Origin of the sequence: Pseudomonas sp. Irchel s3f10 (assembly GCF_900187515.1) — a bacterium.
GTDB lineage: Bacteria > Pseudomonadota > Gammaproteobacteria > Pseudomonadales > Pseudomonadaceae > Aquipseudomonas > Aquipseudomonas tensinigenes.
On sequence record NZ_FYDZ01000015.1, the window covers coordinates 57,672 to 114,107 of the forward strand.

52 protein-coding genes and 1 tRNA gene (2 of these 53 running past the window's edge) are annotated in these 56,436 nt (G+C 60.1%); 13 read left to right on the plus strand and 40 right to left on the minus strand.

The genetic code is table 11. From position 1 onward, the window contains the following. Positions 1-291, minus strand: the beginning of a protein-coding gene (locus CKW17_RS24695; protein ID WP_095122266.1) for an ABC transporter substrate-binding protein. Its footprint begins 723 nt before the window's first position; only the first 291 of its 1,014 coding nucleotides appear in the window; its start codon is at positions 289-291; the stop codon falls past the left edge of the window. Positions 292-687: 396 nt separating this feature from the next. Between CKW17_RS24695 and CKW17_RS24700 the strand changes: the two genes are divergently transcribed. Genes CKW17_RS24700 through CKW17_RS24710 form a run of 3 tightly spaced genes read left to right on the plus strand, consistent with a single transcriptional unit; the run spans position 688 to position 4,723 of the window. Next, positions 688-2,286 (plus strand): ABC transporter permease, encoded by a 1,599-nt coding sequence (locus tag CKW17_RS24700; protein ID WP_095122269.1) that lies wholly within the window; start codon positions 688-690, stop codon positions 2,284-2,286. Then, positions 2,283-3,098 (plus strand): ABC transporter ATP-binding protein, encoded by an 816-nt coding sequence (locus CKW17_RS24705; protein ID WP_095122272.1) that lies wholly within the window; start codon positions 2,283-2,285, stop codon positions 3,096-3,098. Before CKW17_RS24700 ends, CKW17_RS24705 begins: the two co-directional genes overlap by 4 nt. Positions 3,099-3,112: 14 nt before the next feature. Next, on the plus strand, positions 3,113-4,723 hold the full coding sequence (locus CKW17_RS24710; protein ID WP_095122275.1) for an arylsulfatase: 1,611 nt from the start codon (positions 3,113-3,115) through the stop codon (positions 4,721-4,723). Between the two features lie 199 nt (positions 4,724-4,922). Here the strand turns inward: CKW17_RS24710 and CKW17_RS24715 are convergent, their stop codons facing one another. After that, positions 4,923-5,993 carry a fatty acid desaturase gene (locus tag CKW17_RS24715; protein ID WP_095122277.1) on the minus strand — a complete coding sequence of 357 codons (1,071 nt, stop codon included), beginning with the start codon at positions 5,991-5,993 and terminating at the stop codon, positions 4,923-4,925. Between the two features lie 100 nt (positions 5,994-6,093). Between CKW17_RS24715 and CKW17_RS24720 the strand changes: the two genes are divergently transcribed. Continuing rightward, on the plus strand, positions 6,094-7,098 hold the full coding sequence (locus CKW17_RS24720; RefSeq protein ID WP_095122279.1) for an AraC family transcriptional regulator: 1,005 nt from the start codon (positions 6,094-6,096) through the stop codon (positions 7,096-7,098). A gap of 103 nt (positions 7,099-7,201) precedes the next feature. Here CKW17_RS24720 and CKW17_RS24725 read toward each other — a convergent pair whose 3' ends face one another. After that, on the minus strand, positions 7,202-8,587 hold the full coding sequence (locus tag CKW17_RS24725; protein ID WP_095122281.1) for a heavy metal sensor histidine kinase: 1,386 nt from the start codon (positions 8,585-8,587) through the stop codon (positions 7,202-7,204). Beyond that, complete coding sequence (locus CKW17_RS24730) at positions 8,577-9,257, minus strand: heavy metal response regulator transcription factor (protein ID WP_038367211.1); 681 nt, start codon at positions 9,255-9,257, stop codon at positions 8,577-8,579. The genes CKW17_RS24725 and CKW17_RS24730 overlap by 11 nt, the downstream gene beginning before the upstream one ends. Before the next feature lie 136 nt (positions 9,258-9,393). On the opposite strand from CKW17_RS24730, the gene CKW17_RS24735 reads away from it, so the two are divergent. Both CKW17_RS24735 and uraH read left to right on the plus strand, forming a co-directional pair. Further along, positions 9,394-9,879 carry a heme-binding protein gene (locus tag CKW17_RS24735; protein WP_095122283.1) on the plus strand — a complete coding sequence of 162 codons (486 nt, stop codon included), beginning with the start codon at positions 9,394-9,396 and terminating at the stop codon, positions 9,877-9,879. A 12-nt stretch (positions 9,880-9,891) separates the two neighbouring features. Then, the gene (gene uraH, locus CKW17_RS24740) at positions 9,892-10,302 is read left to right on the plus strand and encodes a hydroxyisourate hydrolase (protein WP_095122285.1); all 411 of its coding nucleotides are present in this window, start codon (positions 9,892-9,894) and stop codon (positions 10,300-10,302) included. A 125-nt stretch (positions 10,303-10,427) separates the two neighbouring features. On the opposite strand, the gene CKW17_RS24745 is transcribed toward uraH, so the two are convergent. Continuing rightward, a complete protein-coding gene (locus CKW17_RS24745) occupies positions 10,428-11,105 on the minus strand; it encodes a Crp/Fnr family transcriptional regulator (RefSeq protein WP_095122287.1) in 678 nt (225 codons plus the stop codon). A gap of 84 nt (positions 11,106-11,189) precedes the next feature. Here CKW17_RS24745 and CKW17_RS24750 point away from each other — a divergent pair, with 84 nt between their 5' ends. Next, the gene (locus CKW17_RS24750; protein ID WP_095122289.1) at positions 11,190-11,714 is read left to right on the plus strand and encodes a DUF962 domain-containing protein; all 525 of its coding nucleotides are present in this window, start codon (positions 11,190-11,192) and stop codon (positions 11,712-11,714) included. Between the two features lie 117 nt (positions 11,715-11,831). Here CKW17_RS24750 and CKW17_RS24755 read toward each other — a convergent pair whose 3' ends face one another. From CKW17_RS24755 to dibA, 6 genes are all read right to left on the minus strand, one after another. After that, complete coding sequence (locus tag CKW17_RS24755) at positions 11,832-12,821, minus strand: sulfate/molybdate ABC transporter ATP-binding protein (protein WP_007963490.1); 990 nt, start codon at positions 12,819-12,821, stop codon at positions 11,832-11,834. 3 nt (positions 12,822-12,824) lie between these two features. Continuing rightward, positions 12,825-13,697: a sulfate ABC transporter permease subunit CysW gene (gene cysW, locus CKW17_RS24760; RefSeq protein ID WP_038367233.1), complete on the minus strand. Its 873-nt coding sequence runs from the start codon at positions 13,695-13,697 to the stop codon at positions 12,825-12,827. A gap of 12 nt (positions 13,698-13,709) precedes the next feature. Continuing rightward, a complete protein-coding gene (gene cysT, locus CKW17_RS24765) occupies positions 13,710-14,528 on the minus strand; it encodes a sulfate ABC transporter permease subunit CysT (protein WP_038367238.1) in 819 nt (272 codons plus the stop codon). Between the two features lie 173 nt (positions 14,529-14,701). After that, positions 14,702-15,715, minus strand: a complete 1,014-nt coding sequence (locus CKW17_RS24770; RefSeq protein ID WP_038367242.1) for a sulfate ABC transporter substrate-binding protein — start codon at positions 15,713-15,715, stop codon at positions 14,702-14,704. Positions 15,716-15,849: 134 nt separating this feature from the next. Next, the gene (oscA, locus tag CKW17_RS24775; protein WP_007917682.1) at positions 15,850-16,032 is read right to left on the minus strand and encodes a sulfur starvation response protein OscA; all 183 of its coding nucleotides are present in this window, start codon (positions 16,030-16,032) and stop codon (positions 15,850-15,852) included. Between the two features lie 238 nt (positions 16,033-16,270). After that, positions 16,271-18,190 carry a phosphodiesterase DibA gene (gene dibA / locus CKW17_RS24780; protein ID WP_095122290.1) on the minus strand — a complete coding sequence of 640 codons (1,920 nt, stop codon included), beginning with the start codon at positions 18,188-18,190 and terminating at the stop codon, positions 16,271-16,273. 146 nt (positions 18,191-18,336) lie between these two features. On the opposite strand from dibA, the gene desA reads away from it, so the two are divergent. Both desA and CKW17_RS24790 read left to right on the plus strand, forming a co-directional pair. Continuing rightward, positions 18,337-19,521 (plus strand): delta-9 fatty acid desaturase DesA, encoded by a 1,185-nt coding sequence (gene desA / locus CKW17_RS24785; protein WP_095122291.1) that lies wholly within the window; start codon positions 18,337-18,339, stop codon positions 19,519-19,521. Between the two features lie 143 nt (positions 19,522-19,664). Then, the gene (locus CKW17_RS24790) at positions 19,665-20,654 is read left to right on the plus strand and encodes a sensor domain-containing diguanylate cyclase (RefSeq protein ID WP_095122292.1); all 990 of its coding nucleotides are present in this window, start codon (positions 19,665-19,667) and stop codon (positions 20,652-20,654) included. Positions 20,655-20,790: 136 nt separating this feature from the next. Here CKW17_RS24790 and CKW17_RS24795 read toward each other — a convergent pair whose 3' ends face one another. The 3 genes from CKW17_RS24795 to gabD form a co-directional block, all read right to left on the minus strand. Then, positions 20,791-22,002, minus strand: coding sequence for a response regulator (locus CKW17_RS24795; protein ID WP_095122294.1), 1,212 nt, complete (start codon positions 22,000-22,002; stop codon positions 20,791-20,793). A gap of 137 nt (positions 22,003-22,139) precedes the next feature. After that, positions 22,140-23,417: a 4-aminobutyrate--2-oxoglutarate transaminase gene (gene gabT, locus CKW17_RS24800; RefSeq protein WP_007917687.1), complete on the minus strand. Its 1,278-nt coding sequence runs from the start codon at positions 23,415-23,417 to the stop codon at positions 22,140-22,142. Between the two features lie 185 nt (positions 23,418-23,602). Beyond that, the gene (gene gabD / locus CKW17_RS24805) at positions 23,603-25,045 is read right to left on the minus strand and encodes an NADP-dependent succinate-semialdehyde dehydrogenase (protein WP_007917688.1); all 1,443 of its coding nucleotides are present in this window, start codon (positions 25,043-25,045) and stop codon (positions 23,603-23,605) included. Between the two features lie 442 nt (positions 25,046-25,487). Here gabD and CKW17_RS24810 point away from each other — a divergent pair. Then, positions 25,488-25,564, plus strand: a tRNA-Arg gene (locus tag CKW17_RS24810). 77 nt (positions 25,565-25,641) lie between these two features. Here the strand turns inward: CKW17_RS24810 and CKW17_RS24815 are convergent. The 5 genes from CKW17_RS24815 to CKW17_RS24835 form a co-directional block, all read right to left on the minus strand. Continuing rightward, positions 25,642-25,914 carry a hypothetical protein gene (locus tag CKW17_RS24815; RefSeq protein WP_176470115.1) on the minus strand — a complete coding sequence of 91 codons (273 nt, stop codon included), beginning with the start codon at positions 25,912-25,914 and terminating at the stop codon, positions 25,642-25,644. A 20-nt stretch (positions 25,915-25,934) separates the two neighbouring features. Further along, positions 25,935-26,531, minus strand: coding sequence for a hypothetical protein (locus CKW17_RS24820; RefSeq protein ID WP_095122297.1), 597 nt, complete (start codon positions 26,529-26,531; stop codon positions 25,935-25,937). After that, on the minus strand, positions 26,528-27,136 hold the full coding sequence (locus CKW17_RS24825; RefSeq protein WP_095122299.1) for an RNA polymerase sigma factor: 609 nt from the start codon (positions 27,134-27,136) through the stop codon (positions 26,528-26,530). Before CKW17_RS24825 ends, CKW17_RS24820 begins: the two co-directional genes overlap by 4 nt. After that, on the minus strand, positions 27,137-28,816 hold the full coding sequence (locus CKW17_RS24830) for a VWA domain-containing protein (RefSeq protein ID WP_095122301.1): 1,680 nt from the start codon (positions 28,814-28,816) through the stop codon (positions 27,137-27,139). A gap of 87 nt (positions 28,817-28,903) precedes the next feature. Next, complete coding sequence (locus CKW17_RS24835) at positions 28,904-29,464, minus strand: YbhB/YbcL family Raf kinase inhibitor-like protein (RefSeq protein WP_095047045.1); 561 nt, start codon at positions 29,462-29,464, stop codon at positions 28,904-28,906. 139 nt (positions 29,465-29,603) lie between these two features. Here CKW17_RS24835 and CKW17_RS24840 point away from each other — a divergent pair, with 139 nt between their 5' ends. Beyond that, positions 29,604-31,133: an FAD-dependent oxidoreductase gene (locus CKW17_RS24840; RefSeq protein WP_095122303.1), complete on the plus strand. Its 1,530-nt coding sequence runs from the start codon at positions 29,604-29,606 to the stop codon at positions 31,131-31,133. Positions 31,134-31,235: 102 nt separating this feature from the next. On the opposite strand, the gene pgaD is transcribed toward CKW17_RS24840, so the two are convergent. The 15 genes from pgaD to CKW17_RS24915 all read right to left on the minus strand — a co-directional run bounded on the left by pgaD (position 31,236) and on the right by CKW17_RS24915 (position 47,008). Further along, the gene (pgaD, locus tag CKW17_RS24845) at positions 31,236-31,763 is read right to left on the minus strand and encodes a poly-beta-1,6-N-acetyl-D-glucosamine biosynthesis protein PgaD (protein ID WP_095122306.1); all 528 of its coding nucleotides are present in this window, start codon (positions 31,761-31,763) and stop codon (positions 31,236-31,238) included. Then, the gene (gene pgaC / locus CKW17_RS24850) at positions 31,760-33,115 is read right to left on the minus strand and encodes a poly-beta-1,6-N-acetyl-D-glucosamine synthase (RefSeq protein ID WP_034151812.1); all 1,356 of its coding nucleotides are present in this window, start codon (positions 33,113-33,115) and stop codon (positions 31,760-31,762) included. Before pgaC ends, pgaD begins: the two co-directional genes overlap by 4 nt. Before the next feature lies 1 nt (position 33,116). Then, positions 33,117-35,114 carry a poly-beta-1,6-N-acetyl-D-glucosamine N-deacetylase PgaB gene (gene pgaB / locus CKW17_RS24855; protein WP_095122308.1) on the minus strand — a complete coding sequence of 666 codons (1,998 nt, stop codon included), beginning with the start codon at positions 35,112-35,114 and terminating at the stop codon, positions 33,117-33,119. 12 nt (positions 35,115-35,126) lie between these two features. Continuing rightward, the gene (gene pgaA, locus CKW17_RS24860; protein ID WP_095122310.1) at positions 35,127-37,607 is read right to left on the minus strand and encodes a poly-beta-1,6 N-acetyl-D-glucosamine export porin PgaA; all 2,481 of its coding nucleotides are present in this window, start codon (positions 37,605-37,607) and stop codon (positions 35,127-35,129) included. A 251-nt stretch (positions 37,608-37,858) separates the two neighbouring features. Continuing rightward, positions 37,859-39,364 carry a YdgA family protein gene (locus tag CKW17_RS24865; protein ID WP_095122311.1) on the minus strand — a complete coding sequence of 502 codons (1,506 nt, stop codon included), beginning with the start codon at positions 39,362-39,364 and terminating at the stop codon, positions 37,859-37,861. Positions 39,365-39,657: 293 nt separating this feature from the next. Further along, a complete protein-coding gene (locus CKW17_RS24870; RefSeq protein WP_095122312.1) occupies positions 39,658-40,293 on the minus strand; it encodes an NADH:ubiquinone oxidoreductase subunit N in 636 nt (211 codons plus the stop codon). A 93-nt stretch (positions 40,294-40,386) separates the two neighbouring features. Further along, positions 40,387-41,829, minus strand: coding sequence for an efflux transporter outer membrane subunit (locus CKW17_RS24875; RefSeq protein WP_095122313.1), 1,443 nt, complete (start codon positions 41,827-41,829; stop codon positions 40,387-40,389). Beyond that, the gene (locus CKW17_RS24880; RefSeq protein WP_095122315.1) at positions 41,826-42,728 is read right to left on the minus strand and encodes an HlyD family secretion protein; all 903 of its coding nucleotides are present in this window, start codon (positions 42,726-42,728) and stop codon (positions 41,826-41,828) included. Before CKW17_RS24880 ends, CKW17_RS24875 begins: the two co-directional genes overlap by 4 nt. After that, the gene (locus CKW17_RS24885; RefSeq protein ID WP_007917703.1) at positions 42,725-42,934 is read right to left on the minus strand and encodes a DUF1656 domain-containing protein; all 210 of its coding nucleotides are present in this window, start codon (positions 42,932-42,934) and stop codon (positions 42,725-42,727) included. Before CKW17_RS24885 ends, CKW17_RS24880 begins: the two co-directional genes overlap by 4 nt. Beyond that, on the minus strand, positions 42,931-44,994 hold the full coding sequence (locus CKW17_RS24890; RefSeq protein ID WP_095122316.1) for an FUSC family protein: 2,064 nt from the start codon (positions 44,992-44,994) through the stop codon (positions 42,931-42,933). Before CKW17_RS24890 ends, CKW17_RS24885 begins: the two co-directional genes overlap by 4 nt. Further along, positions 44,991-45,419, minus strand: a complete 429-nt coding sequence (locus CKW17_RS24895) for a MarR family winged helix-turn-helix transcriptional regulator (RefSeq protein WP_095122318.1) — start codon at positions 45,417-45,419, stop codon at positions 44,991-44,993. Before CKW17_RS24895 ends, CKW17_RS24890 begins: the two co-directional genes overlap by 4 nt. A gap of 142 nt (positions 45,420-45,561) precedes the next feature. Beyond that, the gene (locus CKW17_RS24900) at positions 45,562-45,843 is read right to left on the minus strand and encodes a type II toxin-antitoxin system RelE/ParE family toxin (RefSeq protein ID WP_095122320.1); all 282 of its coding nucleotides are present in this window, start codon (positions 45,841-45,843) and stop codon (positions 45,562-45,564) included. Next, positions 45,833-46,078, minus strand: a complete 246-nt coding sequence (locus tag CKW17_RS24905) for a type II toxin-antitoxin system Phd/YefM family antitoxin (protein ID WP_095122322.1) — start codon at positions 46,076-46,078, stop codon at positions 45,833-45,835. Before CKW17_RS24905 ends, CKW17_RS24900 begins: the two co-directional genes overlap by 11 nt. A gap of 94 nt (positions 46,079-46,172) precedes the next feature. After that, positions 46,173-46,418 (minus strand): DUF2789 domain-containing protein, encoded by a 246-nt coding sequence (locus CKW17_RS24910; protein WP_095122324.1) that lies wholly within the window; start codon positions 46,416-46,418, stop codon positions 46,173-46,175. 128 nt (positions 46,419-46,546) lie between these two features. Then, complete coding sequence (locus CKW17_RS24915; protein ID WP_038367331.1) at positions 46,547-47,008, minus strand: aminoacyl-tRNA deacylase; 462 nt, start codon at positions 47,006-47,008, stop codon at positions 46,547-46,549. 153 nt (positions 47,009-47,161) lie between these two features. On the opposite strand from CKW17_RS24915, the gene CKW17_RS24920 reads away from it, so the two are divergent. Together CKW17_RS24920 and CKW17_RS24925 are read left to right on the plus strand one after the other, a co-directional pair. Next, positions 47,162-47,713, plus strand: a complete 552-nt coding sequence (locus CKW17_RS24920) for an NfeD family protein (protein WP_095122325.1) — start codon at positions 47,162-47,164, stop codon at positions 47,711-47,713. 2 nt (positions 47,714-47,715) lie between these two features. Then, on the plus strand, positions 47,716-48,474 hold the full coding sequence (locus CKW17_RS24925) for a slipin family protein (protein ID WP_077570069.1): 759 nt from the start codon (positions 47,716-47,718) through the stop codon (positions 48,472-48,474). Between the two features lie 45 nt (positions 48,475-48,519). Here CKW17_RS24925 and CKW17_RS24930 read toward each other — a convergent pair whose 3' ends face one another. The 6 genes from CKW17_RS24930 to CKW17_RS24955 form a co-directional block, all read right to left on the minus strand. Further along, on the minus strand, positions 48,520-50,100 hold the full coding sequence (locus CKW17_RS24930) for a glycosyltransferase family 39 protein (protein WP_095122327.1): 1,581 nt from the start codon (positions 50,098-50,100) through the stop codon (positions 48,520-48,522). Positions 50,101-50,155: 55 nt separating this feature from the next. Then, positions 50,156-51,763 carry an efflux transporter outer membrane subunit gene (locus tag CKW17_RS24935; RefSeq protein ID WP_256586295.1) on the minus strand — a complete coding sequence of 536 codons (1,608 nt, stop codon included), beginning with the start codon at positions 51,761-51,763 and terminating at the stop codon, positions 50,156-50,158. Next, the gene (locus CKW17_RS24940; RefSeq protein WP_095122329.1) at positions 51,760-52,830 is read right to left on the minus strand and encodes an HlyD family secretion protein; all 1,071 of its coding nucleotides are present in this window, start codon (positions 52,828-52,830) and stop codon (positions 51,760-51,762) included. The genes CKW17_RS24935 and CKW17_RS24940 overlap by 4 nt, the downstream gene beginning before the upstream one ends. Positions 52,831-52,856: 26 nt before the next feature. Beyond that, positions 52,857-54,395 (minus strand): MFS transporter, encoded by a 1,539-nt coding sequence (locus CKW17_RS24945; protein WP_095122331.1) that lies wholly within the window; start codon positions 54,393-54,395, stop codon positions 52,857-52,859. A 223-nt stretch (positions 54,396-54,618) separates the two neighbouring features. Further along, on the minus strand, positions 54,619-55,536 hold the full coding sequence (locus tag CKW17_RS24950) for a LysR family transcriptional regulator (protein ID WP_016985559.1): 918 nt from the start codon (positions 55,534-55,536) through the stop codon (positions 54,619-54,621). A gap of 202 nt (positions 55,537-55,738) precedes the next feature. Then, on the minus strand, positions 55,739-56,436 hold the 3' portion of the coding sequence (locus CKW17_RS24955; RefSeq protein WP_016985558.1) for an ABC transporter permease. 169 nt of this gene lie beyond the right edge of the window; the window shows 698 of its 867 coding nt (coding positions 170-867); its start codon lies beyond the right edge, outside the window; it ends in the stop codon at positions 55,739-55,741.

Below are 56,436 nucleotides of genomic sequence, written 5' to 3' on the forward strand. Positions count from 1 at the left end.
ATACGCCAGATCAACCTGACCATTGGCAAATGCCTCGTTGATCACCGGCCCCGCACCTTTGAAGAAACTCCACTGAATCTTGATGCCCTGATCAGCGAAGGCCTTTTCGAAGATCTGCTGATCGCGCAGCACATCAACCACGCCACCGCCGCTGTGCTGGGTGCCGGCACTCAGGTCAGGCACGGCGATTCTGATTTCCTTGAGTTCGTCGGCATGCGCGGTGAACGCCAGCAGGCCCGCCAGAGCAGGAACGGCAAACAGACTGAAAACGCGTTTAAAGGGAAGGTTCATGAGTGCAGCTCCTTGATCACGACGGGCGTTGAGGAGTCGAAAGTAGGCCGAATGAACACCTTCGCTTAAATACTATAAACGCACATTTTTATAGCTTTTAACGCTAAGCAAGCAATAACGGGGCTTGCAGCGGCGTATGCATTAACAGCATCGAAAATATTCTTCGAATGCATTGGATGCGTGTGGGCTGGAAGCCTTAAATGGCGCTGCTTATCTCTAAAAATAACTTATTAAAAATTATTTATAACCATTTGATCTTAGTTAATACCGCTAGAGATCGCAGCCTTCGGCAGCTCCTACAGGGGTCAATTCAAGGACGCATTCCCCCGTAGGAGCTGCCGAAGGCTGCGATCTTTTGATCTTGATCTTGAGCCAACCCGACAACGGAGGTCATCCATGGCCCGCCCATCCTTGCTCAGTCTCCCACTGCCCGCGCCGCCGCTGAAAAGCCGCCGTACCTGGCCAAGCCTGAACCAACGCCTGTTGCCGTGGCTGTTGCCCCTCAGCCTGTTCGCCCTGTGGTGGCTGGCCGCCCGCAACGAATGGATGAGCGAACAGATCCTGCCTGCGCCGTCACTGGTGTGGAACAGCGCTGTCGAGTTATCGCAGGGCGAGTTATGGGGCCACTTGTGGATCAGTCTGCAGCGTTTGTTCTGGGGACTGCTCGCGGGGGTTTCTGCGGGTGCATTGCTCGGCGCAGCACTGGGATTCAGTCGTCGCCTTGAACGCTTGATCTTCCCGACCTTCGCCGGACTTTCACAAATACCGACGCTGGCGTGGATTCCCTTGTTCATGGTGTTTTTCGGCATCGGCGAAGTGCTGAAACTGGTGGTGCTGATCAAAGCCATCGTGGTTCCGGTAACCCTGCACACACTGGTCGGCGTAAGAGATGCACAACCAAAACTGCGCGAAGCTGCCGCTGTTTTACGCTTGCCGCCACACCTGCTGATCCGTCGCCTGGTGCTGCCCGCCACCCTCCCCGCGTTCATGGCTGGCGTACGTCTGGCGCTGGCCGCCGGATGGACTTCGTTGCTGGCGGTCGAACTGTTGGCCTCCAGTGAAGGCATCGGTTACCTGATGGTCTGGGCGCGGCAGTTGTTCATGCTCGACATCGTGTTCGTGTGCATCGTGGTCATCGGATTGATCGGTGTGGCGATGGATCGCGGCATCGGTCTGCTGGACAAGAAACTGGTGCACTGGCCGCATCCGGCCACCGCTGAAATTCGCCGCGGCCCGCGCTATGAAGGCTGGCAGCGTCTGCAGCCATGGCTGCTGCCGCTGAGCTTGCTGGCGTTGTGGCAACTGGCGAACGAACTGCAGTGGGTCGACGCCAACATTCTGGTCAGCCCGCTGGCCGTTTTAAGCACGGCATGGGATGGTCTGCTCGACGGCACGTTGATCAGCGGTATGGCCCTCAGTCTTGGTCGTACACTCGGTGGTCTGCTGCTTGGCGGCGGCCTCGGATTTGCCTTGGGCCTGCTGCTGGGTTTGTCGAACATCAGTGAACGCCTGCTCGGCCCGACCCTCGCCGCCCTACGCCAGATCGCCATCTTCGCCTGGGTGCCGCTGCTCACCGCGTGGTTCGGTCTCGGCGAACTGGCCAAGTGGGTGTTCGTCGCCCTCGCCGCCTTCTTTCCGCTGTTTATCGCCACGCAACGCAGCGTCGCCAACCTCTCACCACAACTCAACGAAGCCGCACAAGTTTTGCGCCTGAGCCTCAGCCAACGCCTGCGCCGACTGGTGTTGCCGGGCGCTGCGCCGGGGATTTTCGCAGGCCTCAGATTGAGCCTGATCTACGCCTGGCTCGGCACCATTGGCGCCGAATATTTCATGCCGTCCAACGGCGGCATCGGCAGCCAGATGATCGGCGCACAACAGTTGTTGCGCATGGATCTGATCATGGCCGGCATGCTTTTCGTCGGTCTCACCGGCGCCCTGCTCAACCTCATTGGCCAACGCCTGGAAATTCGCGCGACCCGCTGGAGACACGCATGAACGCACCGATTGTCAGCTTCAACCACGTAGGCAAATCCTTTGACGTCGACGGTTTCGAACTGGAGGCAATTCGCGAATTCAACCTGGACATTGCCGAGGGCGAGTTTGTCGCCATTGTCGGCTCCAGCGGTTGCGGAAAATCTACCTTGCTGCGTTTGCTGGTGGGTCTTGATACGCAGTTTCGCGGGCAGATTACCGTGGATGGCAAAGCCGTCAGCGGCATCGGTGGCGAGCGTGGCATCGTCTTTCAGGAACACCGTTTATTCCCTTGGCTGACCGTCGCCGACAACATCGGTCTGGGTCTGGTCAACGAGCCGCTGAGCGCTGCGCAGAAGCAACAACGGATCAACGACTTCATCGAGCTGGTCGGCCTGCGCGACTTCACCCGCGCCTATCCGCACCAGCTCTCCGGCGGCATGGCGCAGCGTGTGGCGATTGCTCGCGGCCTGGTTGCCAGTCCAAGAATTCTGCTGCTCGACGAACCGTTCGGCGCGCTCGATGCGCTGACTCGCCAGCAGATGCAGGACGAGCTGCTGGCGATCCGCGAGCGCGCAAAAATCACCACGATTCTCGTCACCCATGACGTCGAAGAAGCGATCTTCCTCGCCGACCGCGTGGTGGTGATGGAGCCGCGTCCGGGGCGGATCAAACAAGTGGTCGACATCGCCCTGCCGCACCCGCGCCAGCGCAGCAGTTTCGACTTCCATCAGTTGCGTGAAGAACTGCTGCACGAACTGACCAGTGACGACCATTACCAACCGAGCGTGCCGGTGCAGATCCGCGATCTGCCGCTGACGTTCATTGCCTGCTGAACAGGAGTTTTGCGATGCCGCAACGTCCCAATTTTCTGGTGATTCTGGCTGACGATCTAGGCTTCTCCGACATCGGTGCGTTCGGCGGCGAAATCGCCACGCCGCACCTCGATGCCCTGGCCAACAATGGCCTGCGCCTCACCGATTTTCATACCGCACCAACCTGCTCGCCGACCCGCTCGATGCTGCTGACCGGCACCGACCACCACATCGCCGGCATTGGCACCATGGCCGAAACGCTGACGCCGGAACTGATCGGCAAACCGGGTTATGAGGGCTATCTCAATGATCGCGTGGTGGCACTGCCGGAGTTGCTGCGCGAGGCCGGTTATCAAACGTTGATGAGCGGCAAATGGCACCTCGGTTTGAAGGCTGAACTGGCGCCCCATGCGCGGGGTTTCGAGCGTTCGTTTTCGCTGCTGCCGGGCGCGGCCAACCACTACGGTTTCGAGCCGACCTACGATGAGCAAACGCCCGGTCTGCTGAAATCCACTCCGGCGCTGTACATTGAGGACGATACTTTCCTCGACGAATTGCCCAAGGATTTCTATTCCTCCGATGCCTTTGGCGACAAGTTGCTGCAGTACCTCAAGGAACGTGACCAGACCCGGCCGTTCTTCGCCTATTTGCCGTTCTCTGCGCCGCACTGGCCGTTGCAGGCGCCGGCCGAGATCGTCGAGAAATACCGTGGCCGCTATGACGCCGGCCCCGAAGTACTGCGCCTGGAGCGACTGGAAAAACTCAAAGCCCTCGGCCTGATTGAGCCAGACGTCGAGCCGCATCCTTTGATTCAGTTGACCCAGCAGTGGGACGCATTAAGCGAGGAACAAAAACAGATTTCCGCGCGGGCCATGGAGGTCTACGCGGCGATGGTCGAGCGCATGGACTGGAACATTGGCCGGGTTGTCGATTATCTGCGCCAGCAAGGGCAGCTCGACAATACGTTCATCCTGTTCATGTCCGACAACGGGGCCGAAGGCGCGCTGCTTGAAGCGTTCCCCAAGTTCGGCCCGGAACTGGTGACGTACCTCAGCCAGCACTACGACAACAGCCTCGACAACATTGGTCGGGCTAATTCCTATGTCTGGTACGGGCCGAACTGGGCACAAGTAGCGACCGCGCCGTCACGCTTGTTCAAGGCGTTCACCACCGAGGGCGGGATTCGTGTGCCGGCGCTGTTGCACTATCCGCAGTTGGCGATCAAAGGGCAGATCAGCCATGGCTTCGGCACGGTGATGGACATCACGCCGACGATTCTCGATCTGGCGGGTGTGCGTCATCCGGGCAAATTATGGCACGGCAAACCGGTGGCGCCGTTGCGTGGTAAATCGTGGTTGGGATTCTTGTCCGGCGAGACTGCGCAGGTGCATGACGAGCACACGGTCACGGGTTGGGAATTGTTCGGGCGCCGAGCGATTCGGCAGGGGTCGTGGAAAGCGGTTTGGATTCCCGGTCCTGTGGGGCCGGCGACCTGGCAGCTGTATGATTTGAGCAGTGATCCGGGGGAGATTCATGATCTGGCGGTGAGTCAGCCGCAGAAGCTCAGCGCGTTGATCGGGCATTGGCAGCAGTATGTCGAGGAGACTGGGGTGATTCTCAGTGAGTCGCCGTTTCAGCCGGATTGAGGGGAAGATCAAAAGCCCCTCACCCCAGCCCTCTCCCGGAGGGAGAGGGGGCTGACCGAGGTGTCTTTCGTTAAACATCGACCTGAAAAATCGGGTCGATTATGGATTCGACAAAGCTATTTCACGTCGGCGTAACTCTTCAATATCCCCCGATCAGTCCCCTCTCCCTCTGGGAGAGGGCTAGGGTGAGGGCAGTTTGTCAGGCCTCCACCGCCTCCCCAGACACCGCAACTTCATCCCGACGAACAAACCGGTTCGCCCGCCCAAACGTGCCGAAATCATTAAACCGCACCCCCATCTCACGCATCACCTTATGCGCCACCGGCACGGTCATCTGGCGGATGTAAAACGGCTCCTTCACGACAAAATGATGGATCCCGTGACTGCTGCCAAAGTTGAAGCAAAACGCCTGCAACGGCCACAGCCACCAAGGGTTGAGCACCTGACACTGCTGCAGCACATTGCCCAGTTCGACATCGCCGTAGTAATGCATGTTCGAACTGATGAAGTGCAGACAAAACGTGCGCAACACGTTCGGGCCGATGATCACCACGGCGGCGATATCGATCACCTGCATCACCGACAACGTCGTCGCTGACCATTCGATCGGCGCGCCCAGCAGATAGGCGATGCCATTGGCCGCGTGAAAACCGAGAAACACATACCACGCGCCCCAATGCACCAGCGCCAGCGGCGCATACACCTTCAACGTGCGCTTGATGATGCTGAACTTGTGCGCCCAGGTCTTGGCCCGCAGCATGCGGATGAACGCTGACATGACGTTGTCGCCAACCATCAGCAAGCGCGCGAAGCCCCACGGCTCGCCGTTGGTGATCGCGCGTTCTTCCATGTCGGTTTCTGTGCCAGAAACCTTGTGATGATTGAGGTGCAGATGCCGGCGAATCCACGGGTTGATCGTGCTCGGCCGCGCCAGCCAGACCAAGGCCATCATCAAATTGTGCGGCACACGCTGCTTGCGAAAATACATGCTGTGGATCAGATCGTGCTCAAGCTCATGGGTCAGCGAAGCGAAAAACGCGTTGAGCAACAGGCACGCCCACCACGCCATGTGGCCGGTGATGTACAGCGCCGCCGAGCCGATCATCCCGATCAGCGCAAAGGCCAGAATCCCCGCCCCCAGCGCATCCTGATGCTTGAGAATCGGGTAGCGCTCGCGCAGTTCGACGCCTTTGGCCAGCACCACTTGGCGAATATGCGCTGATCGCTGGGCCGCATTGTGTCGCTGGGGACTTGCAGAAGTACCGTCCATGCTTCCATCCTCTGTTTATGGATGTTCGCATCGTGCCTCGCCAAGGCCTGGATTGCGGTAGCCGAGAACGCCAACCTGTTGACCGGAAGCGCCAATCAGCATGAAGGAACCGACCTCCCTCGCCAGCTGGACCCGTGCCTTGCGCAAACAACTCGATGCGCTGGGGCTGGACAGCATTGCCTTGTGCCAACAGGCCGGGCTCGACCCGAATTTGATGGACGACCCCAACGCGCGCTATCCGCTGTCCGGCACTACGCGCCTGTGGGAAATCGCCGTGCAGGTCAGCGGCGACCCGGCGCTTGGTCTGCGCGTGTCGCGCTTCGTCAGCCCGACCACCTTTCATGCCCTCGGTTATGCGCTGGTCGCCAGTGGCAGTCTGCGCGAGGTGTTCGAACGTATCGTGCGTTATCACCCGGTGGTCAGCGATGCGCTGGAACTGGAGCTGAATCGTGGCGACGACCGCTACCAATTCCGTCTGAAAATTCCGTCAGGCAATCCGGCGCCGGCCTTCGAAGCCATCGATGCGTTTACCGCGATCTACGTGCGCACCTGCCGCAATCGCCTCGGCCGCGACTACGCACCGCTGGCGGTTTACCTGCGCCGCCCGGAGCCGAGCGATGCGCACCAATGGCACAAAGTCTTTCGCGCGCCAGTGCATTTCGGTTGTACGGAGGATCGCCTGGAGTTCGCCCTCGCCGACTTCGACAGCCACCTCGACGACGCCAACCCGGAACTCGCCGAACACAATGAAGCGGTGCTCAAACGCACCATGGCCCAGCTCCAGCCGCTGACTTGGGAGCGCAAGGTGCGCGATGCGATTGAAGAACAATTGCCGGAAGGTGAGCCGAGTGCAGAACGCATTGCTCAGGCGTTGCACCTGAGTTTGCGCAGCCTGCAAAGGCATCTGGCGGATGAGGGTTGTCGCTTCGACACATTGCTCAATGAGAGCCGCGAGAATCTGGCGCTGCTGCACCTGCGCGATCCGCAGTGCTCGTTGAGTGAGGTGAGTTATTTGCTCGGGTTTGCCGACACCAGCAGCTTCAGCCGCGCGTTCAAGCGCTGGACGGGGCTGACGCCGGGGCAGTTTCGCGATGGGTTGCGCTGATCCAGAATCAGGTTGTCTGATCTGGCGCCATCGCGAGCAGGCTCACTCCTACAGGGGGAACGCATTCCAATTGTAGGAGTGAGCCTGCTCGCGATAGCGCCCTTTAATTCAACGCAAAGCCCAGCTCAAAAATGGTGCCGCCAACATCGCTGTTCACCTGCACCTGCCCACCATGCAATTGCATGATCGACTGCACGATCGCCAATCCCAACCCACCGGAATCCCCCGGCTCTGCCCGCGCAGGATCGACGCGGTAGAAACGGTCAAACAGTTTGCCCAGATGCTCCGGCGCAATCGCCGGGCCATGGTTATGCACCTGCAACCAACACCACCCCGACTCCTCACGGCGACGCAGGCTGATCACGGTTCCGGGATCAGCATGACGCACGGCATTGGCCAGTAAATTGCCGAGCGCCCGTTGCAACAGTTGCTGATCGGCAAGCAATTCGCCATGCAGTTGATTGTCCAGCCGCACCTCACGGTCATCCGCCAAGGCTTCAAAATAATCACACAGCTCACCGCCAACGCTGGGCAAATCCAGCGTTTGCAGATTGAGCGCGCGCTCCGCCTGTTCGGCACGAGCAAGGAACATCAGGTTTTCCGCCATGCGCTTGAGCCGTTCGAACTCTTCCATGTTCGAGGCCAGCACTTCCTGATACTCCTCGGTGCTGCGCGGATGATTCAGCGCCTGCCCATTGCTCGCCAGCAAGGTATGCAATGGCGTGCGGATTTCATGGGCGAGGTCGGCGGAAAACTGCGAGAGACGCTGCACGCTGTCGTCCAGCCGCGCGAGCATGCCGTTGAGCGCCTGTACCGGTTCAAGCAGTTCAGCGGGCGTGCCATGGGCGGGCAACCGTTGGTCGAGGCTACGCAGATCGATACCGCGTACCGCTTCGCTCAACTGCCGTAACGGTTGCAGGCCTCGGCGCAGCAACAGCAAGCCCAGAGCGAAGGCTAGCAATGCACCGAGGCCGACGGCCAGATAAAGGCGCAAACGGTAACTGGCGAGCATCTGCTCGCGTTCACTCAGCACTTTGCCGGCGATAACCGTCAGCGGCTCACCGTCCGGTCCTTGTGCGTAACCGGACAACAGGGCCAGCTCAGCACCGTCCGACGCTTGCCACGTCAGCACGTCGCGGCGCTGCGGCGTGTGCTCGCGGGGGATCGCGTTGAGGGTTGGCAGATCGCGCTGACGCGGGTTGATAGCGATCACACTGGAGCCATCGGCACGGCGCACCAGTAGCAGGCTGTCGAGATTGCCGAGCATGTTCTGATAGAGCCGCGGCCGTGCCTGCAAGGCGCCCAAGCTATCGCTGTCGGCGAGCAAGGCGCGCACCTGTTCCAGTCGACCGAGCAACGCGAGGTCATCGCGCCAGGCGATTTCCGAGGCCAGCGAGCGGTAGAGAAATACGCCGATAGCACTCAACACCAAAGCGCAGACCAATGCGAACGCCAGCGCCAGACGCCAGGCGATCGACCTAGAGCGCATCGTCAGGGGCTTCCAGTTGATAACCGACACCGCGCACGGTGTGGATCAGCTTCGGCATGTAGGGATCATCGACTTTGGAGCGCAAACGGCGCACTGCAACCTCGACCATGTTGGTGTCGCTGTCGAAATTCAGGTTCCACACCTGCGAGGCGATCAGCGTGCGCGAGAGCACTTCGCCCTGGCGACTGGCGAGCAATTGCAGCAACGCGAACTCCTTGTTGGTCAGGGCGATGCGCTGGCCACCACGGCTGACACGACGGCGCAGTACGTCGATTTCCAGATCGGCGATGGTGTACGACTCGGCTTCGCGCATCGGCCCGCGCCGCAGCAACGTGCGTACCCGCGCGAGCAATTCGGCGAAGGCGAAGGGTTTGAGCAAGTAATCGTCGGCGCCCAGTTCGAGCCCGCGCACGCGGTCTTCAATGGCGTCCTTGGCGGTCAGGAACAATACCGGCGTGGCGCCGCGCTGGCGGATCAGTTGCAGCAATTGCCAGCCATTGAGGCCGGGGAGCATCACGTCGAGGATGATCAGGTCATATTCCTGCTGCTCGATAAAGTAACGACCATCGAGACCATTGAGCGCCACGTCCACGGCAAAACCCGACTCGCCCAGGCCCTTGGCGAGGAAATTAGCGGTTTTGGCTTCATCTTCTACGACCAGCAAACGCATGGCACACCTCGATTGATCAGGCACACAGGCTAGGCGCCTTCGGCGGCGTTGCCCATTACAAACTTGTAATCAGACTGACGGGCTTCTGACGAAGACCGGCGATTAAGGTGGCGACCTCAGCTTTTGGAGCCTGTCCATGACCGTCAAATACCTTGTAGCCAGCCTGATGATCGGCCTCAGTGGCGTCGCTGCCGCCAGTCCTGAGCTGCCGCGTCACGCTGATCTCGACCTGAAAACTGCACGGCTGCTCGCCGACACGGCAATGGCCAACTGCACCGGCACGGTGTCAGTGCTCGACCGTGGCGGCAATCTGTTGGTAACCCTGCGTGGCGACGGTGTCGGCCCGCACAACACCGCCGCCAGCCAACGCAAGGCGTATACCGCGCTGTCGACCAAAACCGCCACCCGGTTGTTCGCCGAACGTGCTCGCAGCAATCCGGAAACCGCCAACCTCAACACCCTCGACGAGTTGTTGTTGCTCGGCGGCGGCATTCCGTTGTTCGCCGCTAATGAGCTGGTCGGCGCGATGGGCGTGGCCGGTTCCGGCGGCGGCGAGCAAGACGAAAACTGTGCGATCAAGGCTGCCGGGAAAACCGGTCTGGCCATCACCCGTTCCCAATAAGGAGTTTCACTCATGACGACTATGCGCATGACCCTTGCCGCGCTCGGCCTGAGCGCTTTTTCGAGCCTGGCACTGGCGGCCGGTAATCCGTTGAGCGTGCACGTGCTCAATCTGGAAAACGGCCTGCCGTCGCCGGGCATCGACGTGACGCTGGAGAAACACGTCGGCCAGAACTGGCAGCCGTTGGCGCAGGGCACGACCAATGAACAAGGGCGGATTGCCGAACTGTTCCCGGCCAAACAGCCTTTTGAGGCGGGCGAATATCGGGTGGTGTTCAAGACTGGCGAGTACTTCAAGAAGGTCAAGCACGACACGTTCTTCCCGGAGATTCCGGTGATTTTTGAAGTGAAGCAGACCGATCAGCACTATCACATCCCGCTGCTGCTCAGCCCTTACGGTTTCTCGACCTATCGCGGTTCCTGAGCCCTACACAAATCCCCCTGTAGGAGTGAGCCTGCTCGCGATAGCAATCTGTCAGTCACAGATTGATCAACTGATAGATTGCTATCGCGAGCAGGCTCACTCCTACAATGGTTCGGCGTTGGATCCTAGATCATGGCCAGGGCGCGCAATCGCGCGGCATCAAAGATCTCGATCTCGCCATACCCAAGCCCGATAATCCCCTGCCCCTGCAAATCCTTGAGAATCTGGTTAGTGGTCTGCCGCGACAGCGACAGCATCGACGCCAACTGCTCCTGAGGCAATTGCAGCACGCGACGTGGCGCGTCGAGTTCGCCGTAGCCTTCGGCAATCATCAGCAAGCGATGAGCCAGACGTGCCGGCGCTGGCAGCAGGCTCAGTTGTTCCAGATTGATAAAGGCCAGGCGCAGTTTGTGGCTCATCAGCAGCGCCAGATGTCGCCAGTACACCGGCTGCTCATCGAGCAGTTTCAGCAGCGTCGCCTGCGGAATATTGAGCAACGTGCACGGCCCGACGGCATAGGCGTCATGGGTACGCGGCTGGCCGTCGAACAGGCAGATTTCGCCGAACCAGTGCGGCGCCTCGACCAGACTCAACAGCGCCTCCTTACCCTGCTCACTCACCGCCCCGATGCGCACGGCGCCATCGAGCACCGCGTACAAGCCGCACGGCGCATCACCACGCTGAAACAAGCGCTGCCCTGCCGTCAGCCGCCGCTCCCGGGCCGCCGCCAGCAGACTATCCTGAAAGGACACCGGCAGATGACTGAACCACTGGCCGCTCATCAATCGCGAACGAATTTGCATAAACACTCCTGGATTGTCGCCTGCCTGACAGAGCGAACCCTGATCCCGAGGGATGATGCGATCAACCCTACCGGAGGAACAACAATGAAAAGCCTCGTCGACCATCTCAGTCAATACGCCGCCTACCACCGTGATCCGCGCAATATCGCCAGCCACTTTATCGGCATTCCGCTGATTGTGGTGGCCGTGGCGGTGTTGTTGTCACGTCCGGAATGGTCGCTGGGCGGGTTGTGGATATCTCCAGCGGTTGTCGTGGCTTTGGCCTCGGCGTGGTTTTATCTGCGCCTGGAAATGAAGCTCGGGGTGTTGATGACGGTACTGATGGGCCTGTCGGTCTGGGCCGGGCATGTATTGGCGCAGCAGAGCACCATGGTCTGGCTGAGCAGCGGGTTAGCGATGTTTGTGATCGGCTGGGTGATCCAGTTTGTCGGGCATCACTATGAAGGGCGCAAACCGGCGTTTGTCGATGACGTGTCGGGGCTGATTGTCGGGCCGTTGTTTGTCGTGGCGGAGTTGGCATTCATGCTCGGGATGCGGCATGAATTGAAAGAGCAGATCGAGGCGCGGGCGGGGGTGGTGCGGGTCAATCCGAATCGTGCGGCTATCTAGACTTCAACCCTGCTCGTTCCCACGCTCTGCGTGGGAACGCCGCCATGGACGCTCCGCGTCCACTGTGACGCGGAGCGTCACGGGATGCATTCCCACGCAGAGCGTGGGAACGATCAGTTAAAGGCTGGCGACTTTTTGCCAGACCTTGGGTTTGAAGAACAGCGTTTCGCCCTTGGCCAGGCCGATCAGGCTGTCGTGATCTTTCACCACTTCGGCCTCGATCAAATCCGTCTGCCCCTCAACCTTCAACGTCACTCGTGTGGTCGCGCCCAACGGTCGAATATCACGCACCTCAGCCGCATGGTGATCTTCCAGCTCATGCTTGGACAAAGACACCTCATGCGGACGGAACAGCACGTGGTTGTCATCGCTCAACAGCAAGCGGTTCGAATCGCCGAGGAAGTGATAAACAAAATCGCTGGCCGGGTTTTCGTAGACGTCGCCCGGTGAGCCGATCTGCTCGATCACACCTTTGTTCATCACTACGATCCGGTCAGCAACTTCCATCGCCTCTTCCTGGTCGTGGGTCACGAACACCGAGGTCAGGTTGATATCTTCGTGCAGGCGGGCGAGCCAGCGACGCAGCTCCTTACGCACCTTGGCATCGAGGGCGCCGAACGGCTCATCCAGCAGCAACACTTTCGGCTCCACCGCCAAGGCACGAGCCAAAGCGATACGCTGACGCTGACCACCGGACAACTGCTCCGGATAACGATCCGACAGCCAGTCCAGCTGCACCATGTTCAGCAGTTCGTGGACCTTGGTGGCGATCTGGCTTTCGCTCGGGCGCTGGTTCTTCGGTTTCATGCGCAGGCCGAAGGCGACGTTGTCGAATACGGTCATGTGGCGGAACAAGGCGTAGTGCTGAAACACGAAACCGACGTTGCGATCACGCACATCGTGGCCGGAGACGTCTTCGCCGTGGAAGACAATGTTGCCGTTATCCGGGGTTTCCAGGCCGGCGATAATCCGCAGCAGCGTGGTCTTGCCGCAGCCCGACGGGCCGAGCAGCGCGACCAGCTCACCGCTGTGAATGTCCAGGCTGATGTTGTCCAGCGCCTTGAAGGCATTGAAATTCTTGCTGACGTTACGCACTTCGATCGACATGAATTATTCCTCCGCGGCGCTGGCGCGCAGGCGGTTGATACGGTTTTCGCTCCACTGCTTGAGCAGCAGGATGAAGAGCGCCAGGATCAGCAACAGGCTCGCCACGGCGAACGCGGCCACGTGGTTGTATTCGTTGTAGAGGATCTCGACGTGCAGCGGCAAGGTGTTGGTCACCCCGCGAATGTGCCCGGAAACCACCGACACCGCACCGAATTCACCCATGGCCCGCGCGGTACACAGCACGACGCCATAGATCAGGCCCCACTTGATGTTCGGCACAGTGACATGCCAGAACATCTGCCAGCCATTGGCGCCGAGCAAACGCGCGGCTTCTTCTTCCTGCGTGCCTTGTTCCTGCATCAGCGGGATCAGTTCACGAGCCACGAACGGCACGGTGACGAAGATCGTCGCCAGCACGATGCCCGGCAAGGCGAAGACGATCTGGATGTCGTGATCCTGCAGCCACGGCCCGAACAGGCCCTGCGCACCGAACATCAGCACGTAGACCAGACCGGCGATTACCGGCGATACCGAGAACGGCAAGTCAATCAGGGTCACCAGCATGCTCTTGCCACGGAACGAGTACTTGCTCACGCACCACGCGGCGCTGACGCCGAACACCAGGTTCAACGGCACCGAAATCAGCACGGCGAACACGGTGAGTTTCAGCGCCGACAGTGCATCCGGTTCAAAGATCGCGGTGAAGAAAGCACCGAGACCATTCTTCAAGCCCTGCGATACGACGATGAACAACGGCAGCAGCAGAAACAGGAAAAAGACCAGCCAGCCAAGGCCGATCAGGATTCTGCGCGAAGTGGCACTGCCACGGCGTGCAGCGTTGGCCGAAGAGGCGGCCGCAATAGACGATTGGGACATGTTCGCGCCTCCTTATGGGGTTTCGATGCGCCGCTGCAGCAAGTTGATCAGCAGCAACAGGACGAAGGAAACCACCAGCATCAGCACGCCGATGGCGGTAGCGCCGGTGTAATCGTATTGGTCGAGTTTGACCATGATCAGCAGCGGCAGGATCTCGGTTTTCATCGGCATGTTGCCGGCGATGAAAATCACCGAACCGTACTCGCCGACACCACGCGCAAACGCCAGGGCAAAACCGGTGAGCCAGGCTGGCAACAATGCGGGAACGAGGATGTGGCGGAACACCTGCAACGGTTTCGCGCCGAGGCACGCGGCGGCTTCTTCGACTTCACGGGGAATGTCGGCCAGCACCGGCTGCACCGTGCGCACCACGAACGGCAGGGTGACGAAAGTCAACGCGAGGGTGATACCCAGCGGGGTGTAGGCGATTTTGAAACCGAGGTCGGCAGCGAACTGGCCGACCAGACCGGCCGGCGCGTACAGCGCAGTCAACGCGATACCGGCCACGGCGGTCGGCAGGGCGAACGGCAGATCGATCATCGCGTCGATCACCTTGCGCCCCGGGAACGTATAGCGCACCAGCACCCAGGCCAGCAGCGTACCGATGATGCCGTTGATGATCGCCGCACACAGCGCGGTGCCGAAGCTCAGCTTCAGGGCCGCCAGCACCCGCGGCGCGGAAATAATCGTCCAGAACTGATCCCAGGTGAGTTGGGCGGCGTGGACGAACATCGCCGCCAGCGGGATAAGCACAATCAGGCTGAGGTACACCAAGGTGTAGCCCAGCGTCAGCCCGAAGCCGGGTATGACGGGGGAGATACGACGCGACATAAAAGTCCTTGGTTAAAAAGCATTCCGCTGAACGCACCAATGTGGGAGCGAGCTTGCTCGCGAAGAGGGAGTATCAGCCAACTCTACGTCGTCTGACACTCCGCTTTCGCGAGCAAGCTCGCTCCCACATTTTCCGCGCCTGGCTTCAGGCTTGATGTGTGGCTGAAGTCAGATTACTGCGCCTGATAAATCTGGTCGAACACGCCACCGTCGTTGAAGAATTTCGGTTGCGCGGTTTTCCAGCCGCCGAAGTCCTTGTCGATGGTCACCAGGTCCAGTTTCGGGAACTGCTGGGCGTACTTGGCAGCTACATCCTTGTCACGCGGACGGTAGAAGTTCTTTGCGGCGATTTCCTGACCGGCCGGGCTGTACAGGTGCTTCAGATAGGCTTCGGCGATCTGCTCGTTGCCTTTCTTCTCGGCGTTCTTGTCGACCACCGCCACTGGCGGCTCGGCGAGGATCGACAGCGAAGGCACGACGATGTCGAACTTGTCAGCGCCGCCATCTTCTTTCAGCGCCAGAAACGCTTCGTTTTCCCAGGCCAGCAACACGTCGCCCTGACCGTTGTTGACGAAGGTAATGGTCGAACCGCGTGCACCGGTGTCGAGGATCGGCACGTGCTTGAACAGAGTCTGCACATATTCTTTGGCCTTGGCCTCGTCACCGCCGTTGGCTTTCAGGCCGTAGGCCCATGCGGCGAGGAAGTTCCAGCGTGCGCCGCCAGAGGTTTTTGGATTAGGGGTGATTACCGAGACGTCGTTCTTGACCAGATCGCCCCAGTCCTTGATGCCTTTCGGGTTGCCCTTGCGCACCAGGAAGACGATGGTCGAGGTGTACGGCGTGCTCGCTTCCGGCAGACGCTTCTGCCAGTCGGCAGGCAGGGTCTTGCCGAGTTTGGCGATTTCATCAATGTCGCCGGCCAGGGCCAGGGTCACGACGTCAGCGCGCAGACCGTCGATCACCGCACGGCCCTGTTTGCCCGAACCGCCGTGAGATTGCTGAATTTTCACCGTGTCGCCAGCGTGGTCTTTCTGCCAGAACTTGATGAATTCAGCGTTGTAGTCCTGATACAGCTCGCGCGTCGGGTCATACGACACATTGAGCAGTTCGTAATCCTTGGCAACCGCGGAACCGGCAAACACAGCACTGGCCAGCGCGGCCAAAGCGTAACGGCGAATCGACGACATGGTGAAAGCTCCTGGAATTCTTGGTGGTGGCTTTTTCTTATGTATTTCGGAAATCGTGTTACCGGTTCAAAGATCGCAGCCTTCGGCAGCTCCTGCATAAATCCCCCGTAGGAGCTGCCGCAGGCTGCGATCTTTTAGCCCGGTTGTTTACCCGGTTGCTGCAAACGGAATTTTTCTTTGCGTTCGATCTGTACGACCTGCGCGTTGTGCACGGTGATTTCCACCGCGCCGAAACGCAGATCGCGCAGGGCGCTCTGGATTTCACGCAAGATGGTGCTTTCGTCCTGACCGTCAACGCTGCGAAGGGATGCGCTCATGGTGCTGCTCCTTTGAATGGGATTTGCCTGGCAGTGGGCGGCACTGCGTTCGGCGTGGGAGCAATATAAGAGAGGCACGGATATTCTTAAAAAGACTATTTAAGAATGTTTATATAACTAGAAAACATTATGTGGCGGGGCAAGGGCTTGCAGCCTGTTGAAGCAAAAGATCGCAGCCTTCGGCAGCTCCTACAGGGATCGGTGTAGGAGCTGCCGCAGGCTGCGATCTTTTGATCTTTTAACCAATCACCGGAGTTCTCGCCCAATCAATCTCCTGCTCCGGAACCGGCCGCCCAAACCAATACCCCTGCCCCAGATCACATTCCTGCTCCAGCAAAAACGCCGCCTGCTCAACCTGCTCGATACCCTCGGCATGCACCTGCATGCCCATGCTCCGGGCCAGCGCGATGATCACCCGGACAATCGCTGCGTCATCCTCATCCCACGGCAACCCGGCGACAAAGCCCTGATCGATCTTCAGCTTCTGCACCGGCAAGCGCTTGAGCCGTAAAAGCGACGAATAGCCGGTACCAAAATCATCGATGGCCAGACGAATCCCCAACTCGCGCAAACGGTGCATCTGCTCCAGCGCCACTTCCGGATCATCCATCACCGCGCTTTCAGTCACTTCCAGCTCCAGATACGCCGGATCCAGCCCGGTGTCGTGCAGCACCTGCGCCACCTGCTGGTACAACTCACGCCGGGCAAACAGCCGCGACGACACATTCACCGCGACGAACGACAGCACCATCCCGGCTTGTTGCCAATCACACATCTGCCGACACGCCTGCTGCATCACCCACGCGTCGATTTCGGCGATCAGCCCAGTGCGCTCGGCAATAGGGATGAATTCCGCCGGCGAGACCAGACCGCGTTGCGGATGCTGCCAACGCACCAATGCTTCGACGCCAATCAGGCGACTGGTTTTCAAGTCATGCACGGGTTGGTAGTAAACCCGCAGTTCCTGCTGCTCCAGCGCGCGGCGCAGCTCGAATGCGATCTCCACACGTTGCTGGGCGTGGGCGGTAAGTTCTTCGGTATACAAGGCATAACCGTTGCGGCCGCTGCTCTTGGCCTTGAACAGCGCCGCATCGGCATTGCGCAACAGTTGCTCGGCGCTTAGCGCATCGCTGGGGAACAGGCTGATGCCGAGGCTGGCGTTGATGAACAACTGATTGCCATCAATGCTGAACGGCTCCTTCAGCGCATCGAGAATGCGTTGCGCCAGCGCCGCCGCTTGCACCGGCTGTGGACAACTTTCTGACAACACCGCGAACTCATCGCCGCCGAGCCGTGCCAGGGTAATCCCGGGGCCGAACAGCGCCTGCAAACGCGCCGCCACAGCCTTGAGCAAGCGATCGCCGATGTTATGGCCGAGGCTATCGTTGATCATTTTGAAATGATCGAGATCCAGCATCAGCAGTGCACAGCCGCGCTTATGGTTTTGCGCCGAGGCCAGCGCCTGCTCGGCGCGATCGCTGAACAGCAGACGATTGGGCAGATCGGTCAGCGGATCGTGGTGTGCGAGGTGTTTGAGCTCATGCTCGGAATCCTTGATCGCGCTGATGTCGGAAAACACCGCGACGTAATGGCTAAGCCGGCCCTGATCATCGTGAATGACCCGGATGGTCTGCCACTGTGGATAAATCTCGCCGCTTTTTCGCCGGTTCCAGATTTCACCGCTCCATTCGCCTTGCGACTCAAGCGTGGCAAACATCGCCTGATAGAACCCTGGCGGATGGTGGCCGGATTTGAACAGGCTCGGCGGCTGCCCAATGACTTCTTCACGCTGATAACCGGTGATCTCCATGAAGGCGCGATTGACGTGCACGATCAGCCCATGATGGTTGGTCACCAACACGCCTTCGCGGGTGCAATCGAATACCGCCGCGGCCTGACGCAAGCGTTCTCGATCGGCGTGGCGCTCGCGCAAACGCGCGCCAATCCCGAGAAACTCACACAAGCGCGCCCGCGCCAGGAAAATCAGCCCGGCGCTAAGCGCCGCAAAGACGTAACCGTTGATCAGTTGCCATCGGGCAAGATCGACGGAGTTATCGAAGAAATTGTTTAATAAATGATCAGTACCTTGCAGCCAGACAGCGGCAAGCACGAGATAGAGCAGCGCTGCACGCAATGCATCGCGGTAAGTGGCAGGCATTCGGCTGTCCATGTCCCTACAAAAAGGTTGGAATTATAGGTCAAGAAACATTCAGCGACTCTTATCTGAAAGGGCGACTGGTTTTATCTGTGTGCTTGGTGATAATGCAACGGCTGTTTTTATCTTTATCGAGGGCCCTATAGCCTATGTGGTACGAAGGTTTTCTTGGCTTGTCGGCCTGGTCTCTGGTCGCGGTCACCCTGCTGATGACCCACGTGACAATTGTCGGCGTCACGGTCTATCTGCACCGCTACTCAGCCCATCGCTCGCTGGAGTTGAATGCCGGCCTGAAGCACTTTTTCCGTTTCTGGCTGTGGCTGACCACGGCGCAGAACACCCGCGAGTGGACCGCCATCCACCGTAAACACCACGCCAAATGCGAAACCGAAGATGACCCGCACAGCCCGGTCATCAAGGGTTTGTCGACGGTACTGCGCACCGGCGCGGAGCTGTACCGCGCCGAAGCGCAGAACCCGGAAACCCTGCGCATCTACGGCAAGAATTGCCCCGAAGACTGGATCGAACGCAACGTCTACAGCCGCTACCCGCTGCTGGGCGTGGCAATCATGGGCGTTATCGACCTGCTGCTGTTCGGCACCATCGGCATCACCATCTGGGCGATCCAGATGATGTGGATCCCGGTTTGGGCTGCTGGCGTCATCAACGGTCTGGGCCATGCTGTCGGTTACCGCAACTTCGAATGCCGCGACGCGGCAACCAATCTGGTGCCGTGGGGCATCCTGATCGGCGGCGAAGAACTGCATAACAACCATCACACCTACCCTAACTCGGCCAAGCTGTCGGTGAAGAAGTGGGAGTTCGACCTCGGTTGGGCGTGGATAAAAGTCTTCAGCTTCCTGCGTCTGGCCAAGGTTCAGCGTGTAGCGCCAATTGCCCACCGCGTCGAAGGCAAGGGCAATCTGGACATGGACACTGCCATGGCCATCCTCAACAACCGTTTCCAGATCATGGCCCAGTACCGCAAATTGGTCATCGGCCCGCTGGTCAAGCAAGAGCTGGCCAAGGTCGATCATTCGGTACGTCATCAGTTCCACCGCGCCAAACGTCTGCTGTCGCGGGAAACCAGCCTGCTGGAAGACCGTCATCACTTGCGCATCCAGACCATGCTCGAGCACAGTCAGGCGTTGAAGGTAATTTACGAAAAACGCCTGGCCCTGCAGCAGATCTGGGTCAAGACCAGCGCAAATGGCCACGACATGCTCGCCGCCATCAAAGAGTGGATTCACGAGGCCGAGGCCAGCGGTATCCAGTCCCTGCGTGAATTCGCCGACCAGTTGAAAACCTACTCGCTGCGCCCTGCAGCCGCCTGAGACCGTTGATCGGTGCACCCGGCTCCCGGGTGCACCCTTCGGAACTTCGCTAAAAATCGCCTATCTCAAAGACACTTCGCCATCCCGGCGGGCTGTACTGTGGCCGTTGTCGAATTGCGGCACGTCCTTTGAGATCTGTGCCGATGGTCAACAACAATCAAAAAGACTCATCCTTCCCGCAGTGGCCCGAGGCCGCGCAAACCCTCATGGCGTTGATGCACGCCCAAGGCGAAGTCGCTCGGCTAAGCGAACGCGAGCAGCTGTTCAGCTCATTGCTGGTCAGCGTCAACGCCGTGCTTTGGGCTTTCAACTGGGAAACCCGTCAGGTGCTGTACGTCAGCCCCGCCTACGAACGGATTTTCGGTCGCTCCGCCGGCCTCCTGCTCGCCGACTACAACCAGTGGCGCGACAGCATCTACCCCGACGACCTGGAATACGCCGAACGCAGCCTTGCCGAAGTGCTGCACAAAGGTGCGGTGGAAGATCGCGAATACCGCATCATCGCCGCCGACGGTCAGGTGCGCTGGCTCAGCGACAAGTGTTTCATCAACCGTCAGGACGAACCCGGTCAACCGGTCATCATCGTCGGCATTGCCGAAGACATCACTGACAAGAAGCAGATGGAAACCGAGCTGCATCGCTTGGCGACCACCGACGTATTGACGCAAAGCAGCAATCGTCGGCACTTCTTCGAGTGCGCCAACCGCGAGTTCGAAGAGGCACGTGTGCATGGTTCGCAGATGGCCTTTCTGCTGCTGGATATCGATGACTTCAAAATGATCAACGACAGTTACGGCCATCCCGAAGGCGACAACGTGTTGCAGCGGATCGCTGAGTGCGGGCGTGGCTCGTTGCGGCGCGGTGATCTGTTCGGGCGGATTGGCGGGGAAGAGTTTGCGGCGGTGTTTCCAGGGTGCGCACCGGACATGGCCATGCAAGTGGCCGAGCGACTGCAGCAGGAGATTCAGCGGTTGAGTTTCAGCCATGACGGCCAGACGTTCGGCATCACTGTCAGCCAAGGGCTGACCAGCCTTACCGGGGAAGACGAAAGCCTCGACAGCCTTTTCGCCCGCGCGGATGCGGCCATGTATGAGGCCAAGCGACAGGGCAAGAACCGGATTATTTCTGCCTGACCCGTATCTCAGCTACACAGAGATCCATTGTAGGAGTGAGCCTGCTCGCGATAGCGGTGTGTCGGACACACAGAATTGACTGACACACCGCTATCGCGAGCAGGCTCACTCCTACATTGGAATTGTGTAAGTCAGGTTATTTGCGCATCCGCATCAATTCCGGCAAGCCGATCTTCAACAACCGCGCCGTGCGACTCTTCGCCAGTTCCTCAACGCCTTCATGCTCAGTCAGATGCGCCATCTGCGCCGCCATGTTCATCACCAGCGCCTCACGGGAATACACGCCACCGCCGAGCTGGTAGACCGACGCAATCAGCTCACGCAATTCCAGCGGCAATCGCCAGCGAGTACGCAGGGCCGAACCATAAGCAGCACCGAACTCGGCCAGCGCCTCGCCGACTTCCTCCAGTTCATCCAGTTCACCACCGGCCTGCTGCCATTCCTGCAAGCAGCGCAATAACGCCAGATCCCCCAGGCGATGGAGCATGCCCGCGCAGTAACAGCGCTCCTGATCGAGATCGAGCAGCCGCGCGAGGGTGCGCGCATATTCCGCAGTGTGCAGCGACAGTCCCCAATAACGCTCGGCATAATCCGCCAGACACGGATCACTGAGCCTGGCGCTGCGCTTGAGTGCCAGCCCCAGAATCAGGTTCATGCTCTGTCCGGTGCCCAGGCGATGCAGGGCTTGCGCCAATGTTTGCACCGGCGCGCCGTGGTGCTGCGCCGCGCTGTTGGCCGCAGCGATCAACACCGCCGTGATCTGTGGATCGGTTTTGATCTCATCTTCCAGCAGCTTCAGATCGAGGCCATTGGGATTGAGGCTGCGCTTCACCGCCACCTGAACATCGGTCATCAACGGCGCGCCGTCGGCCTGCTCACGTCGACGCTCAAGAAACACTGACAAGGTCATGCCCGGCGCCAACGTCGGCACCTCACAGAACACCTCTTCACCGGCATTGAGCAGTAAACCCTGCAAACGCTCGGTCAGATTTTCCATATTCAGCGGCTTGGTCAGATACGCCGTTGGCGCCAGCGGAATCGCTTCGCGCACGCTGGCACTGTCGTTACGGCTGCTCATCAGAATGAACGGCAGCGGTGGGTTGCGTTTGCGCTGACGCACGCTGCGCAACACGCTCAAGCCATCGACGCCGGGTAGCTCCCAATCGACGATGGCCAGGTCATAAGGAATTTCGCTGAGCATCGACAGGGCTTGCTGGCCATCGGCACACAGATCCAGTCGCGCATCGCAACGCACGTTCAGCAACACTTGTTTGAGCAGATCGCGAGACCACGGATCAGCCTCGGCAATCAGCACTCGGGGTACGGCGGGTAAATCAACGGCACTCATGCGCGCTCTCCCTTGCAATGCCTGAACCTTAGCCAATGCTGGCCATTCGATACAGCGCTAAAGCGCTCGATGCGTTTCAAGGGGCGTAAAAAAACCCGCCGAAGCGGGTTTTTTGTCGATCAGGTCACACGGGGTGATCAGAGCTCGGAGAAGCACTCTTCGATGATCGCCAGACCTTTGTCCAGTTGCTCGTCCGGCGAGGTCAGCGGTACCAGGACGCGCAGAACGTTGCCGTAAGTGCCGCAGGACAGCAGGATCAGACCCTTGTCGCGCGCCTTGGCCACCACCGACGCTACAGCAGCAGCGTTCGGCTTGTGGCTGTCGCCGTTTTCGAACAGCTCGACCGCGATCATCGCGCCCAGGGCGCGGACTTCACCGATCACCGGGTACTTGGCCTGGATAGCTTTCAGGCCAGTGACCAGACGCTCGCCGACAGCTTTGCAGCGATCCAGCAGTTGCTCTTCTTCGAACACTTCCATCACCGCCAGAGCAGCGGCGCAAGCGATCGGGCTCCCAGCGTAGGTGCCACCCAGGCCGCCTGGGGCGATGGCGTCCATGTATTCAGCCTTGCCGCACACACCGGCGAGCGGGAAGCCGCCAGCGATGGATTTGGCGAAGGTGGTCAGGTCGGCAGCAACGCCCATCTGTTCCATGGCGAAGAACGTACCGGTACGGCCAGCGCCGGTCTGTACTTCGTCAGCGATCAGCAGGATGCCGTGCTGGTCACACAGCGCTCGCAGACGCTTCATGAATTCTTTCGGCGCAACGTAGAAACCACCTTCACCCTGAACCGGCTCGATGATGATCGCGGCGATGTCTTTCGGCTCGGCGTCGTTCTTGAAGATGCGTTCGATGGAAGCGATCGAGTCGTCGATGCTCACGCCGTGCAGTTCGTTCGGGTACAGCGCGCGGAAGATACCGCCTGGCATCAGGCCCATGCCGGCCGAGTACGGCACGACTTTACCGGTCAGGCCCAGGGTCATCATGGTGCGACCGTGGTAAGCGCCGGTGAAGGCGATCACGCCGGCACGGCCAGTGGCGGCACGGGCGATTTTCACGGCGTTTTCCACGGCTTCGGAACCGGTGGTAACCAGCAGGGTTTTCTTGGCGAAATCACCTGGCACCTTGGCGTTGATTTTTTCGCACAGCTCAACGTAAGGCTCGTAAGCCAGCACCTGGAAGCAGGTGTGGGTCAGCTTGTTCAGTTGTTCGGTCACGGCCGCGATGATTTTCGGGTGCACGTGGCCGGTGTTCAGTACAGCGATGCCGCCGGCGAAGTCGATGAACTCACGACCTTCAACGTCAGTCACGGTAGCGTTTTTTGCCGATTCAGCGAAGATCGGGTGAATCTGGCCAACACCACGTGGAACAGCTGCGGTACGACGGGCCATCAGTTCAGCGTTAGTCTTGCTCATTACAGTCCTCATTCGCCGCTCATCGGGCGGCGTGGTTCAAGGATTAAGCGGGAGGAAGCGACGGTGGCAGCATGCGATGATCGACTGCCACGGCGTTCCCGGCCGCAGAGAAAATTCCGGTTTGAAACCACGCAAAGGGACAGCGCTCTCGTGCCCTTTGCGTTTGCAGCGATCCTTGTCCGAGCTTAGATGCCCAGGCAGAGGTATTTGATTTCCAGGTAATCTTCGATGCCGTACTTGGAGCCTTCACGGCCCAGGCCCGAAGCCTTGATGCCGCCGAATGGCGCGACTTCGTTGGAGATCAGCCCGGTGTTGACGCCGACCATGCCGTATTCCAGCGCTTCAGCGACACGGAACACACGACCGAGGTCACGAGCGTAGAAGTACGAAGCCAGACCGAACTCGGTGTCGTTGGACATCGCGATCACTTCGGCCTCGTCTTTGAAGCGGAACAGCGGCGCCAGTGGACCGAAGGTTTCTTCCTTGGCCACGGCGGCATTTTTCGGCACGTTGGTGAGGATGGTCGGCTCGAAGAAGTTGCCTTCCATCGCCTTGCCGCCAGCCAGCACGGTGGCGCCTTTGGCTACGGCGTCAGCGATGTGCTCTTGCACCTTGGCCACGGCTTTTTCGTCGATCAGCGGGCCAGTGGTGGTGCCGTCTTCCAGACCGTTACCGATCTTCAGTTTGGCCACGGCCACTTTCAGCTTCTCGGCGAACGCATCGTAGACCGAATCCTGAATGTACAGACGGTTGGCGCAGACGCAGGTCTGGCCGTTGTTGCGGTACTTGGAAATGATCGCGCCTTCGACGGCCTTATCCAGATCCGCGTCGTCGAACACTATGAACGGCGCGTTGCCGCCCAGTTCCAGCGAGACTTTCTTGATGTCCTTGGCACATTCCGACATCAGTTGACGACCGATTTCGGTCGAACCGGTGAAGGACAGTTTGCGCACGATCGGGTTGCTGGTCAGCTCGCTGCCGATGTCGCCGGCGCTGCCGGACACCACGCTGAACACGCCCGCAGGAATGCCCGCGCGCTGAGCCAGTTCGGCCAGTGCGAATGCGGAGAATGGAGTTTGCGAAGCAGGCTTGAGCACCATGGTGCAACCGGCAGCCAGCGCTGGACCGGCCTTGCGGGTGATCATCGCCGCCGGGAAGTTCCACGGGGTGATCGCAGCGGTCACACCGATTGGCTGCTTGATCACGATCAGGCGCTTGTCTGGCTGATGGCCCGGAATCACGTCACCGTAGATGCGCTTGGCTTCTTCGGCGAACCACTCGATAAACGAAGCGGCGTAAACGATTTCGCCCTTGGCTTCGGCCAGCGGCTTGCCTTGCTCGAGAGTCATCAGGCGCGCGAGGTCGTCCTGGTTCTCGATCATCAGTTCGAACCAGCGACGCAGCTTGCCGGCACGCTCTTTGGCGGTCAGTGCACGCCAGGCTGGCAGCGCTTTGTCAGCGGCTTCGATGGCACGGCGGGTTTCGGCGGCGCCCATTTTCGGTACGGTACCGAGGATTTCGCCGGTGGCCGGGTTGTTGACCTTGATCGTCTGACCGTTGTCCGCATCGACCCAAGCGCCATCAATGAAGGCTTGCTGGCGGAACAACAGGGTGTCTTTAAGCTGCATGTCGGCTTTCCTTAACAGCACCGCGGCCTGCGCGGAGCAAATTATGATTGTAGAAAGGCGCCTCGCGAGGCTGCCGTCAGGGAAATCAGTGACCGGGTGTGGCGCATCGACAGTGCACGATTCGAAACACCGGCGCTTCAACGCCCGGTCAACGAGCGTTTGAAATCTCAAACGGATCGTAGGATCAAAGGGGTTAAAGGACAATAGGTCGTTCGAAAAAAAGAACAAAAACGGCGTGTTTGTGGAATTTTTCAGATCAACGAGCCAAAAGCCTCAGCCGCAACAAAACCATAGAACAGTCCCGAGAAAGCGCCAAGCGAGGGTTTTGCAGGACGTTACCGCTTTATGGAATACCGCGATTTGCGCCGACACGCGCACTGACAATACCTGCTCAAACCCAGCATGGACGCCCCGAGCCGACCTAGGTATGATGTCGCCCGCTGCACCAGTAGCTCAGCTGGATAGAGTACTGCCCTCCGAAGGCAGGGGTCGTGGGTTCGAATCCCGCCTGGTGCACCATTGATTTAAACGAGAAAGCCCCGGACTGTGATGGTCCGGGGCTTTTTTGTGGACGATGCAAAGAGACTGGGACGACGTCACTCCGTCGTCCAGTCAAACTCATCGTAATCCTCATCGTCGTCTTCTTCCTCCTCAACCTCCTCTTCGAAAACCTCGTCTTCATCAACGACATCCTCTTCCGGCTGATTCAGCAGAAATTCCTTACGTGCTTCAGTAATCGCGCGCCGCATCTCTTCGCCCTTCTCCGGGCAGTTGAGCAGTTGGGCGATGCGGTCAATTTTTGCTGCCACGTTGTCCTCCAGCGCATTGGCAATAGCCCGATAGTGCGCGTTTTTGCGGGGTAATGCCAAATGGCTGGGGGATCAGGCGGTCATTTTTTCTGCAACTGTTCGAGTCGGGCGTCGAGATCGGCGTTCGGGTAGCGTTTGTGCAGGTTGTTGAACAGGCTGTCGGCGGCTTGCAATTGGCCGGATTCACGCAGACGCAGGACTTCGCGCAGTTGTTCGTCGAGGCCGTTGGCCGGGGCAGCGGCGCGTTTGCTGAGTTTGGTTTCATCGACGCTGATCGCTTGATCTTGCATCGGCGCGGCCATTTCCATCATCGGCACAGGTGCCGGCATGGCGCCGGCCGGGGCGGACAGTCGGTGCAGTTGCGCTGAGTCCGTTTCGGTCATGGGTACGGCAAGTTCGGGGGCTGGGGCGTAGTCGTACTGGCGCAGCGGTTCAGGGGCGCGCTGTACCAGCGACAACATCAATGCCACGCCGACGAGGCTGGCAAACGCGACTTGCCAGCGTGGTTTGCGGCAGATCTCCAGCCAGCGTTGCCACAAGGTTGGTTTCGGCGCAGGGGTTTGACGATGCGCGGCGTTGAGGATGAACGCATCAAGGTGCGCTGGCGGTTCGGCATTGTGCTGTTCACGCACATGCTTGATTAGCGGATCTTCGGGTGTCTGGCGGGCGTCAGTCATGTCAGTACCTCCTCGGCCAGCAGCCGACGCAGTTTTTGCTGGGCGTAGCGCAAGCGGCTTTTGACGGTTTCCAGCGGTGTTTCGGTGAGGCTGGCGATTTGTGCCAGGTCGAGGTCGCCGTGGGCGCGCAGCAGGAACACTTCACGCTGGTCGGCGGGCAGGGTTTGCAAGGCATTTTCCAGGCGCTGGCTGTCACGGCTGAGGCTGAGCAGTTGTTCGGGATCGTTGGTTTCATCGCTGACCGCGTGATGTTGCTCGTCGTAGCTGTCGTGCAACGGTTGCCGGGCGCCGTGTTTGCGCCAGTGGTCGATCAGGCGATTACGGGCAATCTGGAACAACCACGTCCGAAATGTCGCCAGCCCTTGTGGCTGACTGCTGCTGCGGATCAGGCTCAACCAGGTTTCCTGAAACACCTCGTCGGCCAGTTCCGGTTTGCCGCTCAATCCGAGCAGAAACCGGTACAGGCCTTGGCGATGGCGCGCGTACAAGATCTCGAATGCCGCGCCGTCGCCCTCGCGATAACGCGCCAGCAGCGATTCGTCGCTGCTGGCAGTGCTGTCTGCCGAGGCAAACAGCTGACTGATGAAGCCTTTCAGACGACTCACTTATTCGATCCGTTGTTCAGTGGCCAACGCGTTCGATGCGGTTGAACTGCGCAAGCTCTGCGCCAGTTCGACCAGTTGCACGAACTCGTTGCGCAGACCGAAGCGATCATCGCCGCGAGCGCCACGGGCCAATGCCTCGGTGTCCTTCAAGCTGAAGTCGCCGGTGTAGCGACCGTCCTTGAGTTGCTGGGAGAATGCGGCCACGGCGGCGGCAAAACGCAGATCTTCGCTGGCGGTTGCGACTTGGTTGGCGATCGGCCGCTCGATCAGCAGACTTTTCCCACCTTCAGGCTGTTGATAACGCACACGCAGCATCGCCAATTCTCCGCTTTTCCCGGAAACAACCGGTTCCGACTTGCCGTAACGCAGCGGCTCCAGCCAGCCCTTTTCACCCGCCGGAACAATTTCGTATAGCGCGGTCACCGTGTGTCCTGCGCCGATTTCGCCGGCATCGACTTTGTCATTGCTGAAATCCTCACGCTTCAACGCACGGTTTTCGTAGCCGAGCAGGCGATATTCGCTGACCTGCGCCGGATTGAATTCCACCTGCAGTTTGACGTTTTTTGCCACCACGGCGAGGGTTGAACTCAACTGATCCACCAACACTTTGCGCGCCTCGCGCAGATTATCGATATAGGCGTAGTTACCGTCGCCGGCGTCGGCCAGTTGCTCCATCAAGTGTTCATTGTAGTTATCCACACCAAAACCCAGGGTCGTCAGCGAAATCCCGCTTTTGCGTTTATCCACAGCCATTTGTTTGAGGCTATCGAAGTCGCTGACGCCGACATTGAAATCGCCATCGGTGGCCAGGAGGATGCGGTTGATGCCTTTGGGAATGAAGGCCTGCTGCGCCATTTGGTAGGCCAGTTCGATACCGGAGGCACCAGCGGTCGAACCGCCCGCAGTCAATTGCTCAATGGCTGTACGAATTTTCGCTTTTTCACGTCCAGAAGTCGGCTCCAGCACCACTCTCGATTCGCCGGCATACACCACCAACGAAACGCGATCCTGATCGCGCAATTGATCGACCAGTAATTTCAGCGTGCTTTTGACCATCGGCAGGCCTTCGCGGCGATCCATCGAGCCGGACACGTCGACCAGAAACACCAGATTGGCCGGGGCCAGTTCCGTCACGGCACGGTCGGACGCCTTGATGCCGATGCGCAACAAGCGAGTGTGCGGGTTCCACGGTGACGCAGCCAATTCTGTGGTCACGCCAAACGGCGAGCCGTCGCTGGGCAGCGCGTACTCGTAGGGGAAGTAATTGACCATTTCCTCCAGCCGCACCGCGCCTTCCGGCGGCAATCGGCCTTGATTGAGCAGGCGACGGACATTGGCATAAGCGCCCGTATCGACGTCAGCACTGAACGTTGAAACCGGGGTTTCGACGACGCTATGGATCGGGTTGTCGGCCAGCGCCTGATACTGCTCGCGCTGCGTATCGCGATAGCCCTGTGGATAACTTTCACTCAACGGCATCGGCGCACTGCCCGCATTGGGCATCCTGTACAGCGCGCGCTTGGCCATTGAGGTGTCAGCCATGACCGCCTCCTGCTGAACCAGCACCTCAGGCTGCGCCGGCGCTGGCACAGCGACGGAATCGGGTGTGGACGAAGCACCGCAACCGGCGAGCGCCAGTAGCACAGCAACCGCAACAGGACGCAAGAGAGGAAGTGACATGGGGGCTGACCTCGGGATGAAATTGATCATTCATCCACTGAGACGGGCAGCCCTTTCAGTTCGGGTTAAACGCCGCTAAAAATATTTTCAGCGGTGATAACGCCGCACCGCACTGCTGTTACGCAGCACGTGACCTTTGATTTTTTCCATCAGCTCGGCGCGGGTCAAACCGGCCGGCAAGGCATCCGGCGCCAGATCCAGCGCGTAGATCTGGATGATGTAGTGGTGCGCACTGTCGCCCACTGGCGGACACGGCCCCATGTAGTGGGTGTTGCCCTTGCTGTTGGTGCCGCCGACACCTTCGAATGCGGATTTAGCGCCGACGCCCGCTGCAATCTGCCGTGTAGTGGATTTGATGCCGTAGTGAATCCAGTGATCGACGCCCAGGCCTTTCTGGCCGTCCGGGTCGTGCATGACGATCGCATAACTCTGGGTACCAGCAGGACCTGCGTTCCAGCTCAGGGCCGGCGACTGGTTCTTGCCACCGCAACCGGGCGCATCGCTGGCCGCTGCCGAGGTGAACAGGCGGTTATCGGAAACACCCGGGATGCTCAGGGTGAAACGCTCCTGGGCCTGCGCTGGAAACTGCACGCAAAGGGTGACGGCGAGGGCCGCAAGCCAGGGGTTGAGAGAGGTCAATCGGGTCATTCCGGGAGCACCTTGTGCAGTGGGGCCGTCGTCGGCCTGCAAACTATAGCCGTACCGTTCGTGCCGTGGCAGTGGCAAATGGCTGAACCTCGCCCTGCGGCGCAAACTCACAAGAGAAATGCCCGCGAGGAAGCCGATCATGTCCCTGCACCGTGTCGCCCGTATCGCCGATGTCCCTGAAGACCGTGGCCTGCAAGTTGAAATCGGCGACTGCAAGATTGTGCTGTTGCGCATCGGTGAGCAGCTACGCGCCTTTCAGGGCGAATGCCCACATGCCGGCGCGCCGTTGGCTGAGGGCGCGGTGTGTCACGGACGGCTGATCTGCCCGTGGCACAAGGCTGCGTTTCGGGCCGAGGATGGCGCGTTGTGCGAACCGCCGGCGCTCGACAGCCTCAAGCGTTATCCGCTGGAACTGCGTGGCGATGAGGTTTGGGTCGATGATCAGCCGTTGCCGGATCCGCATGCACCTCCAACGGATGATTCGCGGACTTTTGTAATCGTCGGTGCCGGGGCGGCAGGCACCGCGTGTGCAGCGGCGCTGCGGGAAAAGGGTTTCGGTGGCCGGATCGTGATGATTGATCGCGAGGCCGATGCCGGTTACGACCGCACGGTGCTGAGCAAATTTGTCCTCGCCGGGGAAATGCCACCCGAGGAAGCGCCGCCGCTGCGAGATGAAACCTTCTATAAAGAGCAGCGCATCGAGCGGCTGGAAAACCAAATCACCTCGCTGGATGCTGCAAACAAGACGTTGCATCTGAGCGACGGTCAGTCCCTGCGCTATGACGCGGCCGTGCTCGCCACCGGCGGTGAACCCAATCCGTTGGAATTGCCCGGCGCCGACCTGCCGCAGGTCTTCGTCCTGCGCTCAAAATCCCAGGCAGAGCAAATAATGAATGCCGCCAAACCCGAGCACCGCGCGGTGATCATCGGCGACAGTTTCATCGCCCTCGAGTGCGCCTCGGCCCTGCGCCAGTATGGCCTCGACGTTACGGTGCTGGCTCGCCACGCGATTCCCTTCGCTGCGCAATTCGGTGAAGCCGTGGGCAAGGCCATCCGCGCTCTGCACGAACAGAACGGGGTGAAATTCATCACCGAACACGAAGCCACCGAGATCATCGGCGACGACAAGGTAGAGGCCGTGCTACTGGACAATGGCCTGCGGCTTTCTGCGGATCTGGTTCTGGCGGGGATCGGTGTGCACCCGGCGACCGAAGCCTTTGCGTCATTGCCGAGGGAAAAAGATCAGTCATTGCGCGTCGATGATGGCCTGCGTGTGAGCGAAAATCTGTGGGCCATCGGCGACATCGCCACGTTCCCGCTCCACGGCCAGCCGCAACGCATCGAGCACTGGCGCCTGGCTCAGCAACACGCACGCATCGCCGCGGCCAACATGTTGGGTGGCGAGGAGCATTACCTCGACGTGCCGTTCTTCTGGACTTGGCATTTCGGCAAGAATTACGACTATCTCGGCCACGCTGAGCACTGGGATGAGGTGGAGTTTCTCGGCGAGCCTGAACATCCGCCATTTATTGGTCTGTTCGGTAGAAACGGCATTCTGGTCGCTGCAGTCGCTTGCGAGAAGGAACGGGCGATGGCGCTGCTGGCCGAGCGAATGAAGCAACCGCTGGCAATGGAAGAGGCTTGGACACTGGTCCGCGATTACGCTTGATCGTTCCCACGCTCTGCGTGGGAATGCAGCCCGTGACGCTCCGCGTCACTGGACGCAGAGCGTCCCTAGAGGCATTCCCACGCGGAGCGTGGGAACGATCAATTAACGGGGAAGAGGTTCGCGATTATCGTCATCCTCGGCATGCAGAAAGATCACCCGTGGGTGCTCCAGCGGTGCCAGCGGCGGTGGCAATTCTTCCTTTTGCACCGGCCAGAAATGCGTCACCACATGGCTGATATCACCTTCCTGATCGTTGTGAATGGTCATCACCCCGGGCGTGCGCAGTTTCTGAAAGCGGTCATCGCAAAGCTTGAAGCTCTTGCTCAGCCCTTCATCGTCAATCACCGGCGAAGGCAACCGGCGCTGGGCGAAACTGCGGCTTTTGCGCTGTTGATAACGCGCCCAGGAAATCAGAATCACCGCGTTGACCAAGGCAATCCACAGATAAATCTGCAGGGTGCCCAGCGCGTCGAACGCCGATTTATCGATCAGCGGGCCGCCCGCGTGAGTTTCGACCAGCGGCCACAAGCCACGGATCAGCAGAAACAGCAGGCCAACCCAGGCCACCACGGTGAGGATGACATCGATCACTACCAGAAAAGGCCGCTGGCGAGTCCGGATGATTTTCATTTGATGACCTCCTCTTCGTCGTCGCCGATCGGTTTGATGCCCCGATCAGGACTGACCCAACGCGCACGTTTCTGATGTTGGCCGAACAGCACTTTGGGGAAGCTGACCAACGTAGTCAGCAGGCTGATAAGCCAGAACACCAACGGATACCAGACTACCCAGAACATCGTGCGGCCCAATCCCGGCTCATAGCGCCGGTCGATGACGATGCTGACCGCGAACTGCACCAGGCAGACAAACGCCAGCAGCAACCCGGTAAACGCTGGTGGCATCAGGTGATCCACCGCGATCGCCTCCGGCATGACCACAAATTTGCCGACGCCCCAGAAAATCACCGACAACAGGAAAGTAAACGCCCAACCGGTCGACAGGCAGTATTCAAACAGCAGCGGCCACAGGTAACGATGACGGTACTGCCAGATGCCGCGAATGTTCTTGAACAGCACTTCGGCGCCGCCCTGGGCCCAGCGCAGACGCTGCTTCCACAGGCCGCCGAGGGTTTCCGGCATGAGGATCCAGCACAGCGCGCGCGGCTCGTAGAAGATGCTCCAGTGATCGAGTTGCAGCTTCCAGCTGATGTCGATGTCTTCGGTGATCATGTCCGGGCTCCAGTAACCGACGCGGTTCAGCGCGGTACGACGGAACGCGACGATCACGCCGGAGACGGTGAAAATCCGCCCGAACACCCGTTGCGTACGCTTAATGAGCCCGATGATCGACGAGAACTCACCGACCTGCACCCGCCCGACCAGCGTCGAACGCGTACGAATCCGTGGGTTACCGGTCACCGCGCCAAGGCGTGCGTTATCCAGCATCGGTGCCACCAGATAGGCTGCGGTGTTCGGCGCCAGCAGCGCATCACCGTCGATGCACACCAGATACTCACTGCGTGCCGCGATGGCGCCCATGCGCAGGGCCACAGCTTTGCCCTGGTTTTCCGCCAGATGCAGCACGCGCAGACGTGGGTCTTCCTTGGCCAGCGCATCGAGCACTTCGGCGGTGTTGTCCTTGGAGCCGTCGTTGATCGCGATGACTTCGATGTTCGGATAATGCTGGGCCAGCGCCGCATGGATGGTGTCGGCGGCGTTGTCACCTTCGTTGTAGCAAGGGATCAGGATCGAGATCAGCGGCTCGCCTTCCAGTGGCGGCGGCAGGGTGTCGTCCTGCCACGGCCAGTGGCGCTCCCAGTGCAGCCAGAAATACAGGCCACCGGCAATCCACAAGCCGGACATGAACAACGGGTAGAAGAACACGAAGTCCATCAGGAACTGCCCGGTCACCAGGAAGATCAGCCCCAGCGGTACGCCGAGGACGATCGCCAGAACAAGCAGGGCTAACAGTCTATCCAGCATGTTATGGATTCCATTTGTTGGAGAGTGCAGGCCTTACGGTTTTCAGGTCCGGCAGGTTGTCGAGGAAGTTGTCCGGGTAGTAACCGAAACTGGTCGCACCCTGACGCTTGAGGCGACCCATCCAGTCCGCCAGAAGGGCACCATCGATGTCAGCCTGATCCTTTTTCGTCCAGTCGCGTGCCTGCAGCTCGAACACCGTGCGATCCAGCGCGCCGGGGCGCTTTTTGACCGTGGCCACCAGCGCTTCCAGCCACGGGCCGGACTCTGCCTGGGTCTGTTTTTCCATCAGCGGCATGGTCATCGGTGCCGTCCAGTCGTAGGTCACGAGGAAGTCATCGAGGTTCTGTGCGTACCATGCTTCGCTCTCGGGGTTGAGCATCGGTTCGGCGAAGATATTTCGCGCGGTCAGCACCTGCGGACCGCGAATCGCACGGACTTTGGCGGTCAGCTCGTTGGTGAAGTCGATGAGGTATTGGCTCTTGAAGCGCGTCCAGCGCTGCATCGCTGCCGGATCGTCGCGCAATGCGGCAATCGAACCTGGCAAACCGTGGGCAGCGTAGGCTTTCAAGGCTTCAGGACTAGCATCTTCGAAATCCGACAGTACCGCGTCGTCGTGGTAAAGAATGCCGTTGACCGAGGTCAGGCGCGCCACGTCTTCGTAGATTTCACCGATGATCCGTCGCACTTCAGGATCGAACGGCGACAAGCGTTGGTACTGATCCGGATCCACCGAGGTGATGCCGGTTTTCGGCTCCCAACGGGTCACGCGCGGCAGTTTCGAGTCGAGACCAAAACTCAGCACCGGCATCCACGCGAAGACCTTCACGTTAGCGCGGGTACGTAGTTGCCAGGCGACGCGGTTAAAAATATCCGCACGCACCGGCAAGTGACGGTTGGGGAAGTACAGCGAATGCACCAGGCCATCGCCCTTGGGATCGGCGAAGGCTTGCAGGAACACCGTGTTGGCACCCAAGTCAGCGATGCGCTGCACCAGTTTTCCGAGGTTGATGTCCTGCTGCGCCGGATCCGGGTCGTAAACGTTGTCCAGATCAACATGCACAACGCGCATGACGAAATCCGACTGCACGTCGACGATACTGTTGGCGAAACGCTCGCCGTCAGGATCCGAAGCGACAAGAAAGCGCGGGCTGCTCATCAGGTTGTCGAGAGCGTCGAGACCGTCTTCGAGGGTCAGGGCCATTTCGTAGCCCTCCTCGCCGACCACCGTCAGCGATGTGCCGTCCGCCGCGCCATACGGCCAGACCCAGACGCGTGGTTTCTTGCCGGTGACCTTGCGGATTTTTTCCGAGATGTTGTTCACGTCAGTGCGAATCCGCGCCTGAAAATCGACCTCGGATTCATAGCGTTTGGTCACTGGGTCATAACGCCGGGTGGCCGCCGCAGGCTGCAAGTTGCCCTGCGGGTTGGCCAAAATACCTTTGTGATTGGCGTCGGTGTGCGCGGCGATTTCGACCAGACCGGATTGCGAGATTTCGCGAATCTGATCCCAGGTCAGGAAGTCGGAACGTGCGCGCGGGGCACCGGCGAAATCCACTGGCTGATTGAGCGGCGTGTCGATCCAGCTGCCGACCGGCGCCAGCAGCGCATGCCAGTTATAGGCACGCAGCACCGGCAGGACGCGGGTGTAGAAGCTCGAATAACCATCGTCGAAACTGAGCAAAATCGCTTTCGCCGGCAGCTCCGGGCCGCCCTTGCGCGCAGCCATGATCTGGTCGACGGTGACCGGTTTGTAGCCGTTCTCGCGCAGCCACGCGAGTTGCTCGATCAGGCGCTCGGTGCGCACCGCAACTACGGCCTGATCAGGATCGCGGTCTTCAACGTCGTGATAGGCAATACCGAGCACGTGGTTTTTCGGCCACGGTTTTTCGCTGGCCGCCAGCGGACGCTCGGACGGCGGCGCGAATGCCGGAGCTTGCTGGGCGCAGGCGCTGACCAGCAGCGCTCCCAGCAGAAGGATGAAACGCGAAATCAAAGGCATCTTCAAACTCTTCTAGAAGCGGAAAGTGAGGTCGACGAGCAGACGCAGATCGGTCTCCCGATCACCGTCGTAGGGCCGGTTGATCACACTGAGCAAACCGCCCACCTCGAACACGTCGTTCCAGGCATAACGCTGGCCGTAACCGAGCAACGCCATGCCGCCGGTGCCGTGCTCACGCTGGCTGTACGTCCCCGCGCCGGCCTGGAATTGTTGGCTCCAGGCCGTTTCGTAGCGGTGGTAGAGCACGTGATTGACGTTGACCAGCGGCATCACGCTGAAGTCGGATTTCGGGTTGAAGTACGGCACGTCATCAGACTTGGAGTTGTGGCTGGTGCCGACTTCCAGTCCTGCATCGACCTGCACGTTCGGCGCGCTGTAAACGCCCTCGCGGCCGGTTAGCAAGGCTTCGACGCGGTTGTTGCCGTCACTGAAGTGCGACGGGCTCACCGACAGGCGCCACTCGCGACTTTCATTGGCGCGCCAGCGAATGAAACCGCTGCCGCCGTTGGCCTTGATGTCACTGTTGAGCGCGCGCAGCGGGGTCTCTGCCGAGAGGTATTCAAGGCTGCCGCCGTACTGCCAGTGATCGTTGATGTCACGGGCGATCGCCAGCCGCGCACCCTGTTTGTCGCCGAAACCGTAATCGTGATTGGACACTTCGGCTTCAAGGGTCATGTCACGAGTGCGGCGTTCCAGGCCGACTCGCTGAAAGCGTTGGTGCCCGGTGCCTTCGGCGAAGTCGCCGGTGGCATAACCGGCGCCGGCGAACACGCGCCAGTCTTCATCGATCGGCGGGCTGTACAGGGTGGTCTGGATGCCAAAATCGCGGCTGCCGCTGACGGCTCCGGCATCGCCACTGCCGCCACCATTGGCCTTGCCGCCGTAGGCTTCGACGCGCAGCTCGGACATGTCATGCACTTCGCGTTCGCGGGCCAGACGCTGCACCTGGCGGTTGTCCGGGTAACGCGCGACGACGTCGTCGGTCAGCGCCTCCATCTGCCGCCATTCCTGCAGCGTCATGGCGGTGCGCGCCTGCGCGACTTCCAGGCCCATGTCGCGCGGCACCATGCTCTCGGTTTCCTTGAGCTGGTTTTCCGCGCGACGCGGCCATTGGCGGGCCAGGTACAGATCGGCCTGAGCCAGACGTAAACCGACGTTACCCGGCGCTTGATCGACCAAGGTCTGCAAACGCTCCTCACCGTGAGGCAAGTCGGAACCGTAAGTGCCGGCCTGAGCGGCCAATTGCTGGGCGTCCATCCATTCATCGTTGGGGTTGCCGATGGGCAGCCCTTTGAGTTCGACACGCGGACGCTGGGACTTGGCGGCGTCCTCGGCGACTTTGCGTGCCTCATCAGCGCGGTCGCTTTCCAGCAGCGAGTAGTACAGCGCAGTGGTGTCTACGAGTCGGTCGCCGACATCGGCATCCGGCGCCGCCAGCACTTGGCGATAGAGGTCGGTGGCGATTTCCGGCTGGCGTTGATCCAGATACGACGCCGCCACCCAGCGCAGTGCGTAGGTCGGAATCTTCACGCCTTCGGTTTGCAGCTTTTGGGATTCAGTGATGACGTCGGCAGTGCGCGCCCGGGCCTTGAGCGCCCCCATGCGGTCGATGCGCCAGCGAATCACGTCGTCGTGAGCCGTGGCGTCCGGTGTCCAGGTGGCGAGCAGTTTGTCGTAATCGGCCAGCGCGCGATCGGCGATGACGTAGCGTTCTTTTTCACTGCGGGTGGCGAGTTCGGCGAGGCGCACGCGCTCGGCGGCCAGATCGCCTTCGAGGCGACGCAGGGTCACCGGATCGATCAGGCCCGGACGCTGATTGGCCAGACGCAGCGCTGGCTCCGGCAGACGCGCCTTTTGCAGAGCGACCACATATTCGCGGGCGACTTCCGGTTTGCTGCCGGCGCGTTTGAAGGCTTGATCGTATTCGAACAGGGCGTCGTACTGTTTGCCGGCACGGGTCAACGCGTAGCCCAGCGCCAGACGACGGGAAGGATCATCAGGCTTGGCCGCCACCAGCGCTTTGGCGCGGGTCACCGCTTCGTCGGGTTTGCCGGCGTCAGCCTGAGTCAGGGCCAGGCCCAATTGCAGGTCGGCGTTATCCGGCTCCAGCGCCAGGGCCTTGTTGTAGACCTGAGTGGCTTGATCCCAGCGTTTGAGGTTGCGGTAGGCGCGCGCAGTGGCGGTCAGCGCCTGCACCGGCAGCACGCGGTCGCGGCCTTGGGTTTCATAAACCTGCACCACTTCAGCGTCGAGTCCGGCCCAACTGGCGATCTGCAGGTGATCGCTGATCTGCCCGGTGGTCGACTGGCCGGGCGGCACCTGACGCAAGACCGTCAGCGCGGGCGTGGTTTGCCCGGCACGGGCGTCACGCACCATCTGATCATAGGGTGTGTCGGCAAACGCGAGCGCCGGCCAGAGCAACTGGCTGCACAGCGCGACTCGAAACAAAGGGCGTAAACCACGATGTAATACGGGAACATCAATCCGCGGCATTCGTCAGCATCCTTACATGGCCAGCCGGGTCGCAATGCCCTCCTTGCCCTTTCGTAACGGTGGCCGCCAACGCACATGCAACGGCCAAGCTTAGTCAGGCAGTTTTGCACGCAAGCGCAGAGCAATATCCAGAACACAATAATTGTTCAGAATCGTGCTGGCGGTTCAGCCGAAAACCCGAACGCCAGACAGCAAAACGCCCGGCGTCTGTGCGATACAGAGGCCGGGCGTTGCTATTTAAAAACGCAGAATTACTGCACTTGCGTGACGCCGGCGAACTTGTTCATCAGGAAGCCGACGAACTGCTCGACGGTCATCTTCTGGCCGTTGAATTCGACCTGATTGGCGGCGTAATGCAACTTGGTCACGACGTTGCTGCCGTCGACGACTGCCAACTGTGAACCGACTGCCATGCCGGCGAACATGTCGGCCGCCTCCTTGGATTGATCGACGATGGCTTTGGCATCGGTCTGACCATCCAGCTGCGCTTGTACGCTGAGCAGATCGATCAGCATCGGCTTCGATACCTGGATATTCAGGTCGAGCAACGCGATCAGTTGTTTGCCCAACTGGTCCGGCGGCAGATCCATCGATTGCGGTTTGGTCAGGTCAATGACCAGATTGGCCTTGCTCTCGCCGTTGGCGGTGTTGAACGAGAGATTTTCCAGCGCAAACTGTGGGCCGGCGGCCAGCAGTTTTTGCAGATCGGCTTTGACCTGCGCATTTTCCGCTTCGGTCAGGTTCAGCTCTGGCGCTGGCAAGCCTTGGGCCGCAGCCTCGGCGGCAGCTTTTTCATAAGGCTGCAGTTTGGTCTGGTAAATCTGCATCAGCGACATCGTCGACGGGATGTCGAGGTTTTTCAGGCTCATGGCCATGTTCGCCGAGCCGACTTTCTTGTCGTTGAGGCTGACTTCGCCAATCTTGTAGTCCGCACGACCCGAGGCATTGCTGCCGTTTTCTTCGGTGAGGTTCTTCATTTCGAAGTTCTTCACACCGAGGACCGACTGCTTGGTACCGAAAGTGGTTTTGCTGTTGGTCAGCACCAGAGTGTTTTCCCCGGTGTAGTAGCCATAGCTGCTCTTGGCGAGGTTGCTGGCCAGGGTCAGACCGTTGAGTTCGACCTGCACCGGCGCCTGATCTTCAGCAACGGTGACCAGTTTCAGGTTGTCCATGTAGCCGTCCGCCTTGACCTTCTGCGCCTTGGCGTTGGCAGAAATGTTCATGGTCAGGCCGGAAAACTTCAGACTCGACTGCTCATCCAGTGCAGTTTCGAACGGCAGCAGATCGAGGGTGCTGGTGGTCGATTCGTCATAGCCGATGCTGGTTACGCCTTTGAGCGGCGCGGCGCCTTTGGTGGCGGCGAACCATTTTTCGGTGGCCGGATTCTTTTCCAGCTCATAGTTGCTGGTGGCCATGACCGGCAGCCATTTCAGCGAAACCAGACGCGAGAACGGCAGCGGGCCATGTTCGATGTGATCAACGAACAGCAGTTCGACCGGCGCATCACCGAACATCTCGCCTTCACCTTTGAGGCGATAGTGCGCGGTGCTGGTGAAGGTGTGGCGCTCCAGCGACACCAGTTCCAGCGACGCAGTGCCATTGGAACCGGCCATGGCCGTTTGCAATTCCTGGTTGGCATTGCTGACGGCGTTGTTGAGCACGCCTTCGATCTTGGTCCCGGTGTACCAGGCCCCGCCTGCGCTGATCGCGCCGATGGCAACTACAATTCCGAGGAGCACGCCTGCTGATTTATTCATGAATGACCTGATCGATTTCCGTGGCTGTGAGTGTCGTCGTCTTCCCTGAACCCGTGACCGGGTCGCGGCTCGACTGCGCTGAATTCAGCGGTGGAGATTAGCACCGGGCGCGCAAGGTGGCCCAATGTTTAAAGGTTAAAGAGTGTCTATGGGAATTGTGGACAGTCGCCAGGCTAGAAGAGTTTCGCTGTTTTTTAGGGCGCTATCGCGAGCAGGCTCACTCCTACAGGGAAACGCATTCCAAATGTAGGAGTGAGCCTGCTCGCGATGAGGCCGGTCGATTCAGCAGAGAATCAGGAATACTGAACCTCAATCTCATCCAGTTGATGATCAAAGCTTTTCAGCCGCGCGGTCCAGGTGTAAACCAGAACCTCAAAGTCCCGATCGATCACCGCCCCGCCCGCCCCGTCGGCGCGCGGGTCACAGAAATCCAATTGATAGCGTTCACGGGCCATCGCTGTGGCGACATCGGACAATTCGCGGGCGTTGTTCAACCAATGCCAGTCCTCGCCATCAATCTGCTTATCAAGTTCCAGGCACTGCTTTTTCAGCGCTTCGAGGCTTTTTTCCAGTGGCGTGCCGGTGAGTTCGCCCATGACTTCGGCGAAGGTCCGCCCCGGTTGCCAGTAACTGCCCCAGAAATACCGGTCGAACACGGTCTCGACCCGGCGCAGGGCGACTTTGGTATCCCAGATCAGCACCAGGGTCTTGCCCTGTTCAAGCTGCCGTTTCTTCACGCGCTGCACCTGGAGCGACGCCCACGCCACGACGACGATTGCCATGACCGCGATCAGCGCGACGGCGCTGTCGAGAAAAACCATGGCCTTGTCGATCTGGTGGGCCAGCATGATGCCGTAGAAATAGGTGGCCGAAAGCAGCACCAGCGCTGCGAGGGCGCACCAGAAGCCGAGAGCGTAAGGGTTTTTCATTATTGGTTTCCCCTAGACCAGCGCTAGCAATGTGCGCTGAAGGGGCGCTTTGCACGGGGCGCCCCTTCAACACTTCAAAGCATAGCAACGGCCTCAGGGTTTGCTGGGGCTTGGAGCGTGCGTTCGTCCGCTTTCCCAGCCGCCGCCCAAGGCGAGGAACAAATCGATCTGGCTCATCGCAACCTGGGTGTTGGCGGCGGCCAGTTGCGCGGTGACATCGGTGTAGGTGCGCGTTGCTTGCAGGTCGGCGAGGAACGACTCGCGGCCGGCCTGGAAGAAGCGGTGGGTCTGGTCGGCGGCCAGTTTTGCCGATTGCTCGGCATCGGCCAGCGCATCGCGGCGTTGCAGCAGCGCACTGTACTGGGCCAAGCCGGTCTGGGTTTCGCGAATGGCGTTGAGCACTACGCCGTCGAAATGCGCCAAGGCGCCTTGGGTCGCCGCTTCTGCCTCGCGTATTCGCGCGCGGGCGCCGTTGGTCGGCACTTTCCAGCTCAGCGACGGGCCGAAGCCCCAGCGGTTGGTCGACGGATCACCCAAGTCATCGATGAGACCAACAGTGCCGATGGTCGCGCCGATACTGATGTCCGGATACAACTCGCCAGTGGCGACGCCGATCCCGGCGGTCGAAGCGGCCAGACGACGTTCGGCCTGGCGAATGTCCGGGCGACGTTTGAGCAGCGCAGCGCCATCGCCGACCGGCACCAATTGGGCGATTTTCGGCAATTCGGCGCAGGTCGCGGTGCCGGCGGGCAACTGATCAACCGGTTTCGCCAGCAACATCGACAAACGGAACAGCCCGGCCTGACGCGCGGCCTCATAACGCGGCAAGTCGGCGCGCAGGGATTTGAACTGGGTTTGCGAACGGGTGACCTGGGTTTCGTCACCACGACCGGCGTCACGCAGTCGCTGGATCAGCGTGGTGCTTTGCGATTGCAGGTCCAGGGAATGCTCGGCGATTTCCCGTTCTTCATTGGCCGCGCAGACTTGAGTGTAAGCACGCACGACGTCTGCCACCAAGGTGATCCGCGCCGTGTCTGCCGCAGCCTGCGTCGCGTCGGCATTAGCCTTCGCGCCTTCGATGCCACGCTGCAAAGTGCCCCACAGATCGAACTGATAAGAAGCGCTGATGCCGATGTCGCCGACGTTATCGACCGGGACTTTTTCCGGCAACAGGAAGGCCTGTCCGGATTCCTGCAAACGCTGCGCGCCCATCTTCACGCCAGCGCTGAAGCCACCGGCCGCTTCGGCCTCGTCGACTTGCGCACGCGCCCGTTGCAGGTTCGCCGCCGCGACGCGCAAATCGGTGTTGGAGGCCATGGCCTGCTGCACCAGTTGATCCAGCCGCGCATCCTTATAAAGACGCCACCAATCCGCCGGCACCGGCGCCGAGACTACCGGTTTGCCGGCCACGGCCAGTTCACCCTGAAAATCCTTGCGCTGCACCGCCGCATCCTCAGGCACCTGATAGTCCGGCCCGACCATCTGACAGGCCGAGAGCATCACGCCCAACCCGGCGATCATCAGCGCCCTGCTCATTGCGTGGGCTCCTGCTTTTTATCGTCTACTTTTGAGTCTTCGATGATCGACACCGTGGCAGTGCGCCCGGCGATCATGCGGAAGTCTTCCGGCACATCGTCAAAGGCAATCCGCACCGGAATCCGCTGCGCCAGCCGCACCCAGCTGAATGCCGGGTTAACGTTCGGCAGCAAGTTGCTGCCGCTGCTGCGGTCGCGGTCTTCGATACCGGCGACGATGCTTTCAACATGCCCGCGCAGTTTGGCGCGGTCGCCGATCACACGGATGTCCACCGACTGACCGACATGAATGCCGGCGAGTTTGGTCTCTTCGAAATAACCGTCAATGTGAAACGAATTGCTGTCGACCACCGACAACACCGGACGCCCGGCGGTGACGAATTCCTGCGGACGCGGCGCGCGGTCGTTGACGTAACCGTCGACCGGGCTGCGGATCACCGAGCGATCGAGGTTGAGCTGAGCGCTGTCCACGGTGACCATGGCTTCGGCCAGTGCCGATTGCGCGCGAGCGACCTTCGACTGGCTTTCTTCCAGTTGCTCGGCCGGTACGAGGTTGCCGAGGCCACGGTTACGCTTGGCTTCACGCTGGGCCTGGGCGAGGGTTTCTTCGCGATCGGCGACAGCCGCTTTGGCCTGACGCAGGGCCAGTTTGAAACGGTCCTGGTCGATGCTGAACAGCACCTGGCCGCGCTTGATCAACTGGTTGTCTTTCACTTCAACCTGTTGGATCAACCCGGAGACGTCCGGAGCGATCTGGATGATGTCGGCGCGAATGTGGCCGTCACGGGTCCACGGCGCAAACATGTAATACATCACCATGCGCCAGACGAGGACAACGGCAAAAGTCACGATCAGCAGGGTCAGTACCACGCGACCGATGGTCAAAAACGGTTTTTTCATGTCATCAGGTATCGACTGAGTGAGTCCACGCCGTACAGCAGTACCGCGTAGAGGGCCACGTTGAACAATGCCCGGTGCCAGACCAGACGGTAAAAGTGCACGCGCGTAAGCACGGCATGCACCAGCAAAAACAGCACATAAGTGATGCCCATCAACACCAGCAGGGTCGGCAGGAAAATGCCGCTGATGTCCAGATCACCGATCATAGGGGCGCTCCATCGGGCAGCGGTTCTTCGGAGTCGGCACTGGAAACGAATTCGACGCCGGGCAACAACGCCAGACGCAAACCGCTCAAGGCATGCAACAGGTTCAGACGGGTTTCATCGTCGCCGTGGCCATTGAGTGCGCGACGAGTGCGATCGAGGGTCATCAGCAACGGCGCTGGCGCCGGCAAGCGTTCGCCAGCCTTGAGGCAAGCGCGGAAATACTCGCCGACCTCACTGACCACTTGCTGCAACAGCGCGTTCGGCGCGCCGGTCACCCGTGGGGTGTAGGCGAGCAAATCGAGCAGGTTCAGGCCCACCCGCACCTCGCGCATGGCAATGCCGGTGTCCTGGCCGGTCAGGGCCAGACGCGGCAGGTGCTGCATCAGTCGATCGAGCAACTGCACGCCCAATTTGCGGTGTTCGGCAAGGTTGGCCGGTTCGGTCATGTGGACGATGTCTTTCCAGCTGAAGCGGGTCAGGCGTTTGGCCGCCAGTTCGGCGCCGAACGGGCGTGCAACCAGCGTCCAGATAAACGCGAATAACAGCCCTAACGGACCCGCGAGGTTGGAGTTCACGAAGGCAAAAAAGTCCGCGTCGTAAGCACCCTGAATACTGATGAACGACGAGGTGTTGACCAGCGTCAGCAGCATGCCGAGGAAAAAACGCGGCTGCACCGTCAGCGTGCCGACGCAGATGAACGGGATGGAAAACGCCAGCACCAGCATCGGGAAATCATGCAGGTTGGGCAAAATCAAAAACAGATAAAGGCTGGCGAACAGCACCGACATGCCGGTCCAGAAAAAGAACCGGTAAATCTGCGGTGCCGGGTCGTCCATCGAGGCAAAGAAGCTACAGGCCACCGCGGCGAGAATCACCGCACTGCCGCCGTCCGGCCAGCCGAGCAGAATCCACAGCACCGAGGCGGTGATGATCGCCAGAACGGTCGAGGCCGCCGAGTAGAGCATCAGCCCACGATCAATGAACGGCGTCAGACGACCGAGGCGCCAGTGACGGTAGACCGCGCGCCAGCTGTCCTGGCGCTCGCAAAGAATCGCGTCCTGCAGACTGCGGCAGTCCTGCCACAGATCGATGAATTCGCCGAGGCGATAAATCGAATTTGAGAACAGCAATTGCCTGCGATCCTCAAGTGCCTCGGCACTCGGTTGCAGGGCTTCGAGCTGATCTTTCAGCGCTTGCCAGCGGTCGAGATCGGCGTCCTGATGAGCGAGCCATTCGCGGGTGGCGGCCAGCAGGGGTGCGAACTTTTCCACCAGTTCCGGCGTGCGTCGTTCGAGGGCGTAAAGCGAATCTTCCAGCGCATCGATCACTGGCAACAGATGAATCATCCGCCCGCGCAGTTCTTTGGTGTTGCGCACGGTTTGCGGTAGCGCGCCTTCGTGGGGCAACTGGCCGATCATCAATTCGAGGCTGTTGAAGTTGGCGACCATGGCCATGCGCAGGGCGGTGACTTCTTCGGGCTGCACGTCGCGGCTGAGGAATTTCAGGCTATAGGTCGTTGCGTCGGCGAACCACTTGCTCACGGCATCGTTGAACACCGGGGCCAGACGGCGTGGCCAGAACATCGCGCCGACCACGGCGGCAACGGCGATGCCGAGGAAAATCTCTTCGGTGCGCGCCTCCGCCACGTCCCACACCGCCAGCGGGTTATCCACCACCGGCAAGGCAATCAGCGGCAGGGTGTAACCGGCGAGCATCAATGCATAGTTGTTGGCCGTGCGCAGTTGCAGGGACAGGAACAACAAAATGCCCGTCCACAGCGCGATGACCACCACCAGCACGTAAGGGCTCTGCACGAACATCGGCACGAAAAAAACCGCCGCAGCGGCTCCGAGAAAAGTCCCGATGGCGCGGTATAAGGCCTTGGAACTGGTCGGCCCGAGAAACGGGCTTGAGACGATATACACCGTGGCCATTGCCCAATACGGACGCGGCATTTGCATGAGCAAGGCGATGTACAGCGCGATCATCGACGCTGCAAACGTGCGGACCCCGTAAAACCAGTCACGGGCCGGCGGAATGCCGGAGAAAAAACCGTTCAAGAATTAACCACCCATGGCGGGTTGGCCGCCTCAAAAGCTCTGAGTACCCGAAGCGTAGCTTCCAGATCGCTTTGCTCGATGCCTTCGAGCACCTCATGACGCAAGCGCACCAGTTCGATCTCCACCGCTTGCACCAGTTCACGACCGGTGTCGGTCAGGCTCAGACATTTGGCGCGACGATCCTGGGCATCTTCGGTACGGCAGACGTAACCGGCATGGCACAGCTGATCGAGCAGACGCACCAGCGACGGACTCTCCATGCCGGCCGCCTGCGCCACTTGCACCTGGCGCACGCCCTCGCCCAAGCGGCCGATCATCAACAGCGGCACGGCGCAGGCTTCGGAGATTCCGTAGTTGACCAGCGTGGTCTGGCAGATCTTCCGCCAATGCCTGGCGGCCACCACCATGGCACTGCTGATGTTCATCTGGAGAGCGTCGAGATCGTTCGGCAAGGGGAAATGCACACTGTTAGTTTGCTAACTATCAATATCGCATTGGAGGGGAATTTCAGTCAAGTTTTGAAACAAATTGCCTGCTTGCCTGTAGGAATTGGCGCTGAGAGCTTATTCAGCGCTTTTTTGCATTCTCGTAAACACTGCTGCGCTCGCGCTTACCGACTGCGACAACCGAAACAACAACGCGCTCATCGATCACCTGATAAACCAAGCGATAGCCGGAAGCCTTGAGTTTGATTTTGTAGCAGTTCGGCATCCCGTGTAGAGCATCAGCAGAAACCCTTGGCAGCTTCAACCTCTCGCCCAGCTTCTTTTTGAATTGTTCTCGTAGTGTATGACCCAACTTGTTCCACTCTTTGTGAGCGGATGGCAAAAATTCGAGCTTATAGGTCATCCAGGCTTACCGAAATTGGCGTCTCATGGCTGCGGGCGCGAACGATTTCAGCAAGCTCCAGATCATCGAGTCGCTCCATCATTGCTTCGTACACATCCGCTGGCACCATATAGCCCATAACGCGATTGTGGTTAAGAACAGCCACGGCACCGCCATGTGCACCGCTCAGCACAGCGGAAGGGTTTTTCTTTAATTCTGAGACACTGACAGCCATATCGGCCAGAACGCTTTGCATAATAAAAGACCTCAATTGAGGTCGTGATTTTGGTCTATTTTTTGATCCTCAACAACCGTTCCACTCAATTGAATGACAAGAGGTTGGCGTCCAGTCAGCCTTCCCGTCCCTTTCGCAACAACACATCCAACTGATCCACCACCTCCGCCCAATCGGCGTCATCCAGAATCTCGTCACGCAAAAACTCCGCTTGGCTCTTCGTCCAGAAAAACGCATCAGCCAAATGCAGGTCGGGTTTGAGCGGGGAATGGGTGGCGATGAATTTGTCGATGTCGACCGGTTCGTCGGGAAGGCCGAGTTGTTTGAATAGTGATGGGAGGTTGTGTGTTGGGCTTTCCATTGATCAACTCCTTCAAAAATGGGCTGTGTGGAAGATTATTCGCGAGCAGGCTCGCTCCCACAGGGGTATGCGATCAACCTGTGGGAGCGAGCCTGCTCGCGAAGGCGTCAGTGCCGGCGCCACAAAACCTAATCACTCAACTCCCGCACCTCGGCATGCGGCACCATTTTCAGAAACTCCGGCATGCTCATGTGCAGCAGGTAATTGTGGTTGCCCGCCTCCAGGTAAATATCCTTTTGCCGCGTCAGCAACGGGTCGATGACCATGTCCAGGCCATAGGAGCCACCCAGCGGCGGTACCGCGCCGCGTTCGCAGTCGTCGAAGATGTGCGCCAGATTGCTTTCGCGGGTCAGTTGCCATTCGCCGCTGTTGCGCACTTTGCTCAAATCCAGGTGACGGCTGGCCGGCAGCACGGCCATCAGGTAATGCCCGTGGTGGTCGTCGAGGATGATCGATTTGGCCACGCGCTCGGCGGGCACTCCGGCGACCCGTGCGGTTTCCAGGCTGCTGGACGAGTGACGGTGAGCGACGATGTCGTATTCGCAGTGCGCCCGGTTCAGGCTGCTCTGTACTTTTCTTGCCATGCGCATAATGCACCTCGGTGTTGCGCTGAACGGTGGTTGCCGTGTCTTTGAGTCTAGTTCGGCGAAGGGTTGGCGCAGAGAATTCCGCCCACTGGACACATCCGCACATTGATCAAAATTCAACCAGCGCAACCCTCAACTAGACTGTAAGAAACAGCCATGACGCTCGCGGAGGGTCACGTGAACAGCCGATGTTGTGCGCTTGCCTTGCTCCTGCTGATCAGCGGCTCAGCCCTCGCCGCTGACACCCCGTTGCCGCCGATGAGTCCGGCCGGTTTGTGGCTGATCACCTTGGGTATCGTGTTCCTGATCGCTGAAGCTGCACTGCCCAATTACGGCGTCATTGGCCTGGGCGGGATCATCATGTTCGTCATCGGCGCGCTGATTCTGAGCAACGCCGAGTTGCCGGTGCCGATGATGATCGGCCTTGGCCTGATCAGCGCTCTGTTGTTGATTGCGCTGCTGATTCGCGCCCTGAAAACCCGCCCGCGCCACGCGGTCAGTGGCGATGCCGGCCTGCTCGGCAGCGTGACCGCGATCACCACGGTGCAACCGGGCGATGCCCGTAATGGCTGGGTGCAACTGCAAGGTGAGCGCTGGCAAGTGCTCAGCGCCACTCCGCTGCACACCGGGCAACCGGTGCGCGTGGTGGGTCGCAAGGGATTGTTGCTGCAAGTGGCCGCGACTGACGCGGCACCGCTCGGAGAGTGATCATGGGTCTGCAAATCGGTTTTGTTGCGCTGCTGCTGTTGGTGATTGTTCTCGCCGGCTCGACGTTCCGCATCCTGCGTGAATACGAGCGCGGCGTGGTGTTCCAGCTCGGACGTTTCTGGCAAGTCAAAGGCCCGGGGCTGATCCTGCTGATTCCGGTGGTGCAGCAAATGGTTCGGGTCGACCTGCGCACCGTGGTCCTCGATGTGCCGCCGCAGGACGTAATCACCCGCGACAACGTCTCGGTCAAGGTCAATGCCGTGCTGTATTTCCGCGTACTCGATCCGCAGAAGGCGATTATTCAGGTTGAGGATTATCTTTCTGCCACCAGCCAACTGGCGCAGACCACTTTGCGTGCGGTGCTCGGCAAGCATGAACTGGATGAGCTGCTGGCCGAGCGCGAGCAATTGAACATCGACATCCAGCAGGTACTCGATGCGCAGACCGACGCCTGGGGCATCAAGGTCGCCAACGTCGAGATCAAGCATGTCGACCTCAACGAATCGATGGTGCGGGCCATTGCAAAACAGGCTGAAGCCGAGCGCGAGCGACGGGCCAAGGTGATCCACGCCGAGGGCGAGTTGCAGGCCTCGGAAAAACTCATGCAAGCGGCGGAAATGCTCGGACGTCAGCCCGGGGCGATGCAGTTGCGCTATATGCAGACCTTGAGTTCGATTGCCGGGGACAAGAGTTCGACGATTGTCTTTCCGCTACCGATCGAATTGCTCAAGGGCATGGCGGATTTGTCGGGGAAATCCTGAAGGTCAAAAGATCGCAGCCTGCGGCAACTCCTACAGGGGTTGGAGTTAGCCTGCGGGAGGGGTTGGGGTGAACAAGCGCGCTTTGAGTCCGCCGGCGTGGACTTCGGCGCTGACCTGCCAGGTCGCGGGCAAGGGTGAGAACTCTTCCGGGCCGTCGGAGCTGCCGACCAGCCACACTCGACCATTTCCCGGCAACTCAGCGAGGCTGTCCAGATAGACATCGCGCCTTACCAGTGTGCCGAACCCGTACTCATTTGGCCGCGTCGATTGGCCATCGACTTTCGGTGGGGTGAAGAGGCGCACCTGCGCCCCGCTGCGATCGTAGTAGACGTAGCTCAGATACCAGAGCATGTCGCTGGTGACGATGCGGTCACCGGGAAGGAAATGCTGGTTGACGTACGTCACTACCGTGTCGAGTTGATCATGACTGTCGACCGTGGCGTTGTTTTTCACGCCGACCAGTTCCACGCCGACCAGCGCTACCAGCAACGCCAAAGCAAGCATGCGAACGCGGCTATACAAACGATCAATGGCCAACGCCGCGAGCATCGGTAAACCGAGGGCGAATGCCGTCAGATATCGCTCAATGAATACCGGCGTGATGAACGACACCGCGAACACCAGCAACAGCGGAAGACCGGTGTACAGCGCCAGCAGAATGCTGCCGCGCGACACACTGCGATCGTGCATCACAGCAATGACTGCCAGCCCCAACATCGCCAACGGCAACGCCGCGAAAATCAGCCACGGCAAACTTTCGCCATCGTCCTGAATCAGCCATGACCAGATCATCGACGGCAACGACCCCAACGTCACCGCTGGCTCCCAACCGACATCGCCGCCGACTTCGAGTTGTTGCATGTGCTGCATCAAGTCGAGCAGTTTGGGTAACCAGGGCAGATACAGCACGCCGATAGCCAGATTCGCCAGCCACCAGTCCGCACGCTGGATATGCCGGAACCGGTAACCGCGCTGTACGCGAATCGCGATCAGATAAAGCCAGTGACACAGCGCCGCGAGCACGGCGAAATAGTGGGTGTAGAGCGCGGCGCTCGTCAGCAGCAGGTAATACACCAGATAGCGCTGGCGTTGCGGGCGCCGGATCCAGTAAACCAGCGCCAGGCTGGCGGCAATCAGCAGCGCACCGAGCAGCGCGTACATGCGCACTTCCTGGCTGTAACGCACCGCCGTCGGTAGCAGTGCGAGTAACAATCCGGCGATGAACGCGGCGCGGCGAGTGGCCAGGCGATCCACCAGCCACACGCCCAGCCCGACCGCCGTAATGCCGGCCAGCGCACTGAGAGCGCGGACCGCGAGAATGCCGTCCCCGAACAATTCGACCCAGCCATGCAGCAGCATGAAGTACAGCGGCGGATGCACATCAAATGCCGCGTGCTGCCAGATTTCACTCAGTGAATAGCGCGCCAGCAGCAGGCTTGAGCCTTCATCGCCCCAGATTGCTGCCGTCGTCAGGTCATAAAAACGCACGAACGCGGCCAGCGCGAGAATTGGCCACAGCCAGTGATTTTTTACCCAGCGCACCCAACGCAGGCTGCCGAACCAGGAACCGGGCGCGGCAAACGGATCTTGCGTGTCGCCCATTGGTGTGACTCTGTTGACCGCCATCGCTTCCTCTTGCCGCGCCGCAGCGCCACGAGAGTATGACGCGCCAACCTGCCCATCACTTTAGGTCAGCCACGGCGGAACCGTCGATGCCGGTTGGCGCTTTCACGACACCCGGCAACCCGGCGGCGATATTCGCCTCTGGATACACCGATTGCCAACCGCCGCCCAATGCCTTGTACAACCCGACCATCGCCAACGAAACGCCGGTCGAACTCTCCACCCACTGCTCCTGCGTCGCCAGCAGCGCGCCTTGCACGGTGAGGACGTTGACGAAATCAACCACGCCTTCGACGTATTGCTGTTGCGCCGTGCGCAGGGCGATCTGGTTCTGGCGGACGGCTTCGGCGAGGCTGTCGCGACGACGCTGGCTGGCGTTGTAAGCGGTCAACTGATCGTCGATTTCATGCCAAGCGCGCAGTACGGTTTGCTGGTAGGCGACGGCCGCTTCCTGCTGCTGGGCTTCACGCAATTGCAGCACGCCGCGCAGGCGTCCGCCGTCGAACAGCGGCAAACTGAATTGCGGGCCGATGCCGAAGGCCCGCGAACCCCACGAGCCAAAGTCGCTGAGCTGCATGGCTTGCGAGCCGAGGTTGCCCGACAGGGTGATACGCGGATAGAAATCGCCCTTGGCCACGCCGATATTGGCAGTGGCAGCGTGCAGGCGCGCTTCGGCCTGGCGGATGTCCGGGCGGCGTTCGGCCAGTTGCGACGGCAGGCCGATGGCAACTTGCAGCGGCGACTGCGGCACGGCGGCGTCTGTGGATAACTCTTTGGCCAATGCCTGTGGCGGTTCGCCCATCAGCAGGCTGATCGCGTTGATCAACTGCGATTGACGTTGTTCCAGCGCCGGCAAGCGCGATTCGATGGCCGCGACTTGTGCGGCGGCTTCGGCGACGTCGAGGTCAGTCGCCACGCCGTCGGCCAGGCGCAGTTGCGAGAGTTTCAGGCTGTGCCGGGCGACGTCGAGGTTCTGCTCGGTGACGGCGCAAGTGTTTTGTACACCGCGCAGCTGAATGTAGTTTTGCGCCGTGTCAGCGAGCACGGCCAATAACACCCCGCGACGGTCGTTTTCGGCGACTTCGAGGTTGGCGTCGGCGGCTTCGGTTTCGCGGCGCACGCGGCCCCAGAAATCCAGTTCCCATGAGGCGGAGAAACCGGCGTCCCACAGGTTGAACGCGGAATCGCCGTTGTGTCCGGACGGGTCGTTCAGGCCCTCGCTGCTGTTGCGTTTGCGCGCGTAACTGCCCGTGGCGGCGGTGTTCGGATAACGGTTAGCGGTGATCACCTGGCGCGCGGCACGGCTTTGTTGCAGACGACTGCTGGCAAGTTGCAGGTCGAGGTTGCTCTGCACCGCACGTTGGGTGAGCGCGGACAGTTGCGGGTCATGGAAGACTTCCCACCAGCGTTCGTTCAGGGGTTCGCTGACGGCTTGGCTGGGGGCGGACTTGGCGGGTTTGGTCCAGTCGGCGATTTGTGTGGCTTGGGGCTTTTGGAAGTCTGGGCCGACAGTGCAGGCGGTGAGGCTTCCTGTGAGCAAGACACTCAAGATGATTTGCTGCCACTGGCCTCTTCGCGAGCAGGCTCGCTCCCACCTGTTGGATTGCGTTTTCCCTGTGGGAGCGAGCCTGCTCGCGAAGGCGTCGGTTCGATCAACATGGCTCATCGCTGAGTCACCTCACGCACAGACGTCGCCGAACTGGCGGTATCAATACTCGCCTCCACCGACATGCCCACGCGCAATCGTTCAGCCAGCGGCTGGCCAGGCTCCAGCATGATCTTCACCGGAATCCGTTGCACCACCTTGGTGAAGTTGCCCGTGGCGTTATCCGGTTTCACCGCCGCAAAGGTCACGCCCGTCGCCGGGGCGATACTCTCGACACGACCGGTCAGCGCTTCACCGCCGAGACTGTCGACATGCACCAGCACCTCTTGCCCCGGCTGCACGTCCGTCAGTTGCGTCTCCTGAAAATTCGCCACGACATACGCCTGCTGCAACGGCACCACCGCCAGCAGTTTGCTGCCCGGCGTCACATAGGCGCCGACGCGCACCGCACGCTCGCCAATCATTCCATCCTGCGGCGCGGTGATGCGCGTGTAGGAGAGTTCAAAACTGGCGATTTCCAGTGCCGCTTGTGCGTGTTTCAAACTGCCTTCGGCGGCGTCACGCTGGGCGGTAAGAATGTCGACTTGCTTGCGCTCTGCTGCCAGTTTCGCCGTGGCGGTGTCGAGATGAGCCGTGGCTTGATCGATACGCGTGCGCGCCTGTTGCGCGTTTTGCACAGTGCCGGCCCCAACGCCGGCCAAATGGTTGTAGCGATTCAATTCCTGCTGGGCGAAGGCCATTTCAGCCTTGGCCGACACTACCGAGGCTTGCGCCTGAGCGATCACCGAGGTCTGCCGCTCCAGCGTTGCCTTGGCGTTTTGCAGTTGCGCCCGCGCCACCAGGGTTTGTGCATCAGCGGCTTCTGCCGAAGCACGCAGATCACGATCATCGATCAGCGCCAGCAATTGCCCGGCCTTCACTTGCTGGTTGTCTTCCACCAGCACTTCTTTGATGAAGCCGGCCACACGCGGCACCACCAGGGTGTAGTCGGCAGAGACAAAGGCGTCATTGGTGTTTTGCTGGGTACGTTTGCCAAACACGCCGGGCAGCGCCAGGTAAACCAGCACGCCGACCGCCAGTGCGGCAGCGATGGCCACCGCGAGTTTTTGCTTTGCTTGAGTCGTCATAAAAACCTTCTGTTTCAGTGAAGCAATCAGGTCGGCGCGCGCGGCGGATAGATCCGCGTCGGCAGCCAGAAAATCAGCAGGATCAACGCCACTGCGACGCCGGCCATGCACACATAGAGATCGGAAGAAGTCAGCACCACGGCTTGTTCGTGCAGGCGATGGGCGAGGCCCGGGTCGCTGCGATCGGCCAGCGGCGAATTGCCGAGGCTGTCGACCAGCATGGTCGAGTGGAAATGCAGACGCGCGGTGGTCAGCGCCTCGATCACCCCGGTAGCGACCACGGCCGCCAAGCCTTTCACCGTGTTGAACCACGCGGAGGCGAACGGCCCGTCCTGCGGCTGGATGCTGCCCGTGGACAACATCAACAGCGGCAACACCGACATCGGCTGACCGAAGATCTGCAGCCATTGCAGAACATAGAAGTCGTCGCGAATCCACTGCGAAGTCAGCAGCGATCCGCCCAGGCAGGACAGCGCCAACATGCTCAGGCCGATGCCGAGTACCCAGCGGCAATCGACCCAGCGCAGGTTGCACAGCGCGGCCACCAACGGCAGCGCAATCAGTTGCGGCAATGCGGCGATGAGCATGATCGGTGCGGTCTGCACCGGACGATAGCCCTGCACCTGGGCCAGATAGCTCGACGGAATCAGCACCACCGCCAACAACACCACGAGCACACCGGCCAGGGTCATCAAGGCGAACGACAGATTACGGATACCGAGCATCTGCAATTTGAAAAACGGAATCGGCTGCGACCACTCGTTGATCAGGAACGCCACCAGCAACAACGAGCCGGCGCCGAGCAGTCCACAGATCAGGCTCGACTCGAACCAGTCCAGCCGATTGCCCTGCAACAAACCGATCACCAACATGCAGATCGCTGGAAAGCCCAGCAGCAGGCCTTTCCAGTTGAATGATTTGAGGCGTTCCAAACGCAGCGGGTCCTGCGGAATGCCCCACGCGACCATCGCCATGGCGATCAGACAAGGCACGATAATTTGCCAGAACGTCCACTGCCAACCGACATATTCGGTCCACAAACCGGCCAGCGGCGTGCCGAGACCGGGGCCGAATGTCGCCGTCAGCGCGTAGCCGGCCAGGCCATAGAGTTTGATGTTGGCCGGCAAAAAGCGCAGGGCGACGGTCATCAACATCGGCGGTAACGCACCGCCGGCCAGACCTTGCAGGATGCGCATCAGCAGCAGGCTTTCGTAGTTCGGCGCGAATGGACACAGCACGCCGAGTAGCGTGAACAGACCGATCGCGCAGAGGGTGAAGCGGCGCAGCGAGAAGGTCACCGAACACCACGGCGCGAAGGCCATGGCCGCGACCGAGGTGGCGGTGTAGCTGGCGACCAGCCAGGTGCCTTCGTCGTAACCGATACTCAGCGCGCCACGGATGTCGGCCAGGGCCACCTTGGTGACCATCTCGTTGAGGCCCGACACCAGCACCGCCAGCAGCACGCCGACCAGGCCAATGATGATCCGCGCCCCGAACACCGGTGGCGTCGCCGCCTTCGCCGGGCTGGCCGCAGCGATGGGCGCTGCCGCCGTCAGGGATGTCATGAATACACACTCCGGAGGGAAAAATACCGGAGCATCTTAGTCGGGCTTGGCAATGACGAAAATTGACTTATTGGCAGGTTATAAGTGCGCCAGACACAACGATCAACCCCTGTAGGAGTGAGCCTGCTCGCGATGGCGATGTGTCAGTCGATGCAAGTATTGAATGACACACCGCCATCGCGAGCAGGCTCACTCCTACAAGGGTTTTGTATTGGCTGGGGGATTAAGGCTGGGCAGCCAGCCACGTTTCGTCGCAGCAAGCCTTGAGGGTTTCGCGCAGCCAGCGGTGTGCCGGATCCTTATCGAAGCGTGGGTGCCAGGCTTGTGTCAGCATCAAGGTCGGCAACGGGATCGGCAGGTCGAATGAGCGCAGTTTCAAACCCAGGCGACGCACGCTGAGCAACGCTTCCTTGGGCACCGGCAGGATCAGGTCGGAATCAGGCAACGCAAACATCGCCGCATGGAAACTCGGCGCGATCACCGCGACGCGCCGCTCCAGACCCAGCGCATTCAGCGCGGTATCAATAGGACCGCGCGCGATGCCGCGGCGCGACATGCTGATGTGGGAAAACCCGGCGTAGCGCTCGGCAGTGATTTCACCGTCGAGCAATGGATGATCTTCGCGCACCAGTCCCACGAAGTGCGTCGAGAAGAGGTTCTGCACTTTGACTTCAGGGGTGACCGGCCGGGTGTTGCTGACGCTCAGATCGATACGCCCCTCGCGCAGTGCTTCATCGTCGCCATCGCCTTCCGGGACAAAGCGCAATTCGCAGTGCGGTGCCAGTTGATCGAGGGTGTCGAACAGCTTGCCGCCGTACACACCGATGAAAAAATCATTGGCGCGAATGCTGAAACGGCGGCGCAGTGTGCCCAGTTCCACGCTGTCGGCGGAGCGGAACAGCAGCGCGGCCTGCTCGACCACGTCGCGCACTTGTTCGCGCAACTCCAGCGCTTTGGGAGTCGGCACCAGCCCCCGGCCGGCGCGCACGAGGATCGGATCACCGATGGCTTCGCGAATTCGCGTCAGGGTGCGGCTCATGGCGGCCGGACTGAGGTTCATCCGCCGCGCGGCGCCGACCACACTGCCCTCGTCGAGCAAGGCGTCGAGGGCGACCAGAAGGTTCATGTCCGGGAGTTGCATGCTGAGCACTCATGGCTGATCTGGATTGATCTTGGCGCAATGCTAGCAAACATTCTTCAAGTATTGCGGTGGCATGACTGACGCTATCGCGAGCAGGCTCACTCCTACATTAGATCTTCAGTGCCTACAGATTTTGTGTCCTACGCAGATCCCCTGTAGGAGTGAGCCTGCTCGCGATGAGGCCAGCCGCAACGCCACAGAATTACCGCTGCATACCCCAGCGCTTGACCGTCACCCGCTCCAGCGTATCGAACACCAGATTCTCCACCAGCAACCCAATCAGAATCACCACCGCCAACCCGGCAAACACCTTGTCGGTATACAGCTCATTGCGATTCTGAAAGATGTACCAACCCAGCCCACCCTTGCCACTGGTCGCGCCAAACACCAGTTCCGCCGCGATCAACGTGCGCCAGGCAAACGCCCAGCCGATCTTCAACCCTGCGAGAATCGACGGCAGCGCCGCCGGGATCAGGATGAACAGCACCAGTCGCAAACCCTTCAAACCGTAATTGCGCCCAGCCATGCGCAGGGTTTCCGAAACGCCGAGAAACCCGGCATAGGTATTCAGCGCCAGCGCCCACAACACCGAATGCACCAGCACGAAAATCAGACTGTTCTGCCCCAGGCCAAACCACAGCAACGCCAGCGGCAACAGAGCAATCGCGGGCAACGGATTGAACATCGAGGTCATCGTACTCAGCAGATCACGGCCCAACTGCGTCGATACGGCCAACGTAGTCAAGGCGAACGCCAAAACGATGCCGATCAGGTAACCCTTGATCAACACCACCAACGAAATCCACACCTTGGCCAGCAGCTCACCGCTGAGCAGGCCCTCGAACAGCGCGTGGCTGGTCTGCAGGAAACTCGGCAGCATCAGGTCGTTGTTCTGAATCC

What these genes read in the sequence shown, in the direction of transcription:
- CKW17_RS24865 (WP_095122311.1), bottom strand. Translation starts at nt 39,364, where the DNA reads ATGAATAAATCAGCAGGCGTGCTCCTCGGAATTGTAGTTGCCATCGGC.
- cysW (WP_038367233.1), bottom strand. Translation starts at nt 13,697, where the DNA reads ATGTCCCAATCGTCTATTGCGGCCGCCTCTTCGGCCAACGCTGCACGC.
- pgaB (WP_095122308.1), bottom strand. Translation starts at nt 35,114, where the DNA reads ATGCCTTTGATTTCGCGTTTCATCCTTCTGCTGGGAGCGCTGCTGGTC.
- CKW17_RS24945 (WP_095122331.1), bottom strand. Translation starts at nt 54,395, where the DNA reads ATGACATCCCTGACGGCGGCAGCGCCCATCGCTGCGGCCAGCCCGGCG.
- CKW17_RS24715 (WP_095122277.1), bottom strand. Translation starts at nt 5,993, where the DNA reads ATGGACGGTACTTCTGCAAGTCCCCAGCGACACAATGCGGCCCAGCGA.
- oscA (WP_007917682.1), bottom strand. Translation starts at nt 16,032, where the DNA reads ATGAGCGCATCCCTTCGCAGCGTTGACGGTCAGGACGAAAGCACCATC.
- CKW17_RS24735 (WP_095122283.1), top strand. Translation starts at nt 9,394, where the DNA reads ATGACCGTCAAATACCTTGTAGCCAGCCTGATGATCGGCCTCAGTGGC.
- CKW17_RS24925 (WP_077570069.1), top strand. Translation starts at nt 47,716, where the DNA reads ATGGGTCTGCAAATCGGTTTTGTTGCGCTGCTGCTGTTGGTGATTGTT.
- CKW17_RS24935 (WP_256586295.1), bottom strand. Translation starts at nt 51,763, where the DNA reads ATGAGCCATGTTGATCGAACCGACGCCTTCGCGAGCAGGCTCGCTCCC.
- CKW17_RS24790 (WP_095122292.1), top strand. Translation starts at nt 19,665, where the DNA reads ATGGTCAACAACAATCAAAAAGACTCATCCTTCCCGCAGTGGCCCGAG.
- CKW17_RS24900 (WP_095122320.1), bottom strand. Translation starts at nt 45,843, where the DNA reads ATGACCTATAAGCTCGAATTTTTGCCATCCGCTCACAAAGAGTGGAAC.
- CKW17_RS24920 (WP_095122325.1), top strand. Translation starts at nt 47,162, where the DNA reads ATGACGCTCGCGGAGGGTCACGTGAACAGCCGATGTTGTGCGCTTGCC.
- CKW17_RS24840 (WP_095122303.1), top strand. Translation starts at nt 29,604, where the DNA reads ATGTCCCTGCACCGTGTCGCCCGTATCGCCGATGTCCCTGAAGACCGT.
- CKW17_RS24770 (WP_038367242.1), bottom strand. Translation starts at nt 15,715, where the DNA reads ATGTCGTCGATTCGCCGTTACGCTTTGGCCGCGCTGGCCAGTGCTGTG.
- CKW17_RS24880 (WP_095122315.1), bottom strand. Translation starts at nt 42,728, where the DNA reads ATGAAAAAACCGTTTTTGACCATCGGTCGCGTGGTACTGACCCTGCTG.
- CKW17_RS24940 (WP_095122329.1), bottom strand. Translation starts at nt 52,830, where the DNA reads ATGACGACTCAAGCAAAGCAAAAACTCGCGGTGGCCATCGCTGCCGCA.
- cysT (WP_038367238.1), bottom strand. Translation starts at nt 14,528, where the DNA reads ATGTCGCGTCGTATCTCCCCCGTCATACCCGGCTTCGGGCTGACGCTG.
- CKW17_RS24730 (WP_038367211.1), bottom strand. Translation starts at nt 9,257, where the DNA reads ATGCGTTTGCTGGTCGTAGAAGATGAAGCCAAAACCGCTAATTTCCTC.
- gabT (WP_007917687.1), bottom strand. Translation starts at nt 23,417, where the DNA reads ATGAGCAAGACTAACGCTGAACTGATGGCCCGTCGTACCGCAGCTGTT.
- CKW17_RS24885 (WP_007917703.1), bottom strand. Translation starts at nt 42,934, where the DNA reads ATGATCGGTGATCTGGACATCAGCGGCATTTTCCTGCCGACCCTGCTG.
- CKW17_RS24755 (WP_007963490.1), bottom strand. Translation starts at nt 12,821, where the DNA reads ATGTCGATCGAAGTGCGTAACGTCAGCAAGAATTTCAATGCCTTCAAG.
- CKW17_RS24720 (WP_095122279.1), top strand. Translation starts at nt 6,094, where the DNA reads ATGAAGGAACCGACCTCCCTCGCCAGCTGGACCCGTGCCTTGCGCAAA.
- dibA (WP_095122290.1), bottom strand. Translation starts at nt 18,190, where the DNA reads ATGCCTGCCACTTACCGCGATGCATTGCGTGCAGCGCTGCTCTATCTC.
- CKW17_RS24930 (WP_095122327.1), bottom strand. Translation starts at nt 50,100, where the DNA reads ATGGCGGTCAACAGAGTCACACCAATGGGCGACACGCAAGATCCGTTT.
- CKW17_RS24910 (WP_095122324.1), bottom strand. Translation starts at nt 46,418, where the DNA reads ATGGAAAGCCCAACACACAACCTCCCATCACTATTCAAACAACTCGGC.
- uraH (WP_095122285.1), top strand. Translation starts at nt 9,892, where the DNA reads ATGACGACTATGCGCATGACCCTTGCCGCGCTCGGCCTGAGCGCTTTT.
- CKW17_RS24830 (WP_095122301.1), bottom strand. Translation starts at nt 28,816, where the DNA reads ATGTCACTTCCTCTCTTGCGTCCTGTTGCGGTTGCTGTGCTACTGGCG.
- CKW17_RS24875 (WP_095122313.1), bottom strand. Translation starts at nt 41,829, where the DNA reads ATGAGCAGGGCGCTGATGATCGCCGGGTTGGGCGTGATGCTCTCGGCC.
- CKW17_RS24700 (WP_095122269.1), top strand. Translation starts at nt 688, where the DNA reads ATGGCCCGCCCATCCTTGCTCAGTCTCCCACTGCCCGCGCCGCCGCTG.
- gabD (WP_007917688.1), bottom strand. Translation starts at nt 25,045, where the DNA reads ATGCAGCTTAAAGACACCCTGTTGTTCCGCCAGCAAGCCTTCATTGAT.
- pgaC (WP_034151812.1), bottom strand. Translation starts at nt 33,115, where the DNA reads ATGCTGGATAGACTGTTAGCCCTGCTTGTTCTGGCGATCGTCCTCGGC.
- CKW17_RS24750 (WP_095122289.1), top strand. Translation starts at nt 11,190, where the DNA reads ATGAAAAGCCTCGTCGACCATCTCAGTCAATACGCCGCCTACCACCGT.
- CKW17_RS24820 (WP_095122297.1), bottom strand. Translation starts at nt 26,531, where the DNA reads ATGACTGACGCCCGCCAGACACCCGAAGATCCGCTAATCAAGCATGTG.
- pgaD (WP_095122306.1), bottom strand. Translation starts at nt 31,763, where the DNA reads ATGAAAATCATCCGGACTCGCCAGCGGCCTTTTCTGGTAGTGATCGAT.
- CKW17_RS24710 (WP_095122275.1), top strand. Translation starts at nt 3,113, where the DNA reads ATGCCGCAACGTCCCAATTTTCTGGTGATTCTGGCTGACGATCTAGGC.
- CKW17_RS24725 (WP_095122281.1), bottom strand. Translation starts at nt 8,587, where the DNA reads ATGCGCTCTAGGTCGATCGCCTGGCGTCTGGCGCTGGCGTTCGCATTG.
- CKW17_RS24950 (WP_016985559.1), bottom strand. Translation starts at nt 55,536, where the DNA reads ATGCAACTCCCGGACATGAACCTTCTGGTCGCCCTCGACGCCTTGCTC.
- CKW17_RS24905 (WP_095122322.1), bottom strand. Translation starts at nt 46,078, where the DNA reads ATGCAAAGCGTTCTGGCCGATATGGCTGTCAGTGTCTCAGAATTAAAG.
- pgaA (WP_095122310.1), bottom strand. Translation starts at nt 37,607, where the DNA reads ATGCCGCGGATTGATGTTCCCGTATTACATCGTGGTTTACGCCCTTTG.
- CKW17_RS24705 (WP_095122272.1), top strand. Translation starts at nt 2,283, where the DNA reads ATGAACGCACCGATTGTCAGCTTCAACCACGTAGGCAAATCCTTTGAC.
- CKW17_RS24835 (WP_095047045.1), bottom strand. Translation starts at nt 29,464, where the DNA reads ATGACCCGATTGACCTCTCTCAACCCCTGGCTTGCGGCCCTCGCCGTC.
- CKW17_RS24745 (WP_095122287.1), bottom strand. Translation starts at nt 11,105, where the DNA reads ATGCAAATTCGTTCGCGATTGATGAGCGGCCAGTGGTTCAGTCATCTG.
- CKW17_RS24915 (WP_038367331.1), bottom strand. Translation starts at nt 47,008, where the DNA reads ATGCGCATGGCAAGAAAAGTACAGAGCAGCCTGAACCGGGCGCACTGC.
- CKW17_RS24795 (WP_095122294.1), bottom strand. Translation starts at nt 22,002, where the DNA reads ATGAGTGCCGTTGATTTACCCGCCGTACCCCGAGTGCTGATTGCCGAG.
- CKW17_RS24895 (WP_095122318.1), bottom strand. Translation starts at nt 45,419, where the DNA reads ATGAACATCAGCAGTGCCATGGTGGTGGCCGCCAGGCATTGGCGGAAG.
- desA (WP_095122291.1), top strand. Translation starts at nt 18,337, where the DNA reads ATGTGGTACGAAGGTTTTCTTGGCTTGTCGGCCTGGTCTCTGGTCGCG.
- CKW17_RS24870 (WP_095122312.1), bottom strand. Translation starts at nt 40,293, where the DNA reads ATGAAAAACCCTTACGCTCTCGGCTTCTGGTGCGCCCTCGCAGCGCTG.